A 51247-nucleotide genomic window follows, 5' to 3' on the forward strand; every position below is an offset into this window, starting at 1 on the left:
CCCAGGTTGTTTTCGCTTCTACTAAAACTTTTTCAGATTCTGCATTTTTTATAATTACGTGACGAACAGATTTTACATTAGAGGTTTCGCCTACATAGGTTTGTAATAATATTTTGTCTCCCAGGAAGGCTTGTTGTTTGTAACTTATCTCATGCTTAACAACGATCCAGAAAAATTGCAGATTTTGTTCCTGGCTAGCTCTAGCCTCCCAATGTGCTTTAGCTACATCTTGCACCCATTGCACATACTGCACGTTATTTACATGATTTTGTTCATCTAAATGTTTCTCTTTTACAAGAATGTTTTTCTCAAAAATCTCTGGAATTGGAGCCATTATTTTTCTATTATTTTTACCTCAAAAATTGTATCCCAGTTTTTTCCGGTTACGTAGAGTTTTTTAGTATTAGGATTATAGGCAATCCCATTTAAAACATGATTTTGAGGATCAAGACTTGGAAGGTTTGATAATTGTTCTCGTAAACCTCTAAAATCTATTACGCCTTCTATCGCTCCGTTTTTTGGATTTATAATAGTAACACTGGGAAATTGATAAGTATTGGCATAAATCTTTCCATCAACCCATTCCAGCTCATTGAATTTTGAATAAATTTTAGTGTTGGTAGCCACCTGAATAAAATCCTTTTCTGCAAGCGTTTCTGCATCTAAGATCCAAATCTTTTCGGTACCATCACTTTTATAAAGCTTTTCGCCGTCGTTACATAAACCCCATCCTTCTTTACTTTGGTTATAACCAAAAGTGCCGGTTTGTTTAAAAGTATCCAGGTTGTAGATCAAACCTTCTTTTTCGCGCCAGGTAAGCAGGTACAGTTTATTGTTAAGTATGGTTAGACCTTCGCCAAAATAGCTTTTGTCCAGGTTAATTTTATTTAAAACTTCCCCGGTTTCAAGATTAAGTTTTCTTAAGGAAGAATTTCCATATTGCCCCGTACTTTCATATAAAGTATCCTGATAAAATTCCAACCCCTGCGTATATGACTGGCTATCGTGGGGGTATTTTTTGATTACTTTATAGGTGTAGGCTTTTGGTGCCTGGTTATTATATATTTTAAAGTTATTGCTAATAGTATCGGTTTCTCCTTCAGAAAAAACAATGGCTTCCAGTTTTTGGCGTCCTAATTTTGTGTTTTCTAAAGCAACTGAGAAAGAGGTTTCCTGGATGAGTGTTTCTAGATAGGTATGTTGAAAAAACAGACGAATGGAATCTATTTGGCGATCTTTTAGATTTTCAATAGAGCCTTGAATAGTCTCGCCAAGTTGAAATTCAGTCTTATTTTCATCAGTTTTCAACTTAAAATAAGAAGTTTTTTTATCAGAATTACTTCCGCAGGAAAAAAAAAATAATCCTAATATTAACAGGGACAGCAATTTAAATTTGTTCATTGATCTTTTTCATTAAATACCTTGCTAAAATACTTAATTCACTTTAAAAAATACTTGCGCAAAGTAGGAAAGATTGTATATTTGCAGCGGCAAGTCCCACACAACCAGCTCCTGCTGAATCCCCCAGGGCGGGAACGCAGCAAGGGTAAGCGGTCGTAGCGGTGTGATGTGGGGAGCTTGCCATTTTTTGTTTCTAGAAGGTTCTAAATTTTATCGCATCTTTGCAGCCTATGAAAACAAATGCATCTCCTAAAAAAGTAGTGCTTATAACCGGGGCTTCTTCCGGAATTGGAAAATCTATAGGCGATTATCTATCTAATCATAATTTTAAGGTTTATGGAACTAGCCGAAACCCGGCTAAGATAACTGATCCACCTTTTGCAATGCTTGCTCTAGATGTAACCAGGAAAGAAACTATTTCTGCCGCAGTAGAGCAAATAATCGCTAAAGAGGGTAAACTCGATATACTTATAAATAACGCCGGTGTTGGAATTACTGGCCCTATTGAGGAGACTCCAGATGAGGAGATAGCCAGGGCTTTTGAAACCAATTATTTTGGCCCTATAAAAGTGATAAAAGCGGTTCTTCCGGGTATGAGAGCACAAAACAGCGGGTTAATTATAAATATCACCTCTATTGCCGGTTATATGGGCTTGCCTTTTCGCGGAATTTATTCGGCTTCAAAAGGAGCTTTAGAGCTTACTACTGAAGCTTTTAGAATGGAATTGAAGGATTTTAATATAAAGATGACTAACGTAGCTCCCGGCGATTTTGCTACCAATATTGCGGCCGGTCGTTATCACGCGCCTGTTTTGGAAGATTCGCCATACAAAGAACCTTACGGTAACACCTTAAAGTTAATGAATGAAGATGTAGATGCCGGGAAAGATCCGTTTGTAATGGCTAAAGCGGTACATAAAATTATTCAGGAAAAAGATCCTCGGGGTCATTACAAAGTAGGGGAAGCGCTACAGAAATTTTCCGTTGGTTTAAAGCGAATTTTGCCTGATAAAGTCTATGAAAAAATGCTGCTAAAGCATTATAAATTATAAATTTGCGAATACAACATATTAACAAACAACTATAGATTATGAAATTTTTTATTGATACTGCTAATCTTGATCAAATAAAAGAGGCTCAGGAACTTGGCGTTTTAGATGGGGTGACTACTAATCCCTCGCTTATGGCGAAAGAAGGAATTACCGGGAAAGATAATATTTACAAACATTATAAGAAGATTTGTGATATTGTAGATGGTGATGTGAGTGCTGAGGTGATCTCAACCGACTTTGATGGAATGGTTAAAGAAGGTGAGGAATTGGCAGAATTGCACGAGCAGATTATTGTAAAAGTTCCTATGATTAAAGAAGGAATTAAAGCGATAAAATATTTTAGTGATAATGGGATTAAGACCAATTGTACATTGGTATTTTCTGCAGGACAGGCTTTATTGGCTGCAAAAGCGGGAGCTACTTATGTTTCTCCATTTATAGGTCGTTTAGACGATATTTCTACAGATGGACTAAATCTTATTGCTGAAATTAGATTGATTTATGATAACTATGGTTTTGAAACCGAAATTCTAGCTGCTTCTGTACGCCACACTATGCACGTATTGGAATGCGCAAAATTAGGTGCAGATGTAATGACCGGGCCACTTTCTTCTATTGAAGGGCTCCTAAAGCACCCACTTACAGATATTGGTTTGGAAAAATTCCTTGCCGATTATAAGAAAGGAAATCAATAAGATCTTCTGATTAAGATTTACAAGAAAGGCTATTTGAGGAGTTCTGATCACTTCGCGTCAAGCTGAATTTATTTCAGCTTCTAACACCTTAGATCCTGAAACAAGTTCAGGATGACATTAAATTTAAAGAACTTTTTAAATAGCTTTTTTATTTATTTAAAAACTCCAAAATCTGTCTTTCAAAATTGGGGGTGTTAAGCTGTGCAGATCCGTTAATTATAGTCCCGTCTGTATCCAGGAATATTAGTTTATTAAGATAGTTTTTTAATAAATTGATATTAATATCTGGAGAATTTAATTTGTACTCTCTTTCTTTATTCATGGCATAAGTCCGTACTGTATTTTTCCAGGATTGTTTCGAACCTTCATCAATATTAATTCCTACAAATTCAAGTTCAGGATATTTCTGTCTTAAGTTGTTAATTATAATGTGCTGCCATTTATAATGCTCAGGTGCCTCCAAAGACCAGTGATAAGTAACAATGGGTTTGTTTGAAATATCTTCTAAATTAATTAGTTCGTCTTTTAGATTGATTAAAGGTAACTTGCCTATATTATTCCCGGGCAATAGATTTTTTTGAATCTCTGCAATTTGTTTTAGGTCGGGAAAATTAGCACCATTAAACTCGATGTCTTCAAGAATACCTAAAATACGATCAATCTTTTCGGCATTATCCGAAAATGTAAGTCCTTGAATTGCCAATCGATTTATAAAGATATTTTTTATTTCATCTTTTTCAATCAAAGAATCGGCAAGATTAATTCTATACCGAATATTGGATACCGAATGAAGTTCAAAACATTTAGAATTAGTATCAAGTTCATCCAGGCATCGCTCAATAGAGCGAGTTCTTAGATGGTCTTCAATGAAGTTTAGATATCCATAATATTCTTTGAGCTGGGTATCGTTAAAGTTCAGGTCTTTCCTGTAGCTGTTAAAATCGTCAGGAATTTGTTGGGCTAGTTCATTATAGTATTTTTTTACTAAAAAAGTATAGCGTTCCCGTAGGTGGTAGAAATCGTAGTCTATACTGTTATTGGCAAGTTCCAGAAAAGATTTAGAAAATTGCTCCTTTTCGTTTAAGACCTTTAATTTGTTTTTTCTTGATTCTTTAATAGAATCGGTGATGCCGGCAAATTCAGTTGGATTTATTTTATAATAGGAAAGCATCATATCATTGTTCCTTTCGTTGTTAAGGAACATATCAAGCAAAAAACTACTTTTTGCCGCTCCAGGACCACTAAAATTAAGTGATTCGTCAAATTGCATGGTATTTAACCATACTAAAACGCTATCACCTGGTTCCAGATACATAATCTGGTTTTCGGGTGGATGCTTAAAGCTGTAAATTCCCGGTTCTAAACCTTCCAGCTTTTTCCCAAACTGATTGTTTTGATCTAAAAAAAGCGTGTCAATAGTTTTGTTGTCTTTAGAAAGAACAAAAAAAGGGTTGTAGGGGTTCATAATTTGCCCTCCAATAAAAGTTCCTTCCTGGTCTTTTTTAGAGTCGTTGCAACCAGTAAGCAATGGAAATCCGATAAGAAAAAAAAGTAAATAATATTTCATGCAGATCTTTAAGAACTAGGGACTTCAAATACCGCTAAAACAGCAGCAACCACAAATATAGTTCTAGGGCTTTCTACCGGATGTTAACCAGTAGTTAAAAGAATAATAAAAACGTTAATCTTTAGATAAGTCTTGAATATTGGCTATTTTTGCAAAAATTTTCAAATTATATTTTTATGCTTTCAGTATCAAATCTTTCGGTTCAATTTGGCAAGCGTGTTTTGTTTGATGAAGTGAACACCACTTTTACCCAGGGCAACTGCTATGGAATTATTGGAGCCAATGGCGCCGGAAAATCTACATTCCTTAATATCCTCTCTGGAAAATCTGAGCCAACTTCTGGTAGGGTGAACCTGGAGCCAGGTAAAAGAATGTCTGTACTGGAGCAAAATCACAACTTGTATGACGATACTCCGGTGTTGGAAACTGTAATTCTGGGAAACCAACCTCTTGCCAAGATCAAAAAGGAAATGGATGAAATCTATATGAAAGAAGATTTCAGTGATGCCGATGGCGAACGGGTAGGTGTTCTACAAGTGGAATTTGAGGAAATGAACGGTTGGAATGCCGAAAGTGATGCAGCTTCTTTGCTTTCTAATTTAGGAATAAAAGAGCAATATCACGCCACTTTAATGAAAGACCTGGACGGTACACAAAAAGTTAGGGTGCTTTTAGCCCAGGCACTTTTTGGGAATCCAGATGTGCTAATTATGGATGAGCCTACCAACGATTTGGATTATGAAACCATCTCCTGGTTAGAGCATTTTTTAGCTAATTATGATAACACGGTAATCGTGGTTTCTCACGACCGTCACTTCCTGGATGCTGTTTGTACTCATATTTCTGATATTGACTTCGGAAAAATAAATCATTTCAGTGGTAATTATACCTTCTGGTATGAGTCCTCTCAACTTGCCGCGAGACAACGCGCCCAACAGAATAAAAAATCTGAAGAAAAGAAGAAAGAATTACAGGAGTTTATACAGCGTTTTAGTGCGAACGTAGCCAAATCTAAACAAGCTACTTCTCGTAAAAAAATGATTGATAAACTTAATATTGAAGATATAAAGCCTTCCAGCAGAAGGTATCCCGCAATTATTTTTGAACGAGAACGTGAAGCAGGTGACCAAATTCTGAATATAGAAAACCTGGAAGCTTCAATTGAAGGGGAAACATTATTTAAGAATGTGAATATCAATCTTGCAAAAGGAGATAAAGTTGTGGTTTATTCTCGTGACTCTAGAGCTACCACCGCTTTTTATGAAATTATAAACGGAAATCAGCAGCCTGTAGCGGGAAAATGTTCCTGGGGTGTAACTACTTCGCAGTCTTATCTTCCGCTAGATAATTCGCAGTTTTTTGATAATGATCTTACTTTGGTAGATTGGCTTAGACAATGGGCTAAAACTGATGAGGAAAGAGAAGAAGTATATATTCGCGGATTTTTAGGTAAAATGTTGTTTAGTGGGGAGGAAGCATTAAAAACCTCTAAAGTTCTTTCCGGGGGAGAAAAAGTACGTTGTATGTTAAGCCGAATGATGATGATGAGGGCTAACGTTGTAATGTTAGATGAACCTACAAACCACCTTGACCTGGAATCTATTACCGCTTTTAATAATTCGTTGAAGAATTTTAAAGGAACGGTAATGTTCACCACACATGATCACGAATTTGCGCAAACTGTAGCTAACCGAGTAATTGAGTTAACACCTGGTGGAGCCATAGACCGTTATACTACTTTTGATGAATATATGAGTGATAAAAAGATCAAGGAACAACGCGATAAAATGTATGCTGTAGAGGCTTAAGTCAACTTGATTTATATAAATAAAAAATCCCGCGGATAGCGGGATTTTTTATTTTGTACTACTCTTGATCTAGAAATTATAATTAATAAAAATTGTAAAATTCCTGCCCGGTTCGGTGATTGGTTGACGGGTGAAATCTGCCTGATTATTAAAAGCGAAATTTAAATGATTGTAATAATATTTATCAAAAACATTTAATACTCCCACACCAATATTTAGGTTTTTAATAGCGGTAGTTCCGGCTTTTAAATCCATTAAACTATAACCGGGAGTTTTGGTCTCTCCAAACGATGGAGCAATGTTCCCCTGGTCTGCGGTAATGTTGTAGTAAATCCCGGTCCAGAACTTGGAATTTTCATATTCTACTCGTGATCTGCTCACCAAAGGCGGAGATAGCGGTAACGACTCTCCAAGATCTTCATTTTGAGTGTAAGTGTAAGCCAGGTCTGTGCCCAGTTTAATACCGGACTTAAACACCAATTCTCCCGAGAGTTCAAAACCTGTTTTGTAAGCCTCATCAAGATTTCTAAACACTTTTGGATGCACAGGCGGTTGATTTGGCATATTCTTTCGGGTTAAGCTTTCATCTACTAAACCCACTATATAATTCTCATATATTGAATAAAATGCACTTACGGAGAAATTGAAGTTTTTCAAGGTTCCGGTATAAACTTCTTTTCCGTTGAGGCCTACTTCGAATTGATTATTTACTTCCGATTTTAAATTAGGATTTCCTACATATTCATAAGGGTCTCTTCCAATATTGAAAAATGCAATAAAGCGTTCTTCCATATTTGCAGGCCTGGCACCTCTTCCGTAGGAAAGTTCCAGGGAATAATTCTCTTTTATTAAGTGTTTATAAGCCACAGTTCCACTAAAAAGTTGTTCGTTGTGCTTTCCACTTTCCGGGTATAATTCAGCAAAACTTTCGTCTGGGTCAAGGCTTTCTGAAACAATATGATCTAGCCTCGCTCCAAAATTAAAAATGTTCTTTTTGTTGAGTATAAACCTGGCTTCGGCAAAAACACCATAATCATTTACATAGCTATCCTGCCAAACCTTGTCCTGAAATTCCATAGGCATTGCTAAAGCTTCGCCGGCCATATTCATTTTAACCAGGCGTTCTCTTTGCCCGTCACGGGAGAGATTTGTGACATCTACCCCAGAAAATAGCCGCCACTTTTTGTTTAGCTTCCATTCGGCTTCCAGTTTTCCACCATAAGTGGTAGCTTCTACCATAGAAATTGCTTCCATTCGGTTAAAGGAAGCACGATTGTAATTGTTCATAATATGGTCTACAAAAGAGTAGTAGGCCTTTGCAGTTAAACCTTTAAATTTTTCCGTTTCAGCCCTGTAGTTATAGTCCAGGCTAAAAATACTGCTATTATCTTCATCGGTATCCATCATTAGCCCCGCGTGTTTTACGTCGCGACCAAAGGACTGTCTGAAACCTGCTTTTAATCTATTATTTTCGTTGAAAGAATAGCCTGCTTCCAGGTTATAACCAAGGCTTCGGAAGGAGGAAGGAATGCTTCTGCCATTTCCATCTTCATAATCGCCATAATCTCTTTGGCTGAAATTCCCCGAAAGATCCCATTTGTTTAGATGACCTTCCAGTTGAACCATATTTACCATAGAATTTCCGTTACTCTCGTAACCTGAAGAAACGCTGCCAGAAAATGTATCAGTGGTTAGCATTGTATTATCGGTTACCATATTTATAATCCCACCAGAAGTATTTCCGTATCTAACACTAAAAGGGCCTTTAATGATCTCAATTCTATTAACTTCTTCTGGGTTTACCAGGGTGGTGATAGGGTCCATCCGGCTTGGGCAGGCGTGCATTGCCTTAGTACCACCGTCAAACTGAATGTTTAATTGTTCGTACTGGCTGGCACGCATACTTGGATCCATAGCGTAACTACCTCTTTTGATAAGGGAAAATCCGTTGATATCGCTAAAAAGCTCGCCTGCATTTTTAGGCTGAACAACCTTTTCTCTAAAATTGGTTTTCACCAGGCTTTGTGCTGGGTCTATTTGTGGGTTTCCAAGGAGAAGAATTTCATTAATTCTGAAAGTGAATCTTTCCAGATAGATCACCTTACCCGGTTTTATGTTTGTAATATTTTGTTTTCGGTATTTTAAATGACTGATCTGGAGCGTATCTTCTTCAGAAAAATTTATAAAAACTTCTCCTTTTTTGTTGCTGACTGCTGCTATACTACTGCCTTTAATCTGGATAGTGGCATTCTTAACAGGTTCCATACTAAGTTGGTCTACAAGACTTAATTTAGATTGCGCTTGTAGCAATAGGGTGGATGAAAGGAATAATAATATGCTTAAAATTCTCATTTAATTCTATTTAAAAATTGATATAAGTAGATTGTATCCAAAGGTTTATACCGATGGATTTTTAAGATAATTCTGAAAAAATTAAGCTTTAAAAGAAGGTGGATGGAAAGACTTTGGTAAGTATTGGTAGGTATAGTTATTTAAATAAGCTATTACAGTTTCTTTTTCTTCTGAGAATTGAAAAACTTCCAAAGACTGCATTGGATTAAAAAAGAGAATTACTTGCCGCTGTAGAAAATCAAGATGTGTTGGTTTCTCCTTTGTGGTTGAATCTTTGCTTAATTTGGAGATTTCACACTTTCCGTTACATTCCATTTCCGGTTTGTCCTTATTAACACAAAATAATTCTGTAAAACTTGGATTATCTACCAGGTAGAAGCTTATCATAAAACCACTTTTTATACTGTTAAACAGCATAACTACTGTGAAAAGTAAAATGATAAATGTGCTTCTTTTTTCCATTTAAATACAAAGATAACTGTATTTGTAGGTATGGAATTGTGACTTAAGTCACAATTGGAAAGAATTAAATGTTAAATAAAAAACCCGGTGTTAATACCGGGTTTTTTGGCTAATTAAACTAAATTACGACGATCTAAATTCTTAAAACATTCCGCCGGCATCGGTTTCATTATCGTCTCTTTGTTTTCTTTTTAAAGCTTTGTTTTTACCACCACCAAATCTATATGAGAATCCTACATATACATTTTGTGTTTCGCCTTTAAATCTTCCGGTTTGTGGTAGGGGACGGCCATTGGTAAAGCTGAACTCTTGCGTATCAAAAACGTCATTAAAATTAAGACTAAGCGTAGCTTTGCCGTCCAGGAAAGAATATCGGCCTCCCAAGTTCATAAAATACATGGGGTCCATATCCATTTGTAAATTTTTAGCTTTACTTCTATAGAATCCAAATAATTGAAAGGTCAATTTATCGGTAGCTTTAAAACTATGGTTAGATCTAAAGGTCCAGGCCGTATTATCGGTTTCTAAATATTCAGTACCAACCACACCTTTTAATTGCTGGCTATATAATTCAAAATTTGTATTGGTGCTCCACCAATCGGTAAATTTATAATTGGTGCCAAGCTCTAAACCATAAGCATTATTATCTTCAAAATTATCGAATTGCAGTAGAAGTGAACCTTCTTCGTTAGGATCTTCAATAAAAACCTGGCTGATTTCATCGTTAATATTTCTGAAGAATACTCCTGCAGTTAAACTTCCTTTTTTGGTGAATTTTCTAGTGTAATTAAATTCAAAGGAATTGGTGAATTGTGGATCTAATTCTGGATTTCCGGAAACAGTTAATCTTGGGGTACTTATTTCTCTAATAGGACTTACCTGTCCAAAACCGGGACGATCTACTCTTCGGCTATAGCTTAATTGATAAGAATTTGTTTCACTTGGAGTATAATTCAAAAATCCGCTGGGATAAATATTAAAGTAATCGTCACTAAAAACATTTTCGCCGTTGTAAATTGCATCTACGCTAAAATTTTCCAATCTGGCACCAAGCTGGTAAGACCATTTTTCGAAATTCTGACCGTACGTAGTGTAAAATGAATAAATGTCTCTTTTGTATTGATAAGTAGCAGCGTTAAAGAAAGTGCTGGTAGTGGTGTAACTATTATCGGTATCTGAAAGTCTGGCTTCAGCGCCTACTTCAAGTTTAGTATTTTCTGAAAGAGGATTTTCATAATCTACGTTTGCAATTATATTTTCCCTGCTTCCATTCACATGATCACGGTAATCTGTGAAAGCTTCAGTAGCCCCTTCAAAGTTAAAGATTGAATTTTCATCTTCATCAAAGCTGTTATAATCTACCTCGAAAAGAATTTTATGTCCTTCTTTTTCAAATTTTCGATCGTAAGCAAAATTGTAGGTGCTGTTAATATTATTGAAATTGGCATCAAGGTTTTGCGTTAGATTCAATTCTGGATTGGTCGGATAAATTATTCTTAGTGCGCCCAAAGGTCCGCCATCATAATGATTCTGGTTGGTGTAAAATGAGAATGTATTCTTGTCGTTAAGATAGAAATCTACGCCAACTTTATATAAATAAGATTCTCTTCTGTTTGTGATATCAAAAGCCTGGCGGTAATTATCTTCTGTAAAATTTATTCTTCCCATGTTTTTTCGGTCTCCAAATTGGGCACCAAAATTTCCGTAGAAATTCAATTTTCCTTTTCTATAATTCATATCCAGAGAGCCGTTATAACGAGTGTTTTCACCAATGGTAACACCTGTGTTTAGATTGCCGTTGAAACCATCCTTAGCATTTTTATGAAGTACAATATTGATAATCCCGCTCATTCCTTCCGGGTTATATTTAGCTGAAGGATTTGTGATCAATTCAATCGTTTTGATAGAAGTAGATGGAATTTGTTTTAATAGCTGCGCCGGATCCATATTAGTGGGTTTGCCATCTATAAGTATACGCACATTAGAGTTTCCACGAAGTGCAATATTACCATTCTGGTCTACATTAACCGAAGGCACATTGTTCATTATTTCCGAAGCACTAGCGCCGGTAGTAGTAAGGTCTTTCCCAACATTTATCACTTTGCGGTCAATTCTTTGTTCTATGGTAGTGCGTTCTGCAACTACCGTAACACCCTCAAGCATAGCTACATCTGGTTCTAACTCGATGCTGCCAAAGTTGTATGTTTTATGATCTTTGGTGATTTCAATTTCTTTTGAAAAAGGTTTGTAGCCCATAAACTGGACTTTAAAGGTGTAAGTGCCATTAGGGATTTTATCTATACTGAAAGTACCGTCGGCAGCCGTGGTATTTCCTGAAACCAGGATGCCCTTCATATCGATAATGCTAATGGTGGCATACGGAATAGGTTCATCCAGGTCGCCATCCATTACTGAACCCGAAATTTTACCTACAGGTTCATTGGCCATTGCAGTAAAACTGCTTATACATAATGCTAAAATTAAAAATAACTGTTTCATTTTTTGACTGATTTTGATGATTAGTTTGCTTAAAATAATTCCTTGTAATACACATTAGCTAGACGTGTTTTTAAATAAATTCACAATTTTGATGAATAGAATTTATTGATGATAATTGATGATTGACCCCGTTAATATGTTATATCATATACTTTGCATAACATAATAGAAAAACATCAGCTTTTGCAATTTTCGATCTTTGTCCTACTATAAAGACGAGCAGAAAAATGAAATGTTACAGTATTTTCAAAAGAATTTTAAAAAAGCCATCTGAGAGTTTTAAAAAATGAGTCTCCTAGCAGGGTCTAAGCTATTATTAATTAAAAACAGCTTAGAAGTTGAAACTAGTTCAGCTTGACCACAACTCCCAGACAGCCTATAGATAAGTCGCCGGATTACTAACCATCACCTCTATATTCCAGCAAGTTTATCTACACAAAAGACTCTTTCAAAGTATATTTGTTACACTTAGGCCTAAATCTTAGCTTTGTGATATGGAGAAGAAAACCTTAGTTCTTGGAGCCTCATTAAATTCAGCGCGATATTCAAATATTGCCATAAAAAGATTAGTCCGGTATAATCAGCCTACCGTAGCTATTGGATTGCGTAAAGGAGAAGTGGAAGGAGTAAAAATTGAAACCGAGAAAATTCCGTTTCAGGATATAGATACCGTAACACTTTATCTTGGCCCGCCTCGACAGGGAGAATACTACGATTATATTGTTTCTTTAAATCCACAGCGGGTAATCTTTAATCCGGGAACCGAAAATCCTGAATTTTACGAAATACTTAGAAAAAATAATATTGAAATTGAAGTAGCCTGTACCTTAATTATGCTTGGAACGAATCAATATTAATCCCAGTAGGGTTAGAAAACCATTTAGAATTAAAATAAAGAAGCCAAACTCAAAGCCAAACCACACCAGGCTGTTTATACTAATTATATAAGATAGGATTGGTGCCAAAATAGCTACTATAGGAACTAGTTTATCTTTTATCTTAATATTGGTGAACAAGCCAAGCGTGTAAAGTCCAAGCAAGGGCCCATAGGTATAGCCGGCAAATTCAAACAATTTATTGATCACACTTTTATCGGCTATCGCATATTTGAAAATCAGCATTACTGCAATAAATAAAATGGAAATAGTAATGTGAATTTGCTTTCTGATTTTCATTTGTCTAGCCTCTTCATAGCGTTTTTCAATATTTAGAATATCAATACTAAAAGAAGTGGTAAGCGCGGTTAAAGTACCATCGGCACTAGAATACGCGGCAGCGATAAGTCCCAGGATAAAAAGAATAGCTACGCCAATTCCCAATTCGCCCCCGGTTGCAATAGCAGGAAAAAGTTCATCTTTAATGGCATCAATTCCGCTTAGATCGGCGTATTGCGTGAGTAGAACCCCCAAAATAAGAAACATCATATTTACCACGGTAAGTACAATGGTAAACGAAAACATATTTTTTTGAGCTTCTTTCAGGTTTCGGCAGGTTAGGTTTTTCTGCATCATATCCTGGTCTAGCCCTGTCATAACAATGGCAATAAAAGCACCGCTTAAAAATTGTTTTACAAAGTGGTCACTACTTTTCCAATCTTCAAAGAAGAAAATTTTTGTTAGTCCGCTTTCAGATAAATGATTTATCATTCCACCGGCCGTGATTCCTAATTCATCTGAAACCACAATTAAAGTCACGCCAAGCGATAACAGCATAAAAAATGTTTGTAGGGTATCTGTCCAGACTACGGTTTTAATTCCGCTTCTAAAAGTGTATAACCATATAAGAAATATAGTTGCCGAAACGGTAACGTAATAAGGAACTCCCAATTCATCAAAAAGAATAAGCTGAAGCACGTTTGCTACTAAAAACAGCCTAAAACTGGAGCCAACAATCCTGGAAAGCAAGAAAAATGAAGCCCCGGTTTTATAGGAATATTTTCCGAAGCGGGATTCAAGGTAAGAATAAATAGAAGTAAGGTTTAACCTGTAATAAAGTGGCAGTAAAATAAGTCCGATTACCGCATAGCCTACGGTATAACCCAGAACGACCTGAAAATAGCTGAAACTATCTGTCGCTACCGTACCCGGTAGAGAGATAAAAGTAACCCCACTAAGCGAGGCACCAATCATTCCAAAGGCTACAATATACCAGGGTGACTCCCGATTGGCACGAAAAAATTCGGCATTACTACCGGCCTTGCTAGAAAAGAAAGAAACTAAAAATAAAAGTCCGAAATAGGCGGCGATTAAAATTAAAATCTGGTAAGGCTGCATAGTGATGATTTTGTGAATTGGCGAATTTACAAATTAAGCTTAAACTTTAGCCTTCTTCTTCAAAATGAACAATCAATAAGCTCGGAGAAAGCTTAATAGGTAGTTAGTGGTAAATTATTTTATCAATTAAAATTAGCGGAATTATTTAAATCTCGATTATCGAGTAAAAATCATAAATTCGCACTATGGATTTTTCTTCAAAACTTTTGGAACAAGCTGTAGATGAAATGTCTCAGCTTCCGGGAATTGGTAAGCGTACCGCTTTAAGGCTGATATTGCATATGCTTAAGCAGCCAGAATCGCAAACTAAACAACTGGCAGACGCACTTACCAAACTAAGAACCGAAATAAAACTTTGTAAAAACTGCTACAATATTAGCGATACAGATTTGTGTGCTATTTGCGCTAATCCTTCCAGAAATTCAGAAATTGTATGCGTGGTAGAGGATATTCGCGATGTAATGGCTATTGAAAATACCGATCAATACCGCGGGCATTATCACGTTCTTGGCGGAAAAATAAGTCCTATGGACGGCATTGGCCCTTCGCAGCTTAGCATTAAACCTTTAATTGAAAAAGTGCAGGCAGGCAAAGTAGAGGAGATTATTTTTGCACTGAGCAGCACGTTGGAAGGCGATACCACTAATTTTTATATTTACAGGCAATTGGAAGGTACTGGTATTAAAACTTCAACAATAGCACGAGGAATTTCGGTAGGAGACGAACTGGAGTATGCCGATGAGGTGACTTTGGGAAGAAGTATTACCAATAGGGTTCCGTTTGAGAATTCTACTAAAAATTGATATCTTTAAGTGAGCTTCGCGCTAAAAAATAAACAGATGGAAATTTCAGCAATTAAAAAAGCGATTATTGAAAAATTGCAGGGACTTAATGAAGCTCAATTACTTCAAGTTCAGGAGGTAATTGAAAATTTTCATCACCAAGAAAATATTGAGGAACCGCAAACCGATTATCATCTTGATGAGTGGGATTTAATGCCTGATTGGCAAAAGAAAAGAATTGAAAATGCTGAAAAAAGTTTAGGTAATGCAGCAGGAGTTCCTCATAAAGAAGTTGCAAGAAGAGTAAAAGATAAATATGGCTTCTAAAAGGGAAGTTATTTGGGCTGCTTCAGCCATAAAAGACTTAGACAATATTCTTGATTATCTTGAAAATAATTGGAGCAAAACAGTTAGTGAAAATTTCTTTAATACCTTAGACCATTCGGTAGAGCTAATTAAGATAAATCCTTATCAGTTTCCTGCACTCTCAAAAGAAAAAAGGTTTTATAAATGTGTGGTAACAAAGCATAATTCTATTTTTTATAGTGTTCCGAATGAAACTCTTATTAGGATTCTCCATGTTTTTGATACACGACAGGATCCCCGAAAACTTCCACTTAATCAATAATATTTCTACTGAAAAATTTAGTTTCAGCTAATGAAATTGTAATTTTACCCAAAAGCGGATTTTATTTTTACTAGATGAAATACATAGTGAAAATTTAATTTATTGATTTTTTAATACTTTTAAACTTGAATTTTCATTAAATTCGCAAACATAAACCTTAAAATAAGCTTTCAATTATAGATATGGCAAAGTTTGAACTTAAGCTACCAAAAATGGGCGAAAGTGTCGCCGAAGCAACAATTACCAACTGGCTAAAAGAAGTTGGAGATACCATTGAGGCCGACGAACCGGTACTGGAAATCGCTACCGATAAAGTAGATAGCGAGGTGCCCAGCGAAGTAGAAGGAAAATTGGTAGAGAAACTTTTTAAAGCCGATGATGTAGTGCAGGTAGGCCAAACCATAGCTATTATTGAAACCGAAGGTGAAATTCCTGCCGGTAGCGATGATGAATTAGACCTTGATCTTGACGATGAAAGCGAAGAAGAGGAATATGCCGCAGAAGTTGCCGAAAGTGTAGAGAATGCAAAAGATACTGCAGGAAGCAAAGATTTTTCTGATGCGTCCAGGTTTTACTCTCCACTGGTAAAGAATATAGCGAAAGAAGAAGGGATAGACCTTGACGAGTTAGAAGAAGTAGAAGGTACCGGTAAAGATAATCGGGTAACTAAAGATGATATTTTAGCTTACGTAGAAAATCGTGAGAAAGGAACTTCTGCTAAGCAAAAGCCTAAGGCAAAACAAGCACCTTCTGCAGACACCGGTAAAATGGCCAGCGCCAAAGCCGAGTCTGAAAAAGTGGTCCCTTCAGGAGAAGATGAGATTATAGAGATGAGCCGTATGGGTAAAATGATCGCACACCATATGGTAGATAGCGCTCAAACTTCAGCTCACGTTCAATCTTTTATCGAGGTAGATGTTACCAATATCTGGAACTGGAGAAATAAGCACAAAAACGATTTTCAGAAGAAAGAGGGAGAAAAACTTACGTTTACTCCAATCTTTATGGAAGCTGTTGCGAAGGCAATTCGCGATTTCCCAATGATCAATATCTCGGTAGATGGCGATAAGATTATCAAGAAGAAAAACATAAATCTTGGAATGGCAGCAGCCCTTCCAGATGGAAACCTAATAGTGCCGGTAATTAGAAATGCTGATCAGCTTAACCTTGTTGGCCTTGCTAAAAAGGTGAATGATCTTGCAAACCGTGCCCGCCAGAATAAATTGAAGCCAGACGATATTCAGGGTGGAACTTACACCGTAACCAACGTAGGAACTTTTGGCAGTATTATGGGGACTCCTATAATTAATCAGCCGCAAGTTGCAATTCTAGCCCTGGGCGCCATTAGAAAAGTACCAGCTGTAATAGAAACGCCAGACGGTGATTTTATAGGTATTCGTTACAAGATGTTCTTGTCGCATAGTTACGATCATAGAGTGGTGAATGGAGCGCTTGGCGGTCAATTCGTGCAACGTGTAGCGCAATACCTTGAGGGTTTTGATAAAGACCGTGAGATATAAGTTCACAGCTAGATATCGTGTAATTTGCTGGGGAAATCATAATACCATCATTCTGAACTTGTTTCAATATCTAAGATGTTGCTAATTCGAACATGTTAGAAGCTGAAACAAGTTCAGCTTGACGATTTTTTTTGTTTTCCTTCGTTCAAAGATTTTTTACGTAATTATTCAAAAGGCTTAAGGCAGGTTGCTCTTCTGGGTTTTGTTTGTTTTCAAAAAGCTGGGCTGTTTCTAGGTCTTTATAACCGAGAATTTCAAAAGCTTCATCTTTTTGTAGCTTTTTAAAGGCCATAGACCAGTCAGAAAAAGCTCTTTCCTTGCTATAACCAGAATCCAGTTCTATTATGCTTTGGTGGCGTTTATCTTTAGCTATTTTACTATATAACCAATCAACATTTTCCTGTTCTCCTTCAAGATATTGAATGAAAATACCTTGAAAATAGATTAACATTCCTGTCACTCCAATCCTGGTATTGTTATTTCTGGATTTTTGAAGTAAATTCTTTAAATCCTTATCGGAGATCACATGACTTTGTCTACTAACGTAAGCCAGATATTTTAACATCCTGAATATTTTTGATAAATTCAAAGATAAAAAATGTAATTCATTTTATTGTATATCCGTATAGTGTCCTAATTATAAAATTTAGCTTTATATATCACGTCGAGCGCAGTCGAGACGTTTTTGTTAGACCTTTCGACTGCGCTCAAGGTGAGAAAAACAAGCTTAGGATTATTTACGGACAATCATATTCATTTTTAATCAAAAGAGATTAAATTGGAAGTTTCTAGAAAAGTAAAGCCCATAAATTATAGTATCTTTATCCCCAAAATCAAGCTCCTTCTATGGAATTAAACCTAACCAAACCCATTTGTTTTTTTGATCTGGAAACTACCGGAACAAATGTAGCTAAAGACCGTATTGTAGAAATTGCCATCCTTAAAGTTTTTCCTAATGGAAATAAGGAAAGTAAAACCTGGCTGGTAAATCCAGAAATGAAAATTCCTAAAGAGGTGATCGCCATTCATGGAATTTCAGATGAAAAAGTAGCCAATGAACCAACTTTTAAAGAACTTGCTTCCCATATTCACGATATGATAAAGGGCTGCGATCTTGGAGGGTATAATTCCAATCGTTTTGATATTCCCTTGTTAGTTGAAGAGCTTTTGCGTGCCGGCGTAGATTTTGAAATGAAAAACGTGGTGGCAGTAGATGTACAGACCATTTTTCATAAAAAAGAACAAAGAACCTTAGCGGCGGCTTACCAGTTTTACTGTGGAAAAGATCTAATAGACGCGCATAGTGCTGAGGCAGATACCACAGCTACTTACGAGGTACTCAAATCGCAGTTAGACCGTTATGAAGATTTGCAAAATGATATGAAATACCTGGCTGATTATTCTTCCAGGAAACGTTTTGCTGATTTTGCTGGCTTTATTGCTTTTGATAAAAAAGGGGCAGAAGTTTTTGCTTTCGGGAAATTTAAGGGTAAAAATGTAGAAAAGGTATTGGAAGATGAACCCGGTTATTACGGTTGGATCCAAAATGCAGATTTTCCGCTATACACCAAAAAAGTGCTTACAGCCATAAAGCTAAGAAAGTTGAACAATAAATTGTCTTAATTTAGAAATAAAGCAAAGCCTTATCCTATTGTTTTTATTGTGCTGTAAGTTTTTTGCAGCTTAGGAAGACTTAGTGATGGCTTAGGTTTTAGATGCTGTTTTCACAAGTCTTATTCTGTGTGTATTATTTAAGAGAGGAACATAGATTATTAAGCTCAAATTCAATTATAGAAAGAACACATAAGAGGTTGAAATTAGCTTAATTGATTAATTATTGAAGCATGAAGATAATTTGTATAGGAAGAAATTATGCCGATCATATTTCTGAGTTAGAGAATGAAAAGCCCAAAGAGCCGGTAATTTTCCTAAAACCTGATACTTCCATTTTATTGAAAAAACAGCCTTTTTTTATTCCAGATTTTTCAGAAGATGTACATTATGAGGTAGAAGTTTTGGTAAAGATCAAAAAGGTAGGAAAACATATTCAGGAGAAATTTGCACATAAATATTATGACGAAATTGGCCTTGGGATAGATTTCACCGCCAGAGATCTTCAGCAAAAATTAAAAGAAAAAGGTTTGCCCTGGGAAAAAGCTAAAGCATTTGATGGAGCAGCCGTTGTAGGTGAAAAATGGTTGCCCAAAGATTCGATAGCCGATATAAATATGCTTAACTTTAGGTTAGAAAAGAACGGAGAAACCGTTCAAAAAGGCAATACCGGGTTAATGCTTTGGAAAATAGACGAACTAATTGCTTATGTATCCCAGTTTTTTACTTTAAAAATAGGGGACATTATATTTACGGGAACACCAGCCGGAGTTGGTAAGGTTTCTGTAGAAGACAAATTAACCGGATTTATAGAAGAAGATCAAATTTTTTCAATTCAAACAAAATAGCGATATGAGCAACTACAATTTAAGTGAAGTTAAAGAAATGGCAGATGGTGATGAGGATTTCATGAGAGTGGTGGTACAGACTTTTTTAGAGGAAATCCCACCAGATGTAGAAGCGATGAACGATGCGATTTCTAACGATAACCCAACGCTGGCCTATCAATATGCCCATAAAATGAAACCAAATTTGCAACTTTTTGGCTTAGAACTTATGGAAGAGATAAAGGTGATAGAATCCTGGGCTAAAGCCGGAAAGAAAAAAGACGATGTACCCCAGGCTGCAAGTAAAATCACAAAAAAGGTAAATGTTGCAAGTATTGCCCTTACAAGAGATTTTGAGCTGGAATGAAGGCAGAAATAATTACCATTGGAGATGAAATTCTTATAGGGCAGATAATAGATACCAATTCAGCTTTTATCGCGAAAGAGCTTAATAAAATTGGGATTTCGGTAAAGCAAATCTCTACTGTAGAAGACGAAAAAAGCCATATTCTGGACGCTTTAAGCGAAGCCAGGAATCGAGCCGATATCATAATTATTACCGGCGGATTAGGTCCTACCAAAGATGATATTACCAAAGATTGTTTATGTGATTTTTTTGAGGACAAACTCGTGAAGAACGAGGAGGTGCTTAAACATATAGAATTCCTTTTTGAGAAATATATAGACACTCCAATTTCCGATTTAAATAGAAAACAAGCCTTATTGCCTTCTAAAGCTTTAGCCTTGATGAATAAATTCGGGACAGCACCCGGAATGTGGTTTGAAAGTGAAGGCAGGGCTTATGTGTCTCTGCCCGGAGTTCCGTTTGAAATGAAAGCGCTAATCCAGGACGAGGTAGTTCCCAGGCTTCAGCAGAACTTTAAAAGACCGGTTATTTTGCATAAAACCGTATTAACCTACGGAATGGGGGAGAGCGCTATTGCTGAAAAAATTGAAAACTGGGAAGATGGTTTGCCGTCTTATATTAAGCTTGCCTACCTGCCAAATTTAGGGCGCGTGAGATTGCGTTTAACTGCTAAAGGCGATAGTGAAGAACATCTTAAAAATAGTGTAGAAAGTCTTATTAGTGATCTTCACAGCATTATTGGGGATATTATTTTGGGTTACGAAGATGACGAGCCTGTAGAAATTCAAATTTCCAGATTACTTTTAAAGAATAAAGCGACTATAGCTACCGCCGAAAGTTGTACAGGTGGGAAACTTGCCAGTTTATTTGCCACTCCCCCGGGAGCTTCTAATTATTACAAAGGGAGTGTGGTGAGTTATGCCACCAGTTCTAAAGAAGATGTGCTTAAAATAGATAAGAAGTTAATAGAAAAACATTCTGTAGTAAGTGAGGAAGTGGCAATCGCGATGGCTAAAAATGTGAGAGATCTTTTTAAAACCGATTATGCTATTTCCACAACAGGAAATGCGGGGCCAACCAAAGGAGATAGTGATGTAGAGATTGGTACGGTGTTTATAGGTATTGCAACCCCAAATACGGTTTATGCTAAAAAATTTATTTTTGGGAACCATCGTGACAAAGTGGTTGGTAAAGCGGTAAATAAAAGTATTGAATTGATTAGGGAAGAATTATTTTCGGCAGGTTAAAACACACCTGTAATGTGTGTGTTTTTGGTAGAAAAGTTTTAAATTTTCCTTTTAGAAAGATTGAAATTCAGAAGTTTAAATGTTTTAGCAAGCTAAAGTACCAAAAATTGAAACTAATAAATAATTGGGGATCCTTTTAAAAGGAGGTAAACAGCGAGTTTTATACTAAAAAATAGAATAGTCAGGGAAAAATAAGAAACCTGAAATATTTTTTTAAATTTATATTGTTTGTTAGGTGAAAAAATCGTTAATTTGCAGCCTGTTTTGAAATAACGAGAAAAGATATAGAGCAATGTCAAGAGTTTGTGAACTTACTGGTAAAAGAGCAATGGTTGGGAACAATGTTTCTCACGCTATGAACAAAACCAAGCGTAGATTTAATGCCAATTTGGTAAAGAAACGTTTTTTTATTCCTGAGGAAGATAAATGGGTCACTTTAAAGGTATCTACATCTGCACTTAAAGATATTAATAAAAAAGGCATCTCTGCTGTAATTAAAGAAGCGAGAGAAAAAGGATTTTTGAAAAAATAATCCTGAAGCATAAAAACACATTACAATGGCAAAGAAAGGAAACAGGGTACAGGTTATACTAGAGTGTACAGAGCACAAAGCTACCGGACAACCGGGAACTTCAAGATACATTACTACCAAGAATAAAAAGAATACGCCGGATAGGATGGAATTAAAGAAATTTAATCCAGTCCTTAAGAAAATGACGGTTCATAAAGAGATAAAATAATAAGTTATGGCTAAGAAATCAGTAGCATCGATACAAACAGGGTCTAAGAGATTGACCAAAGCAATAAAAATGGTTAAATCTCCAAAGTCTGGTGCCTATACTTTTGTGGAACAAATTATGGCTCCGGAAGACGTGAACGACTTTTTGAAGAAAAAGTAATTCGAGCAAACTTCCTTGAAAACATTTACGAAGCCGTCTGGATAACCTCTGGACGGCTTTTTGTTTTTGCTCGATAATCGAGATTTGAATATTCCTGGATTTATTTCGAAATTGTAAATTAGTCTTCTTAATGCTCCGTAGGCTTGCCTCGAAGTAATTTACGTATATTTACAACGAAAAATTTCGGAAATGTATTTCCGGAATTTGTTGATTTTAAACCTTCCAAAAAATGAGTTTATTTAAAAAAATATTTTCAAAAGATAAAAAGGAAAACCTGGATAAAGGCCTGGAGAAGACCAAATCCAGCTTTATGTCCAAAATGAGCAAGGCCGTAGCCGGTAAATCTAAAGTAGATGATGAGGTTTTAGACGATCTGGAAGATGTACTGGTAAGCAGTGATGTTGGAGTTGCTACCACCATCAAGATTATTAATAGAATAGAAGATCGCGTGGCGAAAGATAAATACCTGGGCACCGATGAGCTTAACAAAATACTTCGCGAAGAAATAGCAGGCTTACTTTCTGAAACCGAAACCGGTGAAGCTGCAAATATTCAATTACCAGATGTAAAACCTTATGTTATTATGGTAGTTGGTGTAAATGGAGTTGGAAAAACCACCACTATTGGAAAACTTGCCCATCAATTTAAAAGTGCCGGTAAAAAGGTAGTTTTAGGCGCTGCAGATACTTTTAGAGCTGCGGCTATAGACCAATTACAAATTTGGGCAGATAGAACCGATGTACCTATTGTACGTCAAAAAATGGGCAGTGATCCTGCTTCAGTGGCTTTTGATACCGTGCAAAGCGCCGTAAAACAGGATGCCGATGTTGTGCTTATAGATACTGCCGGAAGATTGCACAATAAAGTGAATTTAATGAACGAGCTAACCAAGGTAAAACGGGTAATGCAAAAAGTGATTCCCAATGCTCCTCACGAGGTTTTGTTGGTTTTAGATGGTTCTACAGGTCAAAACGCTTTTGAGCAGGCAAAACAGTTCACGGCGGCTACAGAGGTGACTTCACTTGCAGTTACAAAGCTGGATGGAACAGCAAAAGGCGGCGTGGTAATAGGTATTAGTGACCAATTTCAAATTCCTGTAAAATATATTGGAGTTGGGGAAGGTATAGATGATCTTCAGGTTTTTAATAAATATGAATTTGTAGATTCTTTCTTTAAAAAATAAATCAGTTTGTTGCTGGATCCAAATAACTTGTAAGCCTTCTTATATTTTTTATAAGTAGCTTATTTTAGAAGCTTAGAATTTCTTAAGAATGAAAAAACTTTTAATCTTATTTTTACTTCCGGCTTTAATTTCCTGCGGAAATGATCAAAAATCTAAAGCAGATTTAGAAAATGCAGCTCAGATAGATTCTCTTAAGGCTGAAAAGGAAAAAGAATTTAAAGTTTTAGATTCTAAAAATATTTCCCAGGATTCACTTTGGGCGCCATTTAATAGTGATTTAGCTGAATTTTCGGAAGAAAAATATAATGAGCTGGAACCACTTATTCTTGATAGGAATATTCCCGAAATTCAATCGGCTATTAAGAATGGACAACTTAGTTATAAGGGACTTTCCCTGTTTTATCTCTATAGAATTCAGCAATTTGACCGGGAAAATGAGCTTTCTTTAAATTCGGTGATTTCCTTAAACCCTAATTTACTGGAAGAAGCAAAGAAAAAGGACGAGGAGCTTAAAAGTTCTGAAGAAAATCATCCTATTTACGGTATTCCGGTATTGCTTAAAGATAATATCAATACAAAGAATATGGCGACTACCGCCGGGGCTTTGGCTTTGAAAAATAATCAAACTGAAGATGCTTTTATCGTTCAGCAATTAAAACAAAATGGAGCGCTAATCCTTGGAAAAGCTAATCTCAGCGAATGGGCTTATTTCTTTTGCAATGATTGTCCAAGTGGATACTCAGCAGTTGGCGGACAGACTTTAAACCCTTACGGTAGAAAGATTTTTGATACCGGCGGCTCTAGTTCGGGTAGCGCGGTTGCCGTGGCTGCTAATTTGGCTCCTGTAGCGGTGGGATCAGAAACTTCCGGGTCTATTCTTTCACCTTCAAGTCAAAATTCTGTGGTAGGGTTAAAACCTACGATCGGGAATTTAAGCAGGGGTGGGATTGTGCCTATTTCCAGTTATTTAGATACCCCTGGCCCAATTACAAAATCTGTGATAGACAACGTGATCTTGTATTCAGCAATGATTGGTTTAGATACCGAAGATGCTGCTTCAGTTGAAGTAAGAAACGCCGATTTTAATCTGGAAAATAAAAGTCTGAATGGAAAACGCTTCGGGGCTTTTAAAGCACTAACGGAAGATTCTCTTTATAACAGGGCAGTGGAGGATTTGAAAAATCTAGGAGCTGAAATTATAATATTTGAAGCTGAGGAAATTCAGTTAAATAATTTTATTCGACTGTTAAGTCTGGATATGAAAAAAGACTTGCCTGAATATTTTGAAAAGTATGGTGGTGAAACAGGTTTTACTTCCGTAGAAGATATTGTGAAATTTAATAATGAAGATTCTACCGCAAGAATGCCTTACGGACAGTCTTTATTTATGGGAATAATAGAAGATTCGGGCGATAATGCTACATTAGATTCTATAAAAAGTGATTTAAGCGCAAAGGGTAAAAAGTATTTTGACGCGCCAATGAAGGCGTATAATTTAGACGGAATTTTATCCATTAATAATTATCACGCCGGTTTTGCGGCGGTTGCACATTATCCTGCCATTACTATTCCTATGGGTTATGACGAAGAAGGTGCACCAAAAGGATTGACTTTCTTTGCAAAAACTTCCCAGGAAAATAAATTATACCAATGGGCATTGGCTTTTGAACAAGCTACCAGGCGCCGAAAATCTCCAGAAAATTACAAGTAAATGAAGCAAAGAAATTTAAAGGCACTTATAAGTAAGATCATTTTATTTTACAGTGTTTTTTATGGCGCCATGAAAATTATTGCAGTCTTATTTAATGATGCCTGGCCACTATCTAATCTTATTATGGCCATTCCTTTTGTGATTTTTGCCGCAGTAGGTGGTCTTATGCTAAAACACGATACTTATTCCTGGGTATATGTAGCCGCAGGTGTAATAGTAATAAGTATTGTTCGTTATTATGAAATACAATGGTTGCAGCAATTGCATCAGTATTTTAATTAATGTATATCTGTTTTTACTCATAAGATCAAGATCATTAATAAATCGTCATGCTGAATTTATTTCAGCATCTAACATGGCAGTAAGATACACTCAACTTAGATCCTGAAACAAGTTCAGGATGACGATCATTTTAAATTATGACTTATTACGGAGAACAAATCTATTACTATGAAACCTGAAAAAAAGTATCCTGCAGAAGTATATTTAAACGGAAAATGGCTAAAACCCGATGAAGCTTTTATTTCGGTTTTTGACCGTGCATTTATGTTTGGTGATGGTATATATGAAGTGACGCTATTTTATAAAGGGAAAGGCTTTAGGCTAAAGGAACATCTTAAGCGCCTACAGTATTCTCTTGACCAAATACAGATAGCTTTTGATGCTTTTAGCCTTGAAAACTTAATGTTGGAAGCCATAGACCGGGCTGATTTAAATAATGCAGATGCTGCAGTTTATATTCAGGTTAGTAGAGGAGCCGGGCCCAGAAGTCATTTTATTCCCGAAAAGATTAAGACCACTATTTTGTTGTATGCCTTTCCGGTAGCTTTAGAAGGCTTTGAAAATAAAACCTGGGAAGTAATGGCAACCGAAGATAAACGCTGGCATAGATGTGATATAAAATCTACCGCGCTATTGGCAAATGTAATGGCAAATGAAGAAGCTATTGCTGCCGGTTTTCACGAAAATCTGCTTGTACGTAAAGGGTATTTTACTGAAGGTTCACACTCCAGCCTGTTTTTTGTGAAATACGGGGTGGTACATACGCATCCCGAAGGTCCTGAAATTCTATCGGGTATTACTCGTGCCGAGGTGATTAAAATATGCACTGATCTAAACATCAAAGTTATTGAAAAGGCCGTGCATATTGATGAACTGGTAGAAGTAGAAGAAGTTTTTGTTACCGGCACCACCACACAAATAATTCCTATAAGCTCCATTACCCACAAGGATAAAACGGTCTATACCACCCGTAAGGACAGCCTTACCAAAAAATTACAGCAGGTTTTTATTAAGAGAACAAGGGCTTAAGGCTTGTTTAGTGTTGTAGTGAATCCATTGCTTTTGTTTGTAGCATTAACCCTTTTAGAAATTTATTAATATTGGGTGACCAAATCCCGCGAAAATCTGTAGCCTATTCATATAGTACAGGATAGTTTCAATTGATGTAAGAAGCGATTGAAAGGATAAATTGTGAACCGCACAATACTAGACCAAGTACGATAGATGGTGTGAGGGGTGCATTCCGTCATTTAATGGCGGAATCGCCCACTCGATTAGGGGCTATTTTTGTTTCACTTTAATTCATTATTAAACTAAATTCATTTAATGGGTAATTTTGTTTAAATTTTCTTGCATTTTCTCATAAAAATTTTCAGATTCCATATAGCCTGTGTGAGTCAATCTAATAATCCCTTCTTTGTCGATAATGACCAAGTGGGGCAGTGCATGAACATTGAACTTTCTATAGGTCACACTTTCTTTGTCAATAACAAAAGGTAGGTCAAATTCACTTTTATTAATAAACTCCAATGCTTTTTCATAGGTGTCTCCACCTACTAAAGGGTTGACAATGAAGAAAGCAACATCGTTATTATCCTTATTTTCTTTATATAGTTTTTCAAGTAGCGGAAATTGTTTTATACAAGGGGCACACCATGTACCCCAAAAATCCAGTATAATAATTTTGTCCTTATATTCTGATGATTTGATTATATTTCCTTCAGGTGTTAATAAAGTAAATGGAGGAGCTTGTTTATCAACCTTATGCCACATAGCACCATCAAAATAAGCAGGTAGACCAAAGAATCCTAATAAGAGAACTGATACAGAAAATAGCGACAAAAAGCCAAAGACTTTAATAGTCGATTTTAACAAATAGAGTCTAATATAGATTCCCAGAGCTGTTCCTATTAAAGCAATTGCTAATATGAGTATTAAATGATAAACACCATTCATTATAGCCCCGATTAAGATCAAGAACAAAAGGTTTATTATAATTATTTTACGGAATCTATTCTCTGTTGGAGTATTCCCTCGAATGATTCCAGCAATTACAGGAAAGGGAGCAAAAGCAATTAAAGCGATATTCAATTTAAGGTTTTCTAAAATAAAGAAACAGATAACGGCTGTTATTATCCCAGCCAGAATATCCCATAAAATTATTTTGTTTTTTGTATTCACAATCCAATCATTAATTCAATTTGTATGAGAAATCTAAATAACCGCTAACGGTTACGGTTGTCGCAAGTTGCGGGAGTAGGGAAGCCTACTTGTCGGAATAATTCTTTTAATTCCTGGTTTTCTAAAATTACACTTTTTCGACTAAACCCGTCTTAATTTACGAAGAATCGACTTTGTTGGGCGGAGTTATTTTGTTTTTATACTCTGCAAAAATTCATTTGCACTCATAACTGGTAACAAAGATTTTTTGAAATCTTTTCCATTTCTCGTGATAATTATATCACAATCTGAATCTGTTGCGCTAAAATATTGAAGTGCGTTTTCAAAATCTTTAAAATCAGAGTTCAATCCTTTATCAATGATATGCTCATCAAGTTTGCAGATTTCACAAATGATTTTAAACTTTCTAAGTTTCTTTTGAGCAATTTTAGCAGATTCGAATTTTGATATAAAATAGTTTAGCGTTGCAAATGATATTGGAGAAACAACTATTATAAGTTCTTCTTTGTCGGCTAGAGATGCTAATTTAGCGATTGAGTCGTAAAATGGATCTCGTTCTCCAAGTAAATCAAGAATCACATTTGTATCTAGAAATAATCTCTTTTTCATCTATTTGTATTTCTCCAATAATGAATCTGAATATTCTTTTTTATAATCTAAATCAGTCGGAATTTTTGTTCCAGTAGCTAGACTTCTAATGAATGGAGAAATTTCAAAATCTGAATCCTTTTTGTCAATTGTCAGCGATTGTAAATAGGCTTCTACAATTCTTGACAAGCTCATTTTCTTGTCTGAGGCATATCTTTTCGCTTGATCGATTATTTCTTGATTTAGTTTTAATGTCAGCTTTGTATCCATGGCAAAATAATTATACGTACAAAATTAATTAAAATACCCGTATAAATTAAAATTGAACCAGAATTTTTGTAAATAATTACGCCCAACTTGTAATATTCTTTATGGACTTTTTGTCTAATCAAATATCTAAAGGGATATCTTTAGTCTTCTCAAATATAAAGCATTCCAAAAGCTTAAAACGGTGTAAAACTTTAAGAGCGTGGCTATTTACCAACAAGTTTTTTAACTTTTATCTTAATAAAATTGGAGAAATCAGGTTTTGTTACTAAAGACAGCAGAGGTGTGGATACTTGGAATTAGGAGTTATTCTTCAATAAATTGTTTATAATGATCATAGCGTAAAAATATATCTCTTACATAGTTGTAGGGCTCTGTGCCTCGCACAAAACCATGTCTAACCACATCATCCAGGTAATACTTCTTGTCTTTTAGTTTTAGGATATATTCTTCAACATTTTCATCCCATATATTGGGATTTTTACCGTTTTTTTCTGCCAGGCGCATAGCATCATATACATGGCCGGCACCGCAGTTAAAAGCAGCCAGGGTAAATTTCACTTTTTGGATAGAATCTTCTACAGTTTCAAAATTATCACGCATCTTATCTAAATACTTTACGCCTCCTCTTATATTCTCTTGGGGATTGTAATTATTACTAACACCAACTTCTTTTGCAGTAGCCGGCATCAGTTGTATTAATCCGGTTGCACCTGCCCACGACTCTGCTGTTGGGTCAAACCTGGATTCCTGGTACACCTGGGAAGAAAGGAAACGCCAATCCCAACCTATTTTAGAAGCATTTTCTTTAATAATATCATCGTATTTACTAATCTTATTGCTGTTTTTACTGTAAAAATCGCTTTTAATCCTACTCCTGTTAGATCTGGTATTTTTAAAGTATTTATTATAAATCACATAATAGTCGTCTAATTCCTTCTCTTTATTTATCCATTTGTTTATGGCTTTTAGCAAGTCTGGAGAATTCTGTCTTACCGCCCAGGCTATACGTTGGGAAAACGAAACTCTAGTGTCAACATTAAGTATAGGATAGTAGGTTTTGTTGATAGAAGCAATATTGTAATCGGCAATTGTTCTTTCTATTTCGCCATCTACTACCATTCTAATTATTTCATCTGTAGGAATATTTCCTTCAATATGTTCTATAGGGATTTCGGCGCCAATCTCATCTTGTAAATTTTTCAATCTTTCAGCATAAGAAGAATTTTCTCTAACCCATACGGTATTATCTATTAACTCCAGGGTGTTTGAAATTAGTTGCTTATCTATTTTATAGCCGGGTAATGAGCGCCAATTATCTGGCATTCGCTGCACTAAAGCCTGGTGTGTTACATAATGATTTTCTGTAAAGCTTACCAGGTTTTTCCTGGGCTCGGTTATGGTTAGGCCATAGGCAATTAAATCTCCTTTGCCATTGTTCAGCATTTCAAATAGATCATCAATATCTTCTGCTACAGTGATTTTTAGCTTTAAGCCTAAGTTTTTAGCGAGTCGGGATAATAATTCGTACTCAAAGCCCATGGGCATTCCTTTATACAAAAAATAACTTGTCGAATTGTAGATGGTTATCGCGTGTAAAACGCCATCTTCTTTTATAGCTTCTAAATCTTTAGAAACTTTATAAGGTTTAATATCAGGATCATTTCCAAGTACTCCGTCACTGGACTCTTTATCTCCCATAGAACAACCTGATAGAATTATTAAAACAATAAGAAAAAAAGCGTTTCTATATATATTCATGTGTTTTAAAATACGAAGAAACGAACGAAATATGCAAATATTTGTTAAATAATTAAGTAAACTTTATTTTTAAGTAGTAGGATTGGCCTTTGTAAGAACTACAGATAAACCCAATAATGCTCCTATTAATATAAGTTTAGATAAAAGGAATACCGGTTATTATTCCTTTTAAAACAGCTTTTCTATTCTTGTAGAAGATTCTCTTTTTATAATTTATCCTGAACTTTCTTAAATCGGTTTCATGCTAGTCCTGGTATTTATCAAGTTGAGTTTGAAATTCATTTAAGTATCTCGCCAAATGTAGACCATCTACCAGGCCATGATGTGCTTCAATTGAAACTGGTAAATATTTTTTTCCTTCTCTAATGCTAAACTTTCCGAACGTGATTTTTGGAACAGACTCTTTTTGATTGAAATTGGTCGGATGCAATAAGCCCGAAAAGGAAGTCCAGGGTAAGGTGGAATGCCGAATTAGATCTTTACTTAAATCATCATTATTTAGCCTTAATCCAGTCGAATTATGAACGGCTTTTATTTCTTCCTGTAATGCGGTATTAAAAGTTTGAAAGTTGCTTGAAAAATTGACAAAAATGAATCCGAAGGTGCCATCTTTCCTTCCTATGGTTGCTCCAGCGTGAATGTTAGGGAATGAGACAACCTTTTCTTCTATAATTCTATATTTTAACTCTTCCACCGCATTTACGGCAATCATAGACTTGTGAAGATAAGTTGCAAAAAAGGATTCGCCTTTTTCTTTAGCTCTCTTATAGGCAAGCGTACAATCTACTTCTGTTGTGATCCCGAAGTATGGAGAATCCATTTTAGAAAAAAAGTGATAATGTTCTTTTCTATTCCATCTATCAATATCTATAATTTTCATTTTTTTTTCAGATTGGGTAGTTACTACAGAGGTTTCGTATAAGTGAATGCTCTTAAAGCCAGGTCTTAAAAGGTTTTATTTATTGAGTCCTCGATGCTATTTCTGTTTTAATTAATTTAAGATTTTTAAAATTTAAGGGTAGAATAGTAGCCAGCGCAAAAGGTACTGCTATTAGTGGCGTAAGCCCATCCCGAATTGAAATAAAAATAAAGAAGCCAAAAGACCCCATTAAAACGATGGCGAGTATCCAAACCAGTATTTTTATAGCCGTGTGCTTATTTTTAAGTTCCTGAAGACTTAAGCCGGATAATTCTTTTTGATTCATTCTAACATATTTTTCTTTAATATACTCTTAATCGAATCCTCTCCGTACATACCAGTGGGTGTATTAATTATAAACCCTACTTTTTCGATGAACCGATATTTTCCTGGCCACTTACAGTTTGTTTTTTAGATTTTACGCGATAATCGAGATTTAATGCTGCGTCCCGAAGCATCAGGATGCCTCGAAATCCCAAAAAAAACCAGTTAATGCCTCGTGGACTTACTGCGAGGCAATTTACTAATTTATCCATAAGAGAATCAAAGTTAAAATAAGCGTTAAATAATAAACGTATAAAATACTATTCTAGAATTTTTTGCTAATTTTGTTCTCGCAGTTGTAGAATTTTTTCTTCAGCAAAAAACTTCTCAAGATTTGATGAATCAGTTTTTTAAAATATTACTTTCATTTCTTTCTTTTTTTATTTTCGGTGCCGCCGAAGGTTTAGCCTTTGTTGAGATTGGTGAAAATAAAAGCGAAAATCTTGAGGAAGATCAATTAGCATCTATTTCAACATCCAACAGCAATGTTAGGACAAAAGATTTTCTGCATCACCTAAACGGAAAAACTAGCTTAGATGAACAGAATTTTTCTAATTCGTCTATCGAGAACTGCTATGTACAATTTTCTTTTAATCCTGTAAGCAAATCAATCTTTACCCCTGTAGTTCAAGATTCTCAGGGCAATGAAGGTAAACTATACTTGCTATTTCATCGTTTGCTCTATTATATTTGAGCACTTCCTTATTTAATGGGCAACAAGAATAGTTGCCGCTACCAGTTTCGCAGGGTGAATACCCAATATGCTTAAGTAAACTTAAAATACGTTTTAACGTATAAAAAGCACTTAAAACATATGCTCTTTCAGCTATAATAAGCAAGAGAGACAGGTATCTATTCCCTTAACTGAACTAAATCAAACCTATTCTTAAAAATATATTGCGCTAACTATTAACTAGTTATAAGCTGCAATTGGCCCCTCTATGTTTTAACTCAAACAATGGGTTATACGATTACTAATAAATTTTAATAACAAATTATGCATTTAACATCAAGAGAAACCGAGAAGCTTCTCATTTTTATGTCAGGAGAGCTTGCGGAAAAACGAAAGGCTCGAGGCTTAAAACTCAATCATCCAGAATCTATTGCGCTTATTAGTCATAGGCTGCAGGAAGGAGCCAGAGACGGTAAAACAGTAGCTGAACTTATGCAAGAAGGTGCTACCTATTTAACCAGAGACGATGTCATGGAAGGTATTCCCGAAATGATTCACGATGTACAAATAGAAGCTACTTTTCCCGATGGGACAAAGCTGGTTACGGTACATAATCCCATAAGATAACTTAAAGCTAAACATTATGATTCCAGGAGAATACATATTAAGAAAAGATGATATTGAGTGTAATCCGAACAGGGAAGTGCTTAAAATCAAAGCAATAAATAAAGGAGACCGACCTATTCAGGTTGGCTCACACTATCACTTTTTTGAAGTGAATCGTGACATGGAATTTGACCGCGAAGAAACTTTCGGTTATAGGTTAAATATTCCTTCGGGGACTGCAGTGCGTTTTGAACCGGGAGAAGCTACCAAGGTAGAATTAATTCGTTTAGGGGGAAGAAAAAACTCCTTTGGACACAACAACTTAAGCTCGGGAGATACTATGAACCCGCAGAATCTGCGTAGATCCATGATTAAAATAGAACAAGAAGCTTTTAAAAACAAGAAAAAATGAGTTTTAAAATAGATCGCTTAAAATATGCCAATATGTACGGCCCTACTGTTGGCGACAAGATTAGACTTGGCGATACCGAGTTATTTATAGAGATAGAAAAAGATTATGCCTATTACGGTGAAGAAAATAAATTTGGGGGCGGCAAAACCGTTCGTGATGGGATGTCACAATCCAGCACTGCAACCCGTGATAGCGGGGTGCTTGACCTGGTAATTCTTAATGCTATTATTCTAGACCATTGGGGCATAGTAAAAGGAGATATTGGGATTAAAGATGGAAAAATTGTAGGTGTAGGAAGAGCTGGAAATCCGGATACTATGGAAGATGTAGATCCAAATATGATAATTGGGGCTTCTACCGAAGTTCATAGTGGGGAAAATCAAATTGTTACGGCTGGAGGTATAGATTCACACATCCACTTTATTTCTCCCCAACAAATTGAACACGCACTCTTTAGTGGAATAACCACTATGATTGGTGGGGGAACCGGCCCTGCCGATGGTACTAATGCCACAACAGTAACTCCTGGAGCATGGAATATTCAAAAAATGCTGCAAGCCACTGATGATTTACCGATGAATTTAGGTTTTTTCGGAAAAGGAAACTGCGCGCAATTAGCTCCTTTAGAAGAGCAAGTTGAGGCCGGGGCCCTGGGTTTAAAAGTGCACGAAGACTGGGGAGCCACTCCTGCTGTTATTGATGCTTCTTTAACGGTAGCAGATAAATATGATGTTCAGGTAGCGCTTCACTCAGATACCCTAAACGAAGCCGGATTTTTAGAAGACACCATTGATGCCATAAACGGTAGAACCATCCATACCTTCCATACCGAAGGAGCAGGAGGGGGGCACGCACCCGATATTATTAAATCTGCTATGTATCCTAATGTTTTACCGGCTTCAACCAATCCTACGCGACCATTTACCAAAAACACGATAGATGAGCACCTGGATATGTTAATGGTATGTCACCACCTTAGCAAAGATATTCCTGAAGATGTAGCTTTTGCCGATTCACGTATTAGGCCAGAAACTATTGCTGCAGAAGATCGATTACACGATATGGGGATATTTAGTATCATGAGTTCCGATTCTCAGGCTATGGGCCGTGTAGGTGAAACCATTACCAGGACCTGGCAAACTGCCCATAAAAACAAAATTCAGCAGGGCTTTTTAGACGAAGATAAAAAAATAGAGAGTGACAATTTTAGGGCTAAAAGATATGTTGCAAAATACACTATAAATCCCGCTCTCGCACACGGTATTTCTCATCATGTAGGTTCTATAGAACCTGGGAAGATTGCCGATCTCTCACTTTGGAAACCCGCCCTTTTTGGGGCAAAACCCGAAATGATTATTAAAGGCGGAATGATTATAGCCAGTAAGATGGGAGATCCAAATGGGTCTATTCCTACTCCGCAGCCTATTCTTATGCGTAATATGTTTGGAAGTATGGGAAGCGCGGTAAATAAAACCTGCACCACCTTTGTTTCTAAGGTGGCAATGGAGAATAACATTAAAGAAAAGTACGGCCTTAAAAAAGAACTTATGGCAGTTACTAATTGTAGAAGCGTTTCTAAAAGCGACTTGATTCATAATGATAAGACTCCTGAAATTCAAGTAGATCCGGAAAGCTATGAAGTTAGAGTTGATGGCAAAAAAGTGACTTGCGATCCTATAGACGAAGTTCCATTGGGGCAGCGGTACTTTTTATTTTAATAATTCTCAGGTCTTTCCTCTCCAGCTTTAAAGTTTTAGGATGAAATTAAGCCGGGGAGGGGAGACTGTTTAAACTAATTATTTATGGTCTGTAAAGAAATATTAGGGAATATAGATACCTATAATGTAGGATCAAAACACGTTGACAAGCTGCCCCTGGAATGGTTTGAATTAACCAAACGGATTATGCGCAAAAAAACCAAATATGGCAGGGAGGTAGCGATAAAATTCTTAAAAGAAGGACAACGCCTGCATGAAGGAGACATTATTCAGGAAGATGAGGATTATGTAGTTGTTGTATCGGTACTCCCTTGTGACAGCATCCAAATTTCTCCCCGAAATATCGTGGAAATGGGGACGGTGTGCTATGAAATAGGAAACAAACACTTACCGGTTTTTATTCAGGATGAAAAAGTGCTTGTGCCCTATGAAAAACCTTTGGAAAAACTGTTAGTGGCAACCGGATATGATGTAGAGAAAAGGCATTGTAAGCTTTTAAATATGCTAAAAGCTAATATTGGACATTCTCACGCAAATCAGGGTCCCTCACTGTTTTCAAAAATTTTGGACCTCACTACAAAACAATAAAGAAAAATGAGTACAACAAAAAGAAACATGCTGCTTGAGTTATTGCATATTTCTGATCCCACTTTGCCCATAGGCGGTTATTCCCATTCCAACGGTTTGGAAACCTATATTCAGCAAAACAAGGTGAAAGATGTTCAAAGCACTACCGAATTTGTAAAGAATATGTTGATTTATAATTATAAATATAACGATGGGGTGTTTGTTAGGGACGCCTTTATGTTAGCAAAGAAAAATGACCTTAATTCTTTATTAAAGCTCGATGAAGAATGCAATGCCCTTAGAACACCTATGGAAGTGAGGGAAGGTAGTTTAAAATTGGGTATTAGATTATTAAAAATCTACGTGCGTTTACACGATTATAAATTACTGCACGACTTTTATAAAGCAGTGAAAGAAAAAAGAACACCGGGACATTTTCCTGTTGCTTTTGGATTGATCACCTCTTTATTAGGGTCTGAAATTAAAGAAAGCCTGAGCGCCTTTTACTACAACGCAGTGGTAAATATGGTTACCAATAGTGTAAAACTGGTGCCGCTGGGTCAAATGGATGGACAGGAAATTCTTTATAAGCTTCATAGTTTTATTAATGAAGTAGTGAAGGAAACTTTAGATATCGACGAAGAAATGCGTGGACTATGCAATCCTGCTTTCGATATAAGATGTATGCAGCACGAAGATTTATACTCCCGCCTATATATGTCTTAAATAGAAATGTTTCAGAGATTTTTTCTGAGGTAAGAATTCTTTTATCAAAATAAAAACTGATTACAACAAACAAAAAGAGATTAAAATGGAAGATAGAAAATATATTAAAATAGGTGTTGCCGGACCTGTTGGATCTGGAAAAACAGCTTTAATAGAAAAGTTGTCTCACAAACTGGCTAACGATTACAGCATTGGTGTAATCACTAACGATATTTATACTAAAGAGGACGCCCAGTTTTTAACTAAAAATACCAATCTGCCTGCAGATCGTATTATTGGAGTAGAAACCGGTGGTTGCCCTCATACAGCAATTAGGGAAGATGCGAGTATGAACTTAGAGGCTATAGATGAACTCGTAGAGAGACATCCAGATATTGAGCTTTTATTTATAGAAAGTGGCGGAGATAACCTTTCTGCAACTTTTAGCCCAGATCTTGCAGATGTAACCCTGTTTGTTATTTCTGTAGCCGAAGGGGAAAAGATTCCTCGTAAGGGAGGCCCGGGGATTACAAGATCAGATTTGTTGGTTATTAACAAAATAGATTTAGCAAAGTATGTTAATGCCGATTTAGAAGTTATGAAATCTGACTCTAAAAAAATGCGACAGGGCAGTCCTTTTGTATTCACCGATCTTATGGGGGGCGAAGGCCTTGAAGATGTAATTGGTTGGATAAAAAAATATGCTTTGTTGGAAGAAGAGATTAAAGAACCTTCATTAGAATATTAATTTATGGGACAATACAGTGTACAAACAGGTTTGTACAAAGATGTAACCATCTTAAAAGATACTTTTTTCACCCCGCCATTTAATGTGGTAGAGGTTCGTGAAAACAAAAAAGACCCGCTCCTGGAACTCATGATTATGAGTTCCTCCCCGGGTTTGTTTAACCACGATGATTATCAAATAACTATTAATGTAAAAAAACACACCCTACTAAATTTGCAAACTCAATCTTACCAAAGAATCTATAATACGCCAGATGGCGCCAGGCAAACAATGAATATTGATGTAGAGCAGGATGCGTATTTTAGTCATTTACCGCATCCATCAGTACCCCATAAAGGCGCAATTTACGACTGTGAAAACACTATCAAATTAACGGATAAAAGTGTGTTGATTTGGGGGGAGATTCTTGCCTGCGGCCGAAAGTTGATGGGAGAATCTTTCGCTTTTAAGAAATACAGGAGTTTAACTAAAGTATTTCAGAATGATAAATTGATTTATAAAGATAATTTATACCTCAATCCAAAAGCTCTTGATTTTAAAGCCATGGGACAGTATGAAGATTTTAGCTACCAGGCTAATTTTTTGTGTGTAGATCCCTTTCATACTCCTCAGGAATATATTGATTTAATGCAAAAAGAAGTAGAAAAGGAAGAAGATATCCTCTTTGGAATCACTAAACTTTCAGCTGAAACCTGTGTGCTTAGAATTTTAGGAGATTCTGGGGAACAATTATTTCAAGCTTTAAAAAGGATTCAAAAGCAATTGGATAAACAAGCGAGTAATTTAAGACTACAAAAAATAAGCGAAAATTAGTTATGGAAACAAATTTGAGCGTATTACTCGTAGCGGCCATTTCAATAAGTGTATTACACACTTTAACAGGCCCAGATCATTACATTCCTTTTATAGCCATTGGAAAGGCTAAAAACTGGAGTTTAAAACGAACTATATTTTGGACAATTACATGCGGAATTGGCCACGTACTTAGTTCTGTATTGCTAGCTTTGGGAGGAGTCGCCCTGGGTTTTTCATTAAGTAAACTCAATTGGTTTGAAGAAGTTCGTGGCGGGCTTGCAGGTTGGGCGCTATTTCTCTTTGGCCTTGTTTTTTTAATTATAGGTTTATATCAAGCTTATCGCAATAAACGCCATAAACACTTTGATGTTTATGATAGCGGTGAAGTATATGTTTACGATCATAAACACGATGGCAATCCAATTATGCCTTCGGAAAGAAAAAAAGTGACGCCCTGGGTGTTGCTTATTATTTTTCTTTTAGGTCCCTGTGAGCCTATGATCCCATTGCTTACCTATCCTGCGATTCTTAATTCTACCTCCGGAATAATACTTATTACAGCTACTTTTTTATTCTTCACCCTCTTAATGATGGTGTTAATGGTAGTATTAGGTTATTATGGCTACAGCCTTATTAAAACAGAATTTTTTGAAAAATATATGAATGCCATTGCCGGGGGCACTATTTTAATTTGTGGTGCAGGAATGATTTTTCTGGGATGGTAGTAAAATTATTGAAGTATGAAGTCAGTGAAACCTTAAAACAGGATTGCAAGCACCGAAAGTATAGCGTATTTAAACTGGAACTAATTCAAGCTCAACTATTCAAATGATCAATAAAGCCTATCATTTTACAATCATAAATTTAAAAGGAATTGCTCAAATAATGCTGCAGGATAATGCAGTAACCGGCCTGTTATTTATGCTGGGAGTACTTTATAGCTCCTGGCTAATGGCTTTGGGAATGCTTATTGCCACATTAACCGGTACTATTTTAGGTTATTCTTTTAAAAAAAACAGGGAAGATCTAAACCAGGGTTTATATGGCTTTAATGCTGCACTTATGGGAATTATTTTAGTTTATCAATTTGGATTAAATTATATTTCTGTAATCGCCATTATTATAAGTTCCATTCTGGCTACCTATTTTTTTCACTTCACCTTACTTAAAAATTGGAAAGTATTTACGTTTCCTTTTGTAGTATTCAGCTGGCTTTTTGTCTCACTTCTTTCCAATGGAAATTTTATGAGTAAGACGGTACACCCTACAGCTGCAGAAAATTTTCTGCAGGAACCTACGGCAGAATTTTTTGAAGAATCATTGGAAAGCGTAGGAATAGAATATGATGATGATAAAATTGACGACGATCTTATTTTTTCTACCCACGGTTTTGGACAGGTGATGTTTCAGGGTAGTGTGGTGGCCGGAGTTTTCTTCCTTTTAGGGGTATATATCAATAAACCGGTAAGCGCTCTATATGGGATTTTTGGTTCTATTTTAGCAATTACCATTTCTCATTTACTCAATCATCCAGAATCTTCAACAAATAACGGTATGTTTAGTTTCAATGCAGTATTATGTGCAATTGCTTTTAGTGGCGTATTAAAGCGTGATGGTTTTTGGGTGGTTATAAGTACGATTATCACCGTTGTTATAGATGATTATTTGATAAAGATGAATATTCCTCCCTATACCTTTCCATTTGTCGCGACTATGTGGATAGTTCTCTACTCCCGAAAAGGAATTAGGTTTATAAGCGAATATATTCCGAACAAAAAGATTTCAGGATGAGCTAAAATAACCTTTTTTCCGCGTGCTACTTAAATTATAAACAATTGCAGTTTTTCAAAAGTATTTGATCCTGGAAATCAAATGCTTTTGAAAAATATATGTTATTAGAAAATATGTTTTATTTTTTGCCCTTTTCATTTATACAATAAAAAACGGATAGATTCACTATTAAGTTTTACGCCAATAGGTGTTGAATAAAAAGTGTTAGGAGTTTATGTTTTTTATGGTCCAAATAGCTCCATTTTTAGTGGTGAATTTTTCCAGCAGTTCTTTTTCAACAAGTTCATTTAAAATATGCTCACTTTCATTTCGATGAGTTTCTGATAATTCAGAAAATTCATTCGCAGTTAAGGATTCATATTGGGTAAAGAGTGACCTCCAATTCTTATCATAGTCATTTTTAGTAATCTCTGGTTCAATTTTAAGAAGGGCATTTTCAAATATTGAATATGGCCTTGCACCGTAAACGGTTTCTTTTTGACCAGAACTGTTTATAAAAAACATAGTTGGAAAGCCTCTAACCCCATATTCTTTGGCTAATTGCAAATCTTCTTCAAAGAGAATCTTAGCCTTTTCTTCGTAATGGGTTTTTAATAAATTCACATCAAGTCCTACATTTTTAGCGGCAGTCACCAAATGTTCCCATTGCGTAATATTCTTTTTATGTAGAAAAACCATTTCCCTTATCGCTCTCATAAATAAAATGGCCTTATGATTGTCTTGTAATTGGGCTGCTTTAAAAGCAATGGAAGGAGGATAAGAAGAGTGAAGAGGGTCTTCAAGCCAAAGATCACCATCTATTGGCATATCATAATAAGTACTCACTTCATCCCAATGCTCGGCAACGTCTGAAGGTTTACTAATACCCCCACTATTATACTTCCAATCTGGCAGTAAACCTCCCATTTTATATACTACATCAACGTAATCTCCATATTCTAATTTAAGTTTTCTAAGCTGTGCTTCTATGCCCCAACAAGAAGAACAAATTGGATCTGTAAAATAAATAATACGCACTTTGGGGCTATTTGGGAAAGCTTTTAGCTCAGTATCGTTTGTATCGATATCTGGAACTTTACATATTCCTGTTTCTGGATCACACAATAAGGGATTGATCTCTAATTTAGAATCTTTCATTTCTTATAATTAATTTGATTTACAAGGCCTTATGTAAATATTAGATTGAAAATTGTCTTTTTTGATATCGGGTTCAAATTTATGCTAAACATTTTGTATTCTTGATGTTCATTTCCCTTTGGAAAGTAGTTTCCTTTTGGATACTATGTATATTTAAACGAGTCGCGTTAATGAAGAAAAAAGCAGAAATCAACAATACCCCAATTTGCCAGGTTAGAATGCAAGCCATAAGTGATGCGATGAGTATTTTATCGGGAAAATGGAAGTTTCATATTCTTGGAACGCTTATGGAAGGAAGTAAGTTAGGCTTTATGGATTTGCTAAGAGAAGTAGATGGGATTGGAACAAAAATGCTTTCAAAAGAACTCCGGGATCTGGAAATAAACCATTTGGTAAGCCGAACCGTAATGGATACAAAGCCAATAACTGTTGAATATGCCATTACAGAATATGGCAAAACCCTCGCTCCAATTATTGATGGTTTAGCCAATTGGGGGATAGCATACCGGAAATCTATTCTCAATACAAAGTAGCTTTCACTCGATAATCGAGACTTAATGCGCCGGGGTTTGCCGCGAGCTAATTTTTTTCGGGCTTTTTTACTTCTTTTCGGTTCTAAATATTTTTTCAAATGCATTATAGACCGCAATATGTAATGCGTCTCCGTGAGTTTTGTCTTCCAAAAACTCGTAAAATAAGCTAGTATTTTCAGTTTTATTGGCGTTTAACTTATTAAACAGTGCTTTAGCGGTTCGTTGCATTACTTCTCCCTCTTTTCCGTCAGCTATATAAATTGATTTTTTAGAGGTGTAGGGGGTGAGCTCTTCGTTTAGTAGTTTTTCATCATTCCACCATAAACTGGGGCTTACAATAATGTAGTTGTCGAATAAATCAGGTTTTTTAACTAATATTTCTGTGGCTAAGAGTCCGCCAAGCGATTGTCCTATAATGGTTTTGGTTTTAGTTGTTCTGTAATTAGCATCAATAAATGCTTGTAATTCTTTGTCCAGAAAAGCTATAAAATCTTCAGATCTCCCTGAAGTTGGAAACTCCTTTTGATCCAGCTTATTTTGAGAAGGGGAGGTGAAGTCCCTTTTTCTATCTACGTTCCCGATGCCAACCACAATTGACTCCGGAATCATATTTATCCAGGAAAAGGAACCAAATTGAACAATTCCCGAAATATGAATAAAATCTTCATCTTTAGAACCATCAAGTAAATAAATTACAGGATAGGTCTTTAAGCTATCTTTCGAATAATTTAAAGGCAAATAAATGTTTAAGTCTCTTGTTTCGTTTAAGACCGTGGATTTAATTTGAATCGACTTGCCAATAGAAAAATCCTGTTCACTTATTTTTTTAAGTAGTGTCTGCCCAAAAGATAAGCTAGTAAGTAATACAGAGGCTAAAATTAGGATGCTCCGTTTCATATTTTAATTCAAATTGGTTACAGGTTTTTAGGCGGTTTTCAGAGAGAAAGGGATTGAGCGTGAATCTTTTAACCACTATTTTCTTTCCTGGTTTCTAATTTACATATTTTTAGACAATAGCTGTTATTTGCGATGAATCGTCTCAAGTTTATATTCTTAAGGTTTACATTTCGCTTAATTCATAATCGGGGACTGAAATGTTTTTGACAAAAATTAGTCCGTCATATGATTCTGAAAATACTTTTGAAATCTTTATCTTATGTAACGGCTGGGGTTGATATCCACCTCCCGCTATAAGTAAATATTTGTTTCGTTTGCTAAAGAATTCTATTGGTTCCTTTTCAATGACTTTATCTAAGTCGATAAAATAAATATCTTTATTAACCCTATTTAACGTTTTGGCATAGGTTTTTCGAAAGGGTTTTTCTATATGGTAAGTTTTCCAGTGATTACCATTTTCTTTATCGATTACATAACCTTTTATTTTTCCCGTTGCAAAGTCAAAACCTACGCTATAATAATCTTCTTTATAGTATTCTTTTAAGTTACGACCTAAATTAATTATATCACTGCCATCATAATACATTTCTCTTTTGTTTATGTGCTCATTATGAGCCCAGATAAAAGCTTTGCTATTTTTTGTTTCATTTTCAATAATCCATTTAACATTTTCGAACATTTTTAAATCTCTGAATTCAGTACTTTTTGGATATTTTTCATTAATATTTGATGCATATTCAGTATAACTTATTAAATAATTTAAAGCTCTTATTATGGATTTATACTCTTCACTATCGTTTTTTAAACTCAGTAGTTGCTCTTTTAATTCAATTAATTTAGGAATCTGAAGTTGCCACCAATCTCCAGGTTGATTATATTTTATAGTTTTGTTTGAGCACTTATCTACAAGAGTTAAAAGTTCTTCGTCAATATTAATTTTATTCTTATCAATGAACGCTCGAATTTCTTTATTAATGTTTACCCCATTTTGAATATCCATACCAAAAAAGCGAATTTGATCTTCTTTTAGTTTGTCTAAATTAAAATTTCTCATCCATTGTAATAAGTTTACTATCTCTTTAGAGCGCCAAAATCCAATATCAAAATTCTGGGCTATTGTTTTAATGTCTCCTTTTCCTCCACTAATCCATTCATTAATTCCAGCTTCAGCTTGATATGAGTCTTCCATTATAAAAACTCTTATACCCTGGGTTTTAACTAAATGTTTAAAAAATTTTGACTTCAGAGTAAAAAACTCTTTAGTATTATGAGAAGCTTCTCCAAAACCAAAAATTTTGGCATTTTCAAACTTTAAAGGTGTGTTTTGTTTAAAATCGGTTAGTTCAGAATCTGGACTGGCATCTTCAATAAGGATGGAATTATTATTTATCCATTCAATCGTTTCATTGTTTTGTGCATAGGTTATTAATGTTAAAAGAAACATTAATGTCATAATTATATTTTTCATCAAAAAAAATCTTGTTAATGTTATATAACCTTTCTCGGTTAAGGGAAGTAGTGTGTAGGGAAGCACTAACTTGTTAGCTTAACTAGGTTTAATTTAGACTAAAATATAGAATTTTGGATAAACCTAAGGTATTTTCTTTAATCGTCTTAAGTTTAAATTCTCTAAATTTTGATAGTTAAATCAAATAAATCTGACGCCAAAGCAATTTGTGAATTTGCTACTCTAAAAAAGTTCTTTTGTGTATTGCCAGGAATAAAACCAGGCGGACTCTTTCCAGCTGCTAAGAATTGATCTACTTCTACATTAAATAAAGCACAGTATTGAAGAATAAGCTATATGGAGAGAAATTTTCGGATAAACCTACCACAGCAGTTTATCATTAGCTAAACCGTGCTCTGAAAAATGTTCAGACAGAAACCCAGGTACCTGGAGCCAGAACTAAAATAGTAAAAGAGGAACAATAGCAGCAACTCACATTATTGAAGAGCATTCCGGAAATGAGGGATAAAACAGCTATTATGTTGCTTGTCCTAACGTATAGTTTCTTCAATTTTGAAAATGCCAGTCAGTTGTTTCTATATCGGGATCACGCCAAGTATACGGAAGTCAGGGAAAGGTTTGAGAGGTAAAAGCAGGATTAGTAAAGCAAGTAACCCTAAACTCTGGAATCTTCTGTTCTGGTGTAGTTTTACAGCTTGTAAAGAGATTTACGAGCGAATAATAGCGAAGGGAAAAGCAGGAAACTGGCCTTGATCACTGTATGCAATAAACTAATAAAACAAGCATTTGTTATCGCAAAATCAGGACTACCTTATAATGAAAATTTTGTATCGAAAATGGGATAAAAGGTATGGAAGTTAGCCCACTTCACTTTTAATCACCAGTTTTACTAAAACGAAACACCAAAACTCTTTGATAATAACTTCTCAAGTTCTTCGAGTTCCAATTTTAATTCCTGATGGTTTTTTGATAAGGATAATTCAGATTTATCTTTCCGAAGCAACTTTTTCAATTCAAGCATTTTAAAGTGAAATGATTTGGATTGTAGTTCAATTTGTAAGGTCGCTACGTGTTTTTCAATAGCTATCTTTTTTTGTTTTACTACATCAATCACTTCAGTGGCCTTATCAAAACTCAACTCCTTTTTTTCGAAAGATTTTAAAACTCCACACTCAAACTTACTACATTGTTTCGGTCTTTGAGAATAAATATTACAACCATTGCAGCCAAGTTCATTACAGGGTAGAAAAAACATTCCATTTTCACCCGTTTGTTCAATATCCATCAGCTTTTTTACTGGTGCCAGCTCTTCTCTATCAAGCTGTACAAAACCAATTAAAGTACCATCACAACATAAACCACAAGCCAAACAGATATTTGTTGGTTCACTCATATTTCCTGAATTTTAAGGTGCCTAATATAAAATGTTTATTCATATTCGGCTAATGTAGCATAAACATAGCCGTTTTTGTAGGTATAATTTCTGTATTTGTTCTTAATTGAAATTTTTATTCCTTTGTCTTGAATTGGTGCTAACGTGTTTGCGGAGATGGACAAGTAGCGGAAATGTGGACGCGAAGTGGTCGGCTTAGAGCTGGTTTGTTGGTCAAGTTAATTATTTTCATACTAACTACTGCCGTCTATTGGCGATAAACCGTTATTGTTAGCTACTGGCGGTTCCACGTAAATATGTTTCAGGAGTCATTACTGCTAATTCACTCTTTTTGTAATCCTTAATATTCCGGGTTAAAACAACACTTATTTTACCATTTTTGACTGCTGAATAATTTTGTAGCGCATCTTCAAAATCTTTGAAATCTGAATTTAAGGAATCGAGAACTACTTCTTTATCAATTTTCAATACATCTATAATTGTCAAAAGTTGTTTTATTTTCTCAATTACAATATCGTGTTTGGCCGTTTTTCTTAGTAAATAATATGTGTTACAAATAATTACTGGAGTTGTAAATCCTTTGATTTTATTCTCCTCGCATAAGTTTAAAATATCTGTTGCAAATTCTGCAAATGGTTCTCTGTCAAAGAAGAAATCTAAAATGACATCAGTATCAATAAGAACGTTTTTCATTATTTATATTTTTCTTCTAAGCGATTTCTAAGTTCTTTTTTGTAGTCCATGTTTTTGGGCATTTTGAAAGATCCTTTTAAAGATTTCACTACAGGATTTAATTTTTTATCCTTTTGCTTTTCTTCTTCTTTTGTAAGGACTTTTAAATAATTTTCAATGATGTCTGAAAGACTACGATTTTTTTCTTTAGCGTAATCTTTTGCCTTTTTTATAATTTCTTTTTCTATCGTTAATGTCAGTTTTGTATTCATCACTTTTCAATTGAAAGTTATAAATACAAATATAAAGAAGAATTCTGTTTGCACGTGTTATTTTTTATTTATTTACACGATTTCTATGTAATCCGCTTGTAGCTAAAGGTCTCCTTTATCGCCAGTTGGCGGAGTAAGGGACGCGGATTTTTCGGCTTAGTTTATGTTTTTTGGTCAAGTTAATTATTTTCTTTCTAACGCTGCCGCTTATTGGCGATGAACCGTCTTTGTTAGCAACTGGGCTTTAATTTCTAATATCATTGAACATACCAGAATTTAATCCAACATAAATATTTGGCATTATAGCATCTTTTTCCTTTTGTGAAAGTTTTGTCTTATTCAAGAAATAAGTTTTAATATCTCTCTCAACACGATTACTCTTATATTTTCTTCTTGCGGGAATTTCTTCACCTTTTGTAAAAATTATAAGTGGAATATTTTTTTTAAGTCTTTCTCCAATTAACTCCCACCAAATATTATCTGTATCACCTATAGATGAACCGAAAATACATATCAGATCACTTACGTTTATTTTTCTTTTCAATAATTCATCTAAAGTATGTCTACTTGCTTTATTGCATTTTTCTTTAACTATTGCTTCCAAAACATTTTGATTTGAATGGAAGGATTTATTTTTGATTTGGGATAAATCGTTAACACCAAGAATCATTCTATCGTCCGTGAATCCGTGAATATGATCTACTCCTCTTAAAGTAATTGTAGTTTGAATGTTCTGTTGTGTTTTTAGAACCAACTGTTGTTGTTTTTCGACAATAATTTTATCTAGAATTCTAGTATAATTAAAGGTTACAAGATCAATTCCCCAGTGGCTTCTTTTAAATTTACTTTTATATGCTAAAATTTTATTTCTGTCAGCTAGAGGAAGATTGTTTTCAGGAAATGCTAAATGGTTATAGAATTTATCCTTATCTATTTTACTTGAGTCAAACTTATTCTCTTCTTCTTGCAGATAAGCAGCAAGATGATCACCTATATCATCAAAAACGTTATCGAATTGGTTTAAATTTTCCAATTTCTCGGTATACTCGCCTAATGCTAGTTCTAAATCTGACCAATTTTTATAATATTCTTCAATATGTTCTTTTAGTAACTTAATTTCTTTATCATCAGATTTTACGGATTTATAATATTGGTAGAATTCCTTATAGCTAGTTTTCATTTTTAGGTTTAAATCAAAACCATTACCAATTAAATGAAGGATGCGCATTCTAATTTTTATAATTTAAGTTGCAATTTCGATTAAGCCTTGTGGCTAACTTCTTTGACCCGGTTTAGAATAAAGATTTAACTAAAAGCCTACCGGGATATACTTAGCTTTTCAAATATAAATTATTGTCAAGGCTTAAAACTGTGGGAAACCGTAATTTTTGGGCTATTTACTAACAGGTTTTTAACTTTTTTATCAATAAAACAGGGAATTTTGTAGATGAGTATGTAATAATTATAATAAGCTTAGTTCTAATCCTCTAAAACACCGGCTTCTTTTAAGTATTGTAAAACTTCTTCTTTAGGTAAAGCTTTAATAGTACGATCTTTAAAACCCGTAGTGGTTTCAGCCATAAATAAAGAATTTAAAATAGCTTCTTCGGTGGCTTCAATGGAGGCCATAAACAGTGGCGACATCAAATCGTTGGGAACTACTTCATGTTTTAAGGTTTCGGTATTTATTTTATAAGGAATTCTCACCCCTTTGGCGGTAGAAAAAGCGATCACATAATCGCCGCTACCGTTGGAAGCGATACCGCCGGTTTTTGCCAGTCCGAGGAATGCTCGCTTAGCCAGGCGTTGCAAGTTTCGGTTATTCAAAGGCGCATCGGTAGCTATTACCATCATACAGGAACCGTCTACATTATTCAGTAAATTATTGCTAAAACTGTAGTTTCTCAGCTTTTGGCCTACCGGTACCCCGGCAATTTGCAAAACCCCGCCAAAATTGCTTTGTACCAAAACGCCTAAGGTATAACCGCCCAGGCTTTCGGGCAGTTTTCGGGAAGCCGTGCCAATCCCACCCTTATAGCCAAAAGCGATGGTGCCCGTGCCGGCGCCAACATTGCCTTCAGTCACTTTTCCGGTTTTCGCATTTTGAATCGCTGAAATTACATCTGCATTTTTCACGTATTGCCCTCGGATATCGTTTAAATAGCCATCGTTAGTTTCGCCTACCACGGCATTTACCGAACGTACGTTTTCATTTCCGGGCAGATTTAGCGTATATTTTATCAGCGCATCCATCGTGGTGGGAACGTTTAAAGTGTTGGTAAGGATCACAGGGGTTTCCAGGTTTCCCAGTTCATTAATTTGTGTGCTGCCGGCCAGTTTTCCGAAGCCATTTCCCACAAAAACCGCTGCGGGTACTTTTTGCTGAAAAATATTTCCACCGTGCGGAAGAATAGCCGTTACGCCGGTACGCACCGAATCTCCTTTTACCAGCGTAGTATGCCCAACTTTTACACCTTCAACATCGGTAATCGCGTTTAAGGCTCCTCTTTGCATCACCCCAATTTTCATCGGAATTTCCTCTACGCGTTGCTGTGCGTTTAGCAAATTCAGCATAAAAAATAATAATGAAGTGAGCAGGAGGGAATATTTCATTGATAACTGGATTTTTAAATTTTCATGAAGTGGAAAGTTACGAAATACTATGAATGGCAATTTTCGAAATAATTAGAATAATTTTTTTAACGGCCTACTTATGTAGATCCTTTTTCGCAGAATATGTGCACAAGACCCCGAGATTCAGGATGGGCGATTTTTTCAATCGTGCATCCGCGGGGTTTTGGTCACGGTTTTTGGCATTTTGACAAAAAATTCCTTGAAAAAGGCGTCTTTTTCTTTGCTTCGTTTCTTTTGGACGAGCAAAAGAAACCGATAGGTTCAGGAACCCATATTTATGGAATAAAAACTGTGAGCTAAATGAAGGGTTGGTAGTAATCAGGTTAGATTTTTAAGTAGAAATACCAAATTAGAAAAAGAGATTAAGGAAGTTATTCCTTTCAATATTAAGCTGCTGTAATTCAAATTATAGATTGTATCTTTGCACCCGCTTTTAAGAAGCCAATGAAGACCTCACAGGTTTTGAAAACCTGTGAGGTCTAAGAGCTTTGAAAAATAGAATATTATTATGAGGACAAAGTCGATAAAGAAGAACCGTATTAATGTAGTAACCCTTGGTTGCAGCAAGAATGTATATGATAGTGAGGTGTTGATGGGGCAGCTTAAGGGCAACAATAAAGACGTGGTGCACGAGCAGGACGGCAATATTGTGGTGATTAATACCTGCGGATTTATAGACAACGCCAAAGAAGAATCGGTGAATACCATCCTGGAGTTTGTAGAACAGAAACAACAGGGAGAGGTAGATAAAGTTTTTGTAACCGGATGTTTAAGCGAGCGTTACAAACCAGATCTCCAAAAAGAAATCCCGGATGTAGACCAGTATTTTGGAACTACAGAACTTCCCGGCTTACTAAAAGCGCTGGAAGCCGATTATAAACACGAATTGCTTGGTGAGCGTCTAACAACCACACCAAAAAATTACGCTTATCTTAAAATTGCTGAGGGTTGTGACAGGCCCTGTTCTTTTTGCGCTATTCCGCTAATGCGCGGTGGCCATAAATCTACGCCAATTGAAGACCTGGTAAAAGAAGCGAAGAATCTTGCCGCTAATGGCGTAAAAGAATTAATTCTTATCGCACAGGATCTCACCTATTATGGGCTTGATCTTTATAAAAAACGAAATCTAGCCGAATTGCTGGAAAACCTTGCGAAAGTTGAAGGAATTGAGTGGATTCGTTTGCATTATGCATTTCCAACCGGTTTCCCAATGGATGTACTGGATGTGATGAAGCGTGAGCCTAAGATTTGTAATTATATAGATATTCCGTTGCAGCATATCAATACTGAATTGTTGAAATCTATGCGCCGCGGAACTACGAGCGAGAAAACTACAAAATTGCTTAGAGACTTCAGGAAGTATGTTCCCGAAATGGCCATTAGAACCACACTTATTGTAGGTTACCCGGGAGAAACCCAGGAGCAGTTTGAAGAAATGAGAGATTGGGTAGAAGAAATGCGTTTTGAGCGTTTAGGCTGTTTCACCTATTCTCACGAAGAAAATACACATGCTTACAATCTGGAAGACGATGTGCCACAGGATGTGAAACAAGATCGTGCCAACCAGATTATGGAAATACAGAGCCAGATATCCTGGGAATTAAATCAGGAAAAAATCGGACAGGTTTTTAAAGTGGTGATCGATAGAAAAGAAGGGAATTATTTTGTGGGTAGAACTGAATTTGACTCACCAGATGTGGATAATGAAGTTTTAATAGATGCCACTTCAATATACCTGAAAACCGGAGAATTTTACGAAGTAAAAGTAACCGATGCTGCCGATTTCGATTTGTATGCTGAACCAGTTCACGAAGCACCAAAACCGGTTAGAAAAGAGTTAAAAGTGAAGAGCGTGTAATTTCGTGTATAGTGTATGAAGTAATCTGGTTAACTGAATTTTTTCAAATTTACCGACTACCGACTACCGACTACCGACTACCGACTACCGACTACCGACTACCGACTACCGACTCAATAATGATAAAATATGCCCTGCGGAAAAGGTGTCCATAAACAGGCTTTAAGTCCGGAGGCTTTTAGTGCGGAATTTGTCCAGGTGTTGCAGGTTTTAAAAAGGTTAAAAGAAGTTTTAGCTAAATAGAACGCATCATCGCGATAATAATGTAAACCTGAAACAGGTGGAATTTCTCTCTTATTTTCAGCGTTTACAGTTTCCAGAATATATTCACTTAGCTTCTTATATTGATCTTCTGAAACTGAAATTTTCACCAGGTTTTCTGAAACTGGTATTTTTTGATAAAAGCGAGTGTGTAGTGCACTTTGCGACCTTAAAAAAAGCGCTTTAAACGCTACATTCAGTTTTAGATCTTCCCATTGCGGGGTATTTCTATAAAAATTAAGATCACCCCAACCAAACCCGATAAATTCCGAATTCTGTGGATTTGATAAGCTATGTTCCGGTTTAAAAATCGAATCCCAACTAATCACTTTAGTGTTTACCGGAAGTAAAATATCGGTATGCATATCCTGTTTATAAAGATAGATTTCAATTTCGGTGTTTTTGGGAGTTGAATGTGAATTTACAGGAATCGTTGAGCCTATTAATGCTATCACCAGGTAAAATATAACCGGCGATAACAGAACTAAAAGGAGTTTTAAGAGATAACGGAATCCTTGTTTCATTCTATTAAATTATTAATTATTTCCTATTTATAAGTATTTCAGTTCGAATGAGTTTCTAAGGTGATAACCGAAGAAAACCATATCGAGAACAGCTACCCAAGTTAGACAAAACTTTCCGCTGCAACCCCAACTATCATCGGGCTTGATATGTAAAATAAAGACTAAGATTTTCAATTTAAAGCTCCCCTCCTGGGTGAGGAGGGGAATGAATTCTCCGAAGGAGAAGAAAGGGATGGTTCCCGCATTCTATTTCATTCCTTAGCAATAATGAGTTGAAAAAAGCTTGCTGGGTCCAAGCTATAGCCAATGCGACAATCTGTTTTTAATTGGTCCCGTTCTTTTTCCCTCGATGAAAAAGAACCAAAAAATCCAGACTT

General features: G+C 35.7%; 56 protein-coding genes and 1 other RNA gene (1 of these 57 only partly in view). 33 read left to right on the forward strand and 24 right to left on the reverse strand.

All coding sequences use genetic code 11. From position 1 onward, the window contains the following. Both B5X51_RS11575 and B5X51_RS11580 read right to left on the reverse strand, forming a co-directional pair. A protein-coding gene (locus B5X51_RS11575) for an acyl-CoA thioesterase (RefSeq protein ID WP_079721341.1) crosses the window boundary here: on the reverse strand, positions 1 to 334 show its 5' portion. Its footprint begins 71 nt before the window's first position; 334 of the gene's 405 nt are visible here — the first part of the coding sequence; it begins with the start codon at positions 332 to 334; the stop codon falls past the left edge of the window. Further along, entirely contained in the window at positions 334 to 1401 is a 1068-nt protein-coding gene (locus B5X51_RS11580; protein ID WP_079721342.1) for a glutaminyl-peptide cyclotransferase, read from the reverse strand. The genes B5X51_RS11575 and B5X51_RS11580 overlap by 1 nt, the downstream gene beginning before the upstream one ends. Positions 1402 to 1488: 87 nt before the next feature. Here B5X51_RS11580 and ffs point away from each other — a divergent pair. From ffs to fsa, 3 genes are all read left to right on the forward strand, one after another. Next, positions 1489 to 1587, forward strand: an RNA gene (gene ffs / locus B5X51_RS11585) — signal recognition particle sRNA small type. 44 nt (positions 1588 to 1631) lie between these two features. Beyond that, a complete protein-coding gene (locus tag B5X51_RS11590) occupies positions 1632 to 2453 on the forward strand; it encodes an SDR family oxidoreductase (protein ID WP_079721343.1) in 822 nt (273 codons plus the stop codon). Positions 2454 to 2491: 38 nt separating this feature from the next. Further along, entirely contained in the window at positions 2492 to 3148 is a 657-nt protein-coding gene (fsa, locus tag B5X51_RS11595) for a fructose-6-phosphate aldolase (RefSeq protein ID WP_079721344.1), read from the forward strand. A gap of 148 nt (positions 3149 to 3296) precedes the next feature. Here fsa and B5X51_RS11600 read toward each other — a convergent pair whose 3' ends face one another. Further along, a complete protein-coding gene (locus B5X51_RS11600; protein WP_079721345.1) occupies positions 3297 to 4715 on the reverse strand; it encodes a TlpA family protein disulfide reductase in 1419 nt (472 codons plus the stop codon). 176 nt (positions 4716 to 4891) lie between these two features. Between B5X51_RS11600 and B5X51_RS11605 the strand changes: the two genes are divergently transcribed. After that, on the forward strand, positions 4892 to 6523 hold the full coding sequence (locus tag B5X51_RS11605) for an ABC-F family ATP-binding cassette domain-containing protein (RefSeq protein ID WP_079721346.1): 1632 nt from the start codon (positions 4892 to 4894) through the stop codon (positions 6521 to 6523). A 69-nt stretch (positions 6524 to 6592) separates the two neighbouring features. Here B5X51_RS11605 and B5X51_RS11610 read toward each other — a convergent pair whose 3' ends face one another. The 3 genes from B5X51_RS11610 to B5X51_RS11620 form a co-directional block, all read right to left on the reverse strand. Continuing rightward, on the reverse strand, positions 6593 to 8875 hold the full coding sequence (locus tag B5X51_RS11610; protein WP_079721347.1) for a TonB-dependent receptor domain-containing protein: 2283 nt from the start codon (positions 8873 to 8875) through the stop codon (positions 6593 to 6595). 81 nt (positions 8876 to 8956) lie between these two features. Then, on the reverse strand, positions 8957 to 9262 hold the full coding sequence (locus B5X51_RS11615; RefSeq protein ID WP_139374882.1) for a hypothetical protein: 306 nt from the start codon (positions 9260 to 9262) through the stop codon (positions 8957 to 8959). A gap of 216 nt (positions 9263 to 9478) precedes the next feature. Next, the gene (locus B5X51_RS11620) at positions 9479 to 11836 is read right to left on the reverse strand and encodes a TonB-dependent receptor (RefSeq protein ID WP_079721349.1); all 2358 of its coding nucleotides are present in this window, start codon (positions 11834 to 11836) and stop codon (positions 9479 to 9481) included. A 494-nt stretch (positions 11837 to 12330) separates the two neighbouring features. Between B5X51_RS11620 and B5X51_RS11625 the strand changes: the two genes are divergently transcribed. Continuing rightward, the gene (locus B5X51_RS11625; protein ID WP_079721350.1) at positions 12331 to 12693 is read left to right on the forward strand and encodes a CoA-binding protein; all 363 of its coding nucleotides are present in this window, start codon (positions 12331 to 12333) and stop codon (positions 12691 to 12693) included. On the opposite strand, the gene B5X51_RS11630 is transcribed toward B5X51_RS11625, so the two are convergent. Next, positions 12664 to 14109, reverse strand: coding sequence for a sodium:solute symporter (locus B5X51_RS11630; RefSeq protein WP_079721351.1), 1446 nt, complete (start codon positions 14107 to 14109; stop codon positions 12664 to 12666). The two genes, B5X51_RS11625 and B5X51_RS11630, sit on opposite strands and share 30 nt — an antisense overlap. Positions 14110 to 14294: 185 nt before the next feature. On the opposite strand from B5X51_RS11630, the gene recR reads away from it, so the two are divergent. The 4 genes from recR (at position 14295) to B5X51_RS11650 (ending at position 17039) form a co-directional block, all read left to right on the forward strand. Beyond that, positions 14295 to 14912 (forward strand): recombination mediator RecR, encoded by a 618-nt coding sequence (gene recR, locus B5X51_RS11635; RefSeq protein ID WP_079721352.1) that lies wholly within the window; start codon positions 14295 to 14297, stop codon positions 14910 to 14912. A gap of 36 nt (positions 14913 to 14948) precedes the next feature. Continuing rightward, positions 14949 to 15218, forward strand: coding sequence for a hypothetical protein (locus B5X51_RS11640; RefSeq protein ID WP_079721353.1), 270 nt, complete (start codon positions 14949 to 14951; stop codon positions 15216 to 15218). Then, positions 15208 to 15519, forward strand: coding sequence for a type II toxin-antitoxin system RelE/ParE family toxin (locus B5X51_RS11645; protein ID WP_079721354.1), 312 nt, complete (start codon positions 15208 to 15210; stop codon positions 15517 to 15519). The genes B5X51_RS11640 and B5X51_RS11645 overlap by 11 nt, the downstream gene beginning before the upstream one ends. Before the next feature lie 182 nt (positions 15520 to 15701). Then, on the forward strand, positions 15702 to 17039 hold the full coding sequence (locus tag B5X51_RS11650; protein ID WP_079721355.1) for a dihydrolipoamide acetyltransferase family protein: 1338 nt from the start codon (positions 15702 to 15704) through the stop codon (positions 17037 to 17039). A 145-nt stretch (positions 17040 to 17184) separates the two neighbouring features. Here the strand turns inward: B5X51_RS11650 and B5X51_RS11655 are convergent, their stop codons facing one another. After that, positions 17185 to 17604 (reverse strand): BLUF domain-containing protein, encoded by a 420-nt coding sequence (locus B5X51_RS11655; RefSeq protein WP_079721356.1) that lies wholly within the window; start codon positions 17602 to 17604, stop codon positions 17185 to 17187. A 281-nt stretch (positions 17605 to 17885) separates the two neighbouring features. On the opposite strand from B5X51_RS11655, the gene B5X51_RS11660 reads away from it, so the two are divergent. The 11 genes from B5X51_RS11660 (at position 17886) to B5X51_RS11710 (ending at position 26195) form a co-directional block, all read left to right on the forward strand. Beyond that, entirely contained in the window at positions 17886 to 18662 is a 777-nt protein-coding gene (locus B5X51_RS11660) for a 3'-5' exonuclease (RefSeq protein WP_079721357.1), read from the forward strand. A gap of 221 nt (positions 18663 to 18883) precedes the next feature. Further along, entirely contained in the window at positions 18884 to 19498 is a 615-nt protein-coding gene (locus B5X51_RS11665) for a fumarylacetoacetate hydrolase family protein (RefSeq protein ID WP_079721358.1), read from the forward strand. Between the two features lie 4 nt (positions 19499 to 19502). Then, positions 19503 to 19844, forward strand: coding sequence for an Hpt domain-containing protein (locus B5X51_RS11670; RefSeq protein WP_079721359.1), 342 nt, complete (start codon positions 19503 to 19505; stop codon positions 19842 to 19844). Then, positions 19841 to 21091, forward strand: coding sequence for a competence/damage-inducible protein A (locus tag B5X51_RS11675; RefSeq protein WP_079721360.1), 1251 nt, complete (start codon positions 19841 to 19843; stop codon positions 21089 to 21091). Before B5X51_RS11670 ends, B5X51_RS11675 begins: the two co-directional genes overlap by 4 nt. 292 nt (positions 21092 to 21383) lie before the next feature. Then, a complete protein-coding gene (gene rpmB / locus B5X51_RS11680; protein ID WP_057480126.1) occupies positions 21384 to 21623 on the forward strand; it encodes a 50S ribosomal protein L28 in 240 nt (79 codons plus the stop codon). 25 nt (positions 21624 to 21648) lie between these two features. Further along, entirely contained in the window at positions 21649 to 21831 is a 183-nt protein-coding gene (gene rpmG / locus B5X51_RS11685; protein ID WP_079721361.1) for a 50S ribosomal protein L33, read from the forward strand. 6 nt (positions 21832 to 21837) lie between these two features. Next, positions 21838 to 21990, forward strand: coding sequence for a DUF4295 domain-containing protein (locus tag B5X51_RS11690; RefSeq protein ID WP_070054108.1), 153 nt, complete (start codon positions 21838 to 21840; stop codon positions 21988 to 21990). 229 nt (positions 21991 to 22219) lie between these two features. Then, positions 22220 to 23173, forward strand: coding sequence for a signal recognition particle-docking protein FtsY (gene ftsY / locus B5X51_RS11695; RefSeq protein WP_079721362.1), 954 nt, complete (start codon positions 22220 to 22222; stop codon positions 23171 to 23173). 88 nt (positions 23174 to 23261) lie between these two features. After that, positions 23262 to 24884 (forward strand): amidase family protein, encoded by a 1623-nt coding sequence (locus B5X51_RS11700; RefSeq protein WP_079721363.1) that lies wholly within the window; start codon positions 23262 to 23264, stop codon positions 24882 to 24884. Beyond that, the gene (locus tag B5X51_RS11705) at positions 24885 to 25166 is read left to right on the forward strand and encodes a hypothetical protein (protein ID WP_079721364.1); all 282 of its coding nucleotides are present in this window, start codon (positions 24885 to 24887) and stop codon (positions 25164 to 25166) included. A gap of 168 nt (positions 25167 to 25334) precedes the next feature. Beyond that, on the forward strand, positions 25335 to 26195 hold the full coding sequence (locus B5X51_RS11710; RefSeq protein WP_079721365.1) for an aminotransferase class IV: 861 nt from the start codon (positions 25335 to 25337) through the stop codon (positions 26193 to 26195). Between the two features lie 294 nt (positions 26196 to 26489). Here B5X51_RS11710 and B5X51_RS11715 read toward each other — a convergent pair whose 3' ends face one another. The 7 genes from B5X51_RS11715 to B5X51_RS15940 all read right to left on the reverse strand — a co-directional run bounded on the left by B5X51_RS11715 (position 26490) and on the right by B5X51_RS15940 (position 31418). Further along, entirely contained in the window at positions 26490 to 27347 is an 858-nt protein-coding gene (locus tag B5X51_RS11715; RefSeq protein ID WP_079721366.1) for a TlpA family protein disulfide reductase, read from the reverse strand. Positions 27348 to 27533: 186 nt separating this feature from the next. After that, a complete protein-coding gene (locus B5X51_RS11720; protein ID WP_079721367.1) occupies positions 27534 to 27956 on the reverse strand; it encodes a type II toxin-antitoxin system VapC family toxin in 423 nt (140 codons plus the stop codon). Further along, positions 27957 to 28205, reverse strand: coding sequence for a DUF6364 family protein (locus B5X51_RS11725; RefSeq protein ID WP_079721368.1), 249 nt, complete (start codon positions 28203 to 28205; stop codon positions 27957 to 27959). 303 nt (positions 28206 to 28508) lie between these two features. After that, a complete protein-coding gene (locus B5X51_RS11730; RefSeq protein ID WP_079721369.1) occupies positions 28509 to 29963 on the reverse strand; it encodes an MltF family protein in 1455 nt (484 codons plus the stop codon). A gap of 244 nt (positions 29964 to 30207) precedes the next feature. Next, positions 30208 to 30843 (reverse strand): chloramphenicol acetyltransferase, encoded by a 636-nt coding sequence (locus B5X51_RS11735; RefSeq protein WP_079721370.1) that lies wholly within the window; start codon positions 30841 to 30843, stop codon positions 30208 to 30210. Between the two features lie 79 nt (positions 30844 to 30922). Further along, entirely contained in the window at positions 30923 to 31168 is a 246-nt protein-coding gene (locus B5X51_RS11740) for a hypothetical protein (RefSeq protein ID WP_079721371.1), read from the reverse strand. Positions 31169 to 31244: 76 nt separating this feature from the next. Next, complete coding sequence (locus tag B5X51_RS15940; protein ID WP_176132756.1) at positions 31245 to 31418, reverse strand: hypothetical protein; 174 nt, start codon at positions 31416 to 31418, stop codon at positions 31245 to 31247. Positions 31419 to 31543: 125 nt separating this feature from the next. Here B5X51_RS15940 and B5X51_RS11745 point away from each other — a divergent pair, with 125 nt between their 5' ends. The 10 genes from B5X51_RS11745 (at position 31544) to B5X51_RS11790 (ending at position 39221) form a co-directional block, all read left to right on the forward strand. After that, positions 31544 to 31900: a hypothetical protein gene (locus tag B5X51_RS11745; protein WP_079721372.1), complete on the forward strand. Its 357-nt coding sequence runs from the start codon at positions 31544 to 31546 to the stop codon at positions 31898 to 31900. Positions 31901 to 32203: 303 nt separating this feature from the next. Then, a complete protein-coding gene (ureA, locus tag B5X51_RS11750; RefSeq protein WP_079721373.1) occupies positions 32204 to 32506 on the forward strand; it encodes an urease subunit gamma in 303 nt (100 codons plus the stop codon). A gap of 16 nt (positions 32507 to 32522) precedes the next feature. Continuing rightward, positions 32523 to 32897, forward strand: coding sequence for an urease subunit beta (locus B5X51_RS11755; RefSeq protein ID WP_079721374.1), 375 nt, complete (start codon positions 32523 to 32525; stop codon positions 32895 to 32897). Then, a complete protein-coding gene (gene ureC, locus B5X51_RS11760; RefSeq protein WP_079721375.1) occupies positions 32894 to 34615 on the forward strand; it encodes an urease subunit alpha in 1722 nt (573 codons plus the stop codon). Before B5X51_RS11755 ends, ureC begins: the two co-directional genes overlap by 4 nt. 84 nt (positions 34616 to 34699) lie before the next feature. Continuing rightward, positions 34700 to 35203, forward strand: a complete 504-nt coding sequence (ureE, locus tag B5X51_RS11765; protein ID WP_079721376.1) for an urease accessory protein UreE — start codon at positions 34700 to 34702, stop codon at positions 35201 to 35203. Between the two features lie 6 nt (positions 35204 to 35209). Continuing rightward, positions 35210 to 35908 (forward strand): urease accessory protein UreF, encoded by a 699-nt coding sequence (locus B5X51_RS11770; protein ID WP_079721377.1) that lies wholly within the window; start codon positions 35210 to 35212, stop codon positions 35906 to 35908. Positions 35909 to 35993: 85 nt separating this feature from the next. Further along, positions 35994 to 36635 (forward strand): urease accessory protein UreG, encoded by a 642-nt coding sequence (gene ureG / locus B5X51_RS11775; RefSeq protein WP_079721378.1) that lies wholly within the window; start codon positions 35994 to 35996, stop codon positions 36633 to 36635. A gap of 3 nt (positions 36636 to 36638) precedes the next feature. Continuing rightward, complete coding sequence (locus tag B5X51_RS11780) at positions 36639 to 37448, forward strand: urease accessory protein UreD (RefSeq protein ID WP_079721379.1); 810 nt, start codon at positions 36639 to 36641, stop codon at positions 37446 to 37448. Positions 37449 to 37450: 2 nt separating this feature from the next. Beyond that, positions 37451 to 38155, forward strand: a complete 705-nt coding sequence (locus B5X51_RS11785; protein ID WP_079721380.1) for a hypothetical protein — start codon at positions 37451 to 37453, stop codon at positions 38153 to 38155. A gap of 103 nt (positions 38156 to 38258) precedes the next feature. Then, positions 38259 to 39221: an urea transporter gene (locus B5X51_RS11790; RefSeq protein WP_079721381.1), complete on the forward strand. Its 963-nt coding sequence runs from the start codon at positions 38259 to 38261 to the stop codon at positions 39219 to 39221. Between the two features lie 204 nt (positions 39222 to 39425). On the opposite strand, the gene B5X51_RS11795 is transcribed toward B5X51_RS11790, so the two are convergent. Continuing rightward, positions 39426 to 40358 carry a ClpXP adapter SpxH family protein gene (locus B5X51_RS11795; RefSeq protein ID WP_079721382.1) on the reverse strand — a complete coding sequence of 311 codons (933 nt, stop codon included), beginning with the start codon at positions 40356 to 40358 and terminating at the stop codon, positions 39426 to 39428. Between the two features lie 170 nt (positions 40359 to 40528). Here B5X51_RS11795 and B5X51_RS11800 point away from each other — a divergent pair, with 170 nt between their 5' ends. Continuing rightward, on the forward strand, positions 40529 to 40891 hold the full coding sequence (locus B5X51_RS11800) for a winged helix-turn-helix transcriptional regulator (protein WP_079721383.1): 363 nt from the start codon (positions 40529 to 40531) through the stop codon (positions 40889 to 40891). Positions 40892 to 40957: 66 nt separating this feature from the next. Here B5X51_RS11800 and B5X51_RS11805 read toward each other — a convergent pair whose 3' ends face one another. Together B5X51_RS11805 and B5X51_RS11810 are read right to left on the reverse strand one after the other, a co-directional pair. Beyond that, positions 40958 to 41788, reverse strand: coding sequence for an alpha/beta hydrolase (locus B5X51_RS11805; protein WP_079721384.1), 831 nt, complete (start codon positions 41786 to 41788; stop codon positions 40958 to 40960). A 163-nt stretch (positions 41789 to 41951) separates the two neighbouring features. Further along, positions 41952 to 43256 (reverse strand): erythromycin esterase family protein, encoded by a 1305-nt coding sequence (locus tag B5X51_RS11810; RefSeq protein WP_079721385.1) that lies wholly within the window; start codon positions 43254 to 43256, stop codon positions 41952 to 41954. Positions 43257 to 43814: 558 nt separating this feature from the next. On the opposite strand from B5X51_RS11810, the gene B5X51_RS16105 reads away from it, so the two are divergent. Then, the gene (locus tag B5X51_RS16105) at positions 43815 to 44009 is read left to right on the forward strand and encodes a transposase (protein ID WP_079721386.1); all 195 of its coding nucleotides are present in this window, start codon (positions 43815 to 43817) and stop codon (positions 44007 to 44009) included. Positions 44010 to 44145: 136 nt separating this feature from the next. Here the strand turns inward: B5X51_RS16105 and B5X51_RS11820 are convergent, their stop codons facing one another. The 5 genes from B5X51_RS11820 to B5X51_RS11840 form a co-directional block, all read right to left on the reverse strand. Then, a complete protein-coding gene (locus B5X51_RS11820) occupies positions 44146 to 44649 on the reverse strand; it encodes a YkgJ family cysteine cluster protein (protein WP_079721387.1) in 504 nt (167 codons plus the stop codon). Positions 44650 to 44919: 270 nt separating this feature from the next. Then, a complete protein-coding gene (locus B5X51_RS11825; protein WP_079721388.1) occupies positions 44920 to 45342 on the reverse strand; it encodes a type II toxin-antitoxin system VapC family toxin in 423 nt (140 codons plus the stop codon). Beyond that, positions 45342 to 45593 (reverse strand): DUF6364 family protein, encoded by a 252-nt coding sequence (locus tag B5X51_RS11830; protein WP_079721389.1) that lies wholly within the window; start codon positions 45591 to 45593, stop codon positions 45342 to 45344. Before B5X51_RS11830 ends, B5X51_RS11825 begins: the two co-directional genes overlap by 1 nt. 244 nt (positions 45594 to 45837) lie before the next feature. Then, positions 45838 to 46821, reverse strand: coding sequence for an AbiH family protein (locus B5X51_RS11835; protein ID WP_079721390.1), 984 nt, complete (start codon positions 46819 to 46821; stop codon positions 45838 to 45840). Between the two features lie 251 nt (positions 46822 to 47072). Further along, entirely contained in the window at positions 47073 to 48206 is a 1134-nt protein-coding gene (locus B5X51_RS11840; RefSeq protein WP_079721391.1) for a DmpA family aminopeptidase, read from the reverse strand. A gap of 529 nt (positions 48207 to 48735) precedes the next feature. Here B5X51_RS11840 and rimO point away from each other — a divergent pair. Next, the gene (gene rimO, locus B5X51_RS11850; RefSeq protein ID WP_079721393.1) at positions 48736 to 50085 is read left to right on the forward strand and encodes a 30S ribosomal protein S12 methylthiotransferase RimO; all 1350 of its coding nucleotides are present in this window, start codon (positions 48736 to 48738) and stop codon (positions 50083 to 50085) included. A 113-nt stretch (positions 50086 to 50198) separates the two neighbouring features. Here rimO and B5X51_RS11855 read toward each other — a convergent pair whose 3' ends face one another. Next, positions 50199 to 50870, reverse strand: a complete 672-nt coding sequence (locus B5X51_RS11855; RefSeq protein ID WP_079721394.1) for a TIGR02117 family protein — start codon at positions 50868 to 50870, stop codon at positions 50199 to 50201. Positions 50871 to 51247 lie beyond the last annotated feature (377 nt).

The sequence above is a fragment of the Salegentibacter holothuriorum genome (genome assembly GCF_900168045.1).
Lineage (GTDB): Bacteria > Bacteroidota > Bacteroidia > Flavobacteriales > Flavobacteriaceae > Salegentibacter > Salegentibacter holothuriorum.

Coding starts and splice junctions, on each gene's coding strand:
- B5X51_RS11655 (WP_079721356.1), bottom strand. CDS start 17,604: ATGTTAAAATATCTGGCTTACGTTAGTAGACAAAGTCATGTGATCTCC.
- rpmG (WP_079721361.1), top strand. CDS start 21,649: ATGGCAAAGAAAGGAAACAGGGTACAGGTTATACTAGAGTGTACAGAG.
- B5X51_RS11630 (WP_079721351.1), bottom strand. CDS start 14,109: ATGCAGCCTTACCAGATTTTAATTTTAATCGCCGCCTATTTCGGACTT.
- rpmB (WP_057480126.1), top strand. CDS start 21,384: ATGTCAAGAGTTTGTGAACTTACTGGTAAAAGAGCAATGGTTGGGAAC.
- B5X51_RS11855 (WP_079721394.1), bottom strand. CDS start 50,870: ATGAAACAAGGATTCCGTTATCTCTTAAAACTCCTTTTAGTTCTGTTA.
- B5X51_RS11710 (WP_079721365.1), top strand. CDS start 25,335: ATGAAACCTGAAAAAAAGTATCCTGCAGAAGTATATTTAAACGGAAAA.
- B5X51_RS11830 (WP_079721389.1), bottom strand. CDS start 45,593: ATGAATACAAAACTGACATTAACGATAGAAAAAGAAATTATAAAAAAG.
- B5X51_RS11580 (WP_079721342.1), bottom strand. CDS start 1,401: ATGAACAAATTTAAATTGCTGTCCCTGTTAATATTAGGATTATTTTTT.
- ftsY (WP_079721362.1), top strand. CDS start 22,220: ATGAGTTTATTTAAAAAAATATTTTCAAAAGATAAAAAGGAAAACCTG.
- rimO (WP_079721393.1), top strand. CDS start 48,736: ATGAGGACAAAGTCGATAAAGAAGAACCGTATTAATGTAGTAACCCTT.
- B5X51_RS11610 (WP_079721347.1), bottom strand. CDS start 8,875: ATGAGAATTTTAAGCATATTATTATTCCTTTCATCCACCCTATTGCTA.
- B5X51_RS11785 (WP_079721380.1), top strand. CDS start 37,451: ATGGAAACAAATTTGAGCGTATTACTCGTAGCGGCCATTTCAATAAGT.
- B5X51_RS11645 (WP_079721354.1), top strand. CDS start 15,208: ATGGCTTCTAAAAGGGAAGTTATTTGGGCTGCTTCAGCCATAAAAGAC.
- B5X51_RS11720 (WP_079721367.1), bottom strand. CDS start 27,956: ATGAAAAAGAGATTATTTCTAGATACAAATGTGATTCTTGATTTACTT.
- B5X51_RS11780 (WP_079721379.1), top strand. CDS start 36,639: ATGGGACAATACAGTGTACAAACAGGTTTGTACAAAGATGTAACCATC.
- B5X51_RS11605 (WP_079721346.1), top strand. CDS start 4,892: ATGCTTTCAGTATCAAATCTTTCGGTTCAATTTGGCAAGCGTGTTTTG.
- ureE (WP_079721376.1), top strand. CDS start 34,700: ATGGTCTGTAAAGAAATATTAGGGAATATAGATACCTATAATGTAGGA.
- B5X51_RS11700 (WP_079721363.1), top strand. CDS start 23,262: ATGAAAAAACTTTTAATCTTATTTTTACTTCCGGCTTTAATTTCCTGC.
- B5X51_RS11790 (WP_079721381.1), top strand. CDS start 38,259: ATGATCAATAAAGCCTATCATTTTACAATCATAAATTTAAAAGGAATT.
- B5X51_RS11675 (WP_079721360.1), top strand. CDS start 19,841: ATGAAGGCAGAAATAATTACCATTGGAGATGAAATTCTTATAGGGCAG.
- B5X51_RS11835 (WP_079721390.1), bottom strand. CDS start 46,821: ATGCGCATCCTTCATTTAATTGGTAATGGTTTTGATTTAAACCTAAAA.
- B5X51_RS11840 (WP_079721391.1), bottom strand. CDS start 48,206: ATGAAATATTCCCTCCTGCTCACTTCATTATTATTTTTTATGCTGAAT.
- B5X51_RS11805 (WP_079721384.1), bottom strand. CDS start 41,788: ATGAAACGGAGCATCCTAATTTTAGCCTCTGTATTACTTACTAGCTTA.
- B5X51_RS11810 (WP_079721385.1), bottom strand. CDS start 43,256: ATGAAAAATATAATTATGACATTAATGTTTCTTTTAACATTAATAACC.
- B5X51_RS15940 (WP_176132756.1), bottom strand. CDS start 31,418: ATGGATAAATTAGTAAATTGCCTCGCAGTAAGTCCACGAGGCATTAAC.
- B5X51_RS11625 (WP_079721350.1), top strand. CDS start 12,331: ATGGAGAAGAAAACCTTAGTTCTTGGAGCCTCATTAAATTCAGCGCGA.
- B5X51_RS11705 (WP_079721364.1), top strand. CDS start 24,885: ATGAAGCAAAGAAATTTAAAGGCACTTATAAGTAAGATCATTTTATTT.
- B5X51_RS11650 (WP_079721355.1), top strand. CDS start 15,702: ATGGCAAAGTTTGAACTTAAGCTACCAAAAATGGGCGAAAGTGTCGCC.
- B5X51_RS11770 (WP_079721377.1), top strand. CDS start 35,210: ATGAGTACAACAAAAAGAAACATGCTGCTTGAGTTATTGCATATTTCT.
- B5X51_RS11740 (WP_079721371.1), bottom strand. CDS start 31,168: ATGAATCAAAAAGAATTATCCGGCTTAAGTCTTCAGGAACTTAAAAAT.
- ureG (WP_079721378.1), top strand. CDS start 35,994: ATGGAAGATAGAAAATATATTAAAATAGGTGTTGCCGGACCTGTTGGA.
- B5X51_RS11730 (WP_079721369.1), bottom strand. CDS start 29,963: ATGAATATATATAGAAACGCTTTTTTTCTTATTGTTTTAATAATTCTA.
- B5X51_RS16105 (WP_079721386.1), top strand. CDS start 43,815: ATGCCAGTCAGTTGTTTCTATATCGGGATCACGCCAAGTATACGGAAG.
- B5X51_RS11795 (WP_079721382.1), bottom strand. CDS start 40,358: ATGAAAGATTCTAAATTAGAGATCAATCCCTTATTGTGTGATCCAGAA.
- ureA (WP_079721373.1), top strand. CDS start 32,204: ATGCATTTAACATCAAGAGAAACCGAGAAGCTTCTCATTTTTATGTCA.
- ureC (WP_079721375.1), top strand. CDS start 32,894: ATGAGTTTTAAAATAGATCGCTTAAAATATGCCAATATGTACGGCCCT.
- B5X51_RS11660 (WP_079721357.1), top strand. CDS start 17,886: ATGGAATTAAACCTAACCAAACCCATTTGTTTTTTTGATCTGGAAACT.
- B5X51_RS11725 (WP_079721368.1), bottom strand. CDS start 28,205: ATGGATACAAAGCTGACATTAAAACTAAATCAAGAAATAATCGATCAA.
- recR (WP_079721352.1), top strand. CDS start 14,295: ATGGATTTTTCTTCAAAACTTTTGGAACAAGCTGTAGATGAAATGTCT.
- B5X51_RS11615 (WP_139374882.1), bottom strand. CDS start 9,262: ATGATAAGCTTCTACCTGGTAGATAATCCAAGTTTTACAGAATTATTT.
- B5X51_RS11755 (WP_079721374.1), top strand. CDS start 32,523: ATGATTCCAGGAGAATACATATTAAGAAAAGATGATATTGAGTGTAAT.
- B5X51_RS11670 (WP_079721359.1), top strand. CDS start 19,503: ATGAGCAACTACAATTTAAGTGAAGTTAAAGAAATGGCAGATGGTGAT.
- B5X51_RS11600 (WP_079721345.1), bottom strand. CDS start 4,715: ATGAAATATTATTTACTTTTTTTTCTTATCGGATTTCCATTGCTTACT.
- B5X51_RS11590 (WP_079721343.1), top strand. CDS start 1,632: ATGAAAACAAATGCATCTCCTAAAAAAGTAGTGCTTATAACCGGGGCT.
- B5X51_RS11665 (WP_079721358.1), top strand. CDS start 18,884: ATGAAGATAATTTGTATAGGAAGAAATTATGCCGATCATATTTCTGAG.
- B5X51_RS11825 (WP_079721388.1), bottom strand. CDS start 45,342: ATGAAAAACGTTCTTATTGATACTGATGTCATTTTAGATTTCTTCTTT.
- B5X51_RS11620 (WP_079721349.1), bottom strand. CDS start 11,836: ATGAAACAGTTATTTTTAATTTTAGCATTATGTATAAGCAGTTTTACT.
- B5X51_RS11690 (WP_070054108.1), top strand. CDS start 21,838: ATGGCTAAGAAATCAGTAGCATCGATACAAACAGGGTCTAAGAGATTG.
- B5X51_RS11735 (WP_079721370.1), bottom strand. CDS start 30,843: ATGAAAATTATAGATATTGATAGATGGAATAGAAAAGAACATTATCAC.
- fsa (WP_079721344.1), top strand. CDS start 2,492: ATGAAATTTTTTATTGATACTGCTAATCTTGATCAAATAAAAGAGGCT.
- B5X51_RS11800 (WP_079721383.1), top strand. CDS start 40,529: ATGAAGAAAAAAGCAGAAATCAACAATACCCCAATTTGCCAGGTTAGA.
- B5X51_RS11745 (WP_079721372.1), top strand. CDS start 31,544: ATGAATCAGTTTTTTAAAATATTACTTTCATTTCTTTCTTTTTTTATT.
- B5X51_RS11820 (WP_079721387.1), bottom strand. CDS start 44,649: ATGAGTGAACCAACAAATATCTGTTTGGCTTGTGGTTTATGTTGTGAT.
- B5X51_RS11640 (WP_079721353.1), top strand. CDS start 14,949: ATGGAAATTTCAGCAATTAAAAAAGCGATTATTGAAAAATTGCAGGGA.